Consider the following 57,671-nt stretch of genomic DNA (forward strand, 5'->3'; position numbering starts at 1 on the left):
ACGTTCCATGATAAGTTCCATAGTTATCTGTTTCAATTAATGATTTTATACATAAAGCTAAGTCTACTGTGCTTGTAGGACTTCCAAATTGATCATTTACAACATTTATACTAGATTTATTTTCACTCAATGATAACATCGTTCTTACAAAATTTGGTCCTTCTCCATAAAGCCATGCTGTTCTTACTATAAAATATTTAGTTGAAAAATTTCTTGTATAAAACTCTCCTAACGATTTTGTTATACCGTATATACTTTCAGGTCCTGTAGTATCACTTTCTATATATGGTTCTGTTTTTTCTCCATCAAAAACATAGTCAGTTGATATATAAACTACCTTAGCCCCAATTTCCTCGCATGCAATAGCAACATTCTTTGCACCTATGCTATTTACATTAAAAGCTAAGCTTGAATTAGTTTCACATAAATCCACTTTTGTGTATGCCGCACAGTTTATAACAACATCAAACTTATTTTCTCTTATATAATCTGATACTTCTACTCCATTACATATATCTAATGTATCCACATCAGTACCTACAATAGTATATTTACTTTCTAATGATAGTAAATCACTTAAAGCCTTTCCTAATTGTCCCTGACATCCTGTAATAAGTATTTTCATATTTTCACCTCTTAATTAAAATATCCCACTTATTTATATATTCTAGGACCTTACATTTTGATTCATTAATTTTAACGTATAAAAAAGATGAACCCTGCAAAATACAAGATTCACCTTTTTCTATATTATTTTTAGTTCACTTTTCTCCAAACATCAGATATATTAGGCTTATCACCTTTTGTCCACCATTTAGCTATATATCTATTGCCTTCAAATAGAACTTCATCACCTTGGTTATATGCTATGTTAAAATTCCACTCAGTTGTTACTGATTGTGATATTAACTGCCATACATCACTCTCTCCTGGAACATCACCTTTTGTCCACCACTTAGCTTTATACTCTAATCCATTGTATGTAACAATTTCTCCACCTAAGTATATTTGATCTGAATCCCAAGTAGTATTTTCTTCTACTTTTTCTTTTGTTTTTATAATTAATTCATTACTTCTTTGAGATACATTACCTGATTGATCTATTGCCTCAACAGTATATTTATACTCAGTGTTAGCATCTAAATTCGTATCTTTAAATCTATTACTCTCAGTTGTAATTATTAATGATCCATCTCGATATACATTGTATTCTTTTACACCTACATTATCAGTCGATTTTGCCCAGTGTAAATCTATACTAGACTCTGTTTCTCCCATTGAATGTAGGTTTTGTGGTGCTGTTGGTGCTTCTGTATCTATCTCTGGTACTTGATTTGTTTTTACTTTTATTGTATTGCTATTAGCTGACTCGTTTCCAGCATTATCTACTGCTTTTACTATATATTCATACTCTGTATCAGCTTTTAAATCTGTATCTATAAATTTAGTAGTTTTACTGCTTCCTACCTTAATATTATTTCTGTAGATATTATAGTAACTTACTCCTATATTGTCTGTAGATTTTTCCCAGTTTAACTCAATAGAATTAGATGTTTGATTATTAGATATTAAATTCGTTGGAGCTGTCGGTGCTTGTGTATCCTCTACTCCACTACTTAAATCTACATCTACAACTTGGTAAAATGCATTTCCTGTATCTTCTATTTCCCAAACCCCAAGTATAACATGATACCCTTCTCTATCACTAGGTATGTTTATAGTGTGGCTTACAGATTTTTCAGGTATTTTACCATATCCATCTATATTTGCAATTTCTTCTAAATCACTTCTTTTTATTGCTTCATTTGGATTCCAATCTTTTTTAGTTATATAATATTTAAATTCTTTTGTACTATGTGGTGCTGTTAATGTCCATTCAAAAGTATTTTTACCTGTTTTCATAGGTACTCTTGTCCATCTGCTTTCAGTTTGTTCATCAAGTTCTAAAAATATTCCTGCACTTGCAAGTTGCCCATCTTGTGGACCTGCCTGTGGAAAATTCCCTTTTCCTTCTACACTCTGTGGTTCATATTGTACATTTCCTGCGTTAGTATTGTGCCCATATTTCGCTAGAGCAGCTCTACTTGTTGTTATATATCCATGTGCAAACCCCTCTAAAGTATTAAGCCCCATTAGCACAGTACAAAAAGTAAAAGATAACACTCCTGTTTTTACTAACTTTCTAACTTTTTCATTTCTTAACATAATTCATTCTCCAGATATTATATATTTAACGCTTATAAAGGTTTAGCATATTTATATCTTATTAAGTATATATTTGCTTTGGTAGCTGGCTAGCATAGTTTTTAAACATTAGCTCCTATAGCTTTGCGTCATTAAATTTCTTTAATTTTGCCTTTATCAAATCGTTATAAAATTTGTATACCTGTATTGTATTTTTCTAAACATGATTGTAATTTTATCTATATTTTTTGTAATTTTTGTTACCATATTTTTAATATTTATAGAAAAAGTTAATTTTAATACATAGAGAATGCACTATAAAACTTCAAGTATTTAAAGTTCTATAGTGCATTTTTATTTTCTTATTCTATCTCTAAATTATTTAAAGATATGTCTAGTAATGTTTGCACAAATTCTGATTTTCCCATGCCTGTCATCTTTGAATATTTATCTATTTTTTTAATAGTTTCTTGATTTAAATAATAAGTTATTCTCTTTGGTGGCTGAACCTTTTGTGCTTTCTTTATTACAATTTTATTTGCTGAAATACCACTAGATACAACCTCTTCTTCTTCAATTTCAATTTCGTAATTGTTTACATTTTTGTTTTCATTTACATTTTCAAATTTGTATTCATCTACTTTATCTTCTTTTATTTCCTTTGCTACTTCTTTCTTTTTCATCATTTCTGCTTTTAAGTTCTCAAAGTTAGCATTTATACCGCTCTTAGCCAATTTTAGCCACCAACCTTTCTAATACTTTAAAAAATTGTTGTGATGATTCTTCATCATATTCAAATACAGTTTTACCCATTTTTCCGGCTTCTGTAATTTTTACTCTTCTACTTATTGGATCTGATATTAAATTATCTTCAGCAAAAAACTCTTTTAAGAACGATAAGTTTTCATTAGCATCTTTAGTTCTCTTATCATACATATTAGGAACTATTAAAGCTATTTTATCTGGAGATAACCTTAAATCTGAAAGATACTCATATATACTTCCACAAGCTCTAACCGATGCTGCTTCGACTTGTACTGGCATAATTATCTTGTCAATATAGCAAAGTACTGCATCATTTACTTTAGTTCTTTGAGGACCACAATCAACAATTACAAAATCATAGTCCATATTTTCTAAGTCTTTTAACTTCTCATCTAAAATTAAATCTATTCTAGGCTCTCTATAAAACTCTGCATTTATTTCTTCAATGTTTGAGTTTGGAAGCAAGTCTAAATTTTCTCTCACATTTAAAATACATTCGCCTATATCTATCTTATTCCTCTTATCAATTAAATCATAAAATGTTTTTTTATAATCAGTTGAGCTAACTCCTAAAAATAAACTACTGTCATTTTGTCCATCTAAATCTACTAAAATAACTCTAAATCCTAATTTAGCTAGTCCATGAGCTATTTGTACAGATACTGTACTTTTACCTACTCCGCCCTTATTATTTAATACTGCTATCTTTTTCATAGAAGTCACTCCTCTCTTTTAAAATTTTATTTACTACTTCTACTCTAGTTTTTCCTAAAATTTGCTTGGGTTTTTTTGCTATATCCATTTCTTTAAAAAATTTATCTTTATTTGAATCAATGATTCTAACTAGATTAGATTCAAAATCCTCTTGGTCAACTTCATTGTTAAAGTACTCATCTATATAATTTTTTATAGCCTGTCCTAATTCAAACTGATTTTTATAAAATAGTCTTATATTACTTTTAGACATCAATATTACTCCTTTCGACCAAATCTGACTTAATTTAATGCCAATTTTAAATCGTATTCATATTAATTTTATACTAAATTTACTCTAACTTCAATGATATCTATTTATAAAAAATACAAACAAAATTACCGCATTCTTCATATATTACTAGTAAGTGATATATATTTTTATATTTTTCACTAATAAAATTTTTTAAAGGGCGTGTTTTGACTTATGATGTATGATAATAATTATTGCGAGCCAATATTTGGTAATAGTCTAGATCTTGATGTAGATGACTGTAGCTGTGAAATTAGGGCTGACGTTGTTGTTGAAAAAACTTCTCCTTCTGTAAGACTTTGGGGACAAATAAAAGATTGTTCAGGATGTCCTGTTCCTAATGCTTTAATCAAACTTGTAAGAGTTTCTCATTGTAATGGAACTCATAAATATGAAGGTATAGCTCATACTATATCTGATTGCTATGGATTCTATCAATTTGACTTATGTGCTAATGATTGTAAAAGTAATTCTTATAGAGTTATAGTTGGTAAATCTGTTACTGGTGGCGAAAAAGTTATACATTCTACTGGTAATTGTGATGTTTGTCATGATGATAGCTATGACCCATGTGATGACCATTGTGGTTGCTCACACTCTGATTGTGGGTGTACTCCTTCACACCACTATCCTGTGCCTCCTCATAAGCCTAAGGCTTCTCATTCTTGCAACTATTGTGAACATGACAGCAGCAATAAGTCATTTACTACTTACTTTAGACATTCAGATGACATAGATGAAACTGAAGAGTGCTATACTATGGAAGATCTTAATTTGATAGATTTAACTGCTAAATCTAAAAAAGAATCTAGACTTAGTGGATATTTTAATAATTAATTTAAGTTTATTTTCTAAATAAAAAAATGGAGCTATCTACATATAGATTAGCTCCAATTTTTATTTTTCTAAGTCTCCCCACCAGTATAATTCCATTTCTTCTTTGTGTTTTTCATTTTTTTCTATCTCATTTTTATAATAATCAATTCTATTTATAAGTGCACCTTTAAAGTATTTATATGATTTAACTTCTATAATTTCAACATTATCTCTTTCCATAGTTATTGCTACAGCATCTTCAAATGCATTGTTATATACTTGATTTTTAAAATCATAATTTTTAAAATCATTTTTAAACAGTCTTATTGTTCCTTTAGAAAATACTGTTTCATCAGGTATATATGTGCTTATTTCCAATTTGACACTTTTCTCTTCTATTTCGCATTTTATTCCATTATCTTTTATAGGTTCTTCTAATACCTCATAATTATTCTCTTCTACATTTTCTACTATTGTTTTTTCAAAATATTTTCGTTTATCTAAGTCTTTAACTATAAAATCTAGAGAGTCTACTTTTCTCCCTACTTTATTTTCCTTAAATTCAACCTCAAAATACCCTGTTTCATTAAGCTCTTTTATGGCAGGAGTTATTACTCTTCTTTTAAAATTCCCATACTCTGGGTAACTATCTTCTAGTTGTAGATACATTTTCAAATCATTTATAGTATAGTTAATTACATTCTTTGTTCCGCTCCATAGCCTTAACAAGTCATATAACCTTTGAGCATAGTAGTTTTTCATACTAAATAATACTGCTAAATTTGCAGGTGTATATCCAGTTTGAAGATATGTATTTAAAAGATCATAAATTTTTTGAGATGCTTCTATTTTAAATACCTTTGTTTCTTCATCATATGTAAATCCGTTTAGAAATCCATACTCTCCCCATATTATACCTTTGCCATTTTCTTTTTCTTCCATAAAAAATATACTCTTTTTTCTTAAATTACTAAGCGAATTTGAAATACTTTTAATTGTTTTATCTTTTGCATGCTTTATAACTAGCTTAAACTCATCATGTGAAATCTGGCAACTAAGCACTCCTTCACTTTCTTTTTGTAATTTATACATCATAAGTAAAAATATTCTATTTTCAACTAATGTTAAACTATATTTAGCTTGTATCAATACATTATTTTTCATAAGTATTTTAGGATTTTCAACATTGGTTAATTCATTCATAATATTGCACCTACTTTTTATATTCTTATAATAAGATAATGATTTATATTTAAATTAATGTCAATATGTTTTAAAAGACATAATTAAAATTCCAATCTGACATAATTTAAATTTAATTAAAAATATAGTTGATTCTAGTTTGAAATAATTAAGATTCCAATCTGACATTTTTATATTTCCAAAGTGACATATTAAAATTCCAATTTGACATATTTAAGTTTCCAAAGTGACATATTAAAATTCCAATCTGACATGTTTACACTTCCAAAATGACATATTAAAATTCCAAAGTGACATATTAAAATTCCAATCTGACATGTTTAAGTCAAAAATCATTAGTAATTCCAAGGGGTGTGGCTATGTCTAAATACTATTAAATACTATAAATATATATAAATACTGTTTAAATACTAAAGTAAAGACTAGTAAAGATACTAATCTGACCTATTCTTTACAAATAAATATATCTATAAATTAAAATTATGAACTAATTATATTTTATTAACAGACAATATAGGTGTTTTTTATAAAACTAGAAGAAAAACTAAGTTTAGCTACAATAGGTCTAATTATAGTTTTTTTTAGAATAATAAAACATGTCTTATTGGAAGTCACAAAGCATATAATAATTGTGAAACACAATATCAATGTTGTAAAATATAAAAATGGATAAAATTAAGTATAAATGCACAAGGAAATTTAATATGGACATCAAACGCATGTTTAAAGCCTTTAAACGCTCCATAGAAAGCTTTTAAAGTCGTTTGACAGTATTTATATTAATGAATACATAAAAAAGCTTAGAATCCCTTTTTTATCGAAGACAACAAATAAATATATAAATTTAATCTAATTTATCGAAAATATAACTCAAATTATAGTTGACAACTTTACAGAATTATCATATTAATTCAAATAAATTAATGTAAATAAAAAGTAAACATTTACACATACATAAACTTAAACATATTTATATAAGTTTGTATATATACATAAATATAAACAAATAAATTTATAATATAGAAAGGTTTAAATATCAACAATACAAATAAAATTATAAATTATATCTAACTTGTATATTTCCAGTTTGACATAGTTAATTTATATTTATATATTTATAATTATTCTAATAATATAATTATTAAAGTTAAATAATTACATCAAATAATGAATAGTTAAAATATTGATATTTTAAGTATGATACAATAATAAAAATTTTATACATGCATAACAAAATTATTGTTATTTCCAAAATGACATGCTTGTACTTATAAATAAAAATAGACACTATTATAAGTGTCTATTTTTAGAATTTAAAAACATTAAATCAAATTGAATTATTAAATTGACTTATATTTGAACTTAATGAATTTATACTTACGCTTAAAGCCTCCAATTTACTTTCTATTCTAATTAATAAATACATAGTAACTATTGCAGGAAAACCAAGGTTAGCAACCATTTGAATAAAGTCCATAATATTTATATGTTTAAGCTATAACCAAATCATATTCTGTAGTGTCTGTAGTTACAACTTTAGCCTCAACTGCTGACACTATGTCTTCTCCAAGTTTTGGAGCAAATATATTTTTAGCTACTATAACTTCCATTGCAGATTTAATTTCTGATTCAGTTAAATCTTCTCTTGGATCACTAACGTAAAGACTAACCTTTCTTCCCATTGATGTTGAAAATATCATTAATAATTTAGTTTCTATTCCCATTTTTAATTACCCCCTTAATATAATTTTTAGTTTAATTCAGTATTATCCTGTTTAACTATGTTTAATGGATCATGCTGTTGAAGACTTATTAAAGCTTGTGCAACATTGAAAACATCTAGAGCTTTTGCATCTCCTTTTACATTTGAAAAACTTCTAGTTTTTATTATTGATTTTCCATTTTCACCAATTCCACAGTCTAATTTAATTTTTAATGTAGATGATAATACAGTTTCAGAAACTTCTGTAGCTAACTCTCTGTTATTTAATTCCATATTAATAATCCTCCTTAGTTTTTAGTTATTGTAATCTAGTTATTTGTCAATCAATTGATTTAATATAAGTATAAATTTATGTATGAACTAATTCTTTAAAAATATTTGATAATTTAATTTGCAGATTATTTTTGAAGAAAATAGATTATTTGCTTATTTTTTTTATTAATTTATAGGAATTTAATAGTTTATGTAGAATCATCTTTTAATAGAATACATATTAACATGGGGGGATTTTAACAGATTAGATAAAAATATTTAAAACTATTCAAATTTATATGAATTTAATCAACTTCTTTTGTAAATAATATATTTAGGAGGTGTTTAAATATGTTAACTATAAAAGAAGCAAGTGAATTCTTAGGGGTATCAGTACCTACTATGAGAAGATGGGAAAAAGAAGGAAAAATAACTTCATATAGAACTACTGGAAAGCATAGAAGATATGACAAAAATGATTTGATTAGATTTAAATGTAAGGAAGACGATAGTTTTAAAATGACTATAGCATATTGCAGAGTATCATCTTCAGATCAAAAGAGAGATTTAGAAAGACAAATAGAGAATGTGAGTAGCTATTGTACTGCTAAGGGATATCAATTTAAGGTTATATCAGATTTAGGAAGTGGATTAAATTACAATAAAAAAGGGTTAAAAGAGTTAATAGAACTAATATGTAGTGAAGAAATAGATAGAATTGTAGTTAATTATAAGGATAGATTGATAAGATTTGGATATGAAATTATAGAACAATTATGCTCTATATATAATGTGAAGATAGAAGTAATAAATCATACAGAGGATAAAAGTTATGAAGAGGAATTAGTAGAAGATGTACTATCTGTAATTACAGTGTTTTCATCAAAATTATATGGAAGTAGAAGTCATAAGTCCAAAAAAATAAAAGATGTAAATATATCGATGTTTAAAGATAAAGAAATTGAGTATATAGATGAGAAAGCTCAGGCTTAAGCTATGATATATGCTAAGAAAATTGAAATAATATTTGATGAAAAAGATGAACATATACTAGATGGTCAATCTAAAATATGCAACTGGTTGTATAATCAACTACTTCAAACTACTATAGAAGATTATAAAAATGGTAATGATAAAAAACTTTTAAGTGGAAGAAATTTAAGAAACTATGCTACTAAGATGAAAACTAATAATAAATTTTTATACTCAGTACACTCATCACCACTTAAAAACACTGCAATTAGAGTCAAAGAATCTTATGAAAAATTCTTCAAGAGAAATTGTTCATATCCTAATTTTAGGTCATTTAAGAGAAATTGGTTTTCATTATTTTATGATGAACCTAATAAAGGATTTAAATTACTCGATAGTAGAAATTTAAGAATATCCTTAGGGAAAAATGAATTTAATAAGCAAATTTATGTAAAAGGATACTTAAGAGAAAGATTTAACTTAAAAGAAACTGAAAAAGTAAAAAACTTTAGACTTTGTAAGCAACAAGGAGATAAATTCTATGCAGTTTTTACTATAGAAAGAGAAAATAATCTAAGAAATGAAATTAAATCTTGGATAGCTATAGACCAAAATCATAAAAATCTGTTTGTTGCAATTGATAATAAAGGCAATACTTTTGAGTTTGAAAAACTGTATCAAACTAAATATTTTGATAAGTTAATAGATGAAGTAAAGTCTAAAAGAGATTTATGTAATAGAAAAAATAAGCTCAAATATAGTGAACATGGTAGTAAATATTATTTGCCAAGTAAAAGGTATTTAAGATTAAATAAAACTTTAGATAAGTTATATCATAAAAAACGAGAACAAATAAAGTTAATTATGTATAGCATAGCAAATTATATAGCTAAGAATTATGATAAAGCAGTAATAGGTGATTATACACCCACAGTTGAAGTGGCAATTGATAAGAATATGCATAGGGGAATGCTAAATCAATCTTTAGTGGGTATGTTTAGAAAAATACTTAATTGGACTATGGAAAAATCAAATAAGACTTGTGTTGTTGTTAGTGAAAAAGATACTACAAAAACTTGTTGTGTATGTGGAAATATAGAAAAGAAAGACCCAAGCATAAGGAAGTTCACTTGTGTATCTTGCGAAGAAACAATATTAAGAGATGTAAATAGTGCAATAAATATAGCAAGAAAAGACAATTTGGAGCCAGTTAATAAAAACTTAAATAAAATATTAAAGAAAGGCTACTTTAGGTTTGATAGATATACTTTAGAGGGGATATAGTACAAAAAACAATCATTGCGTAGTTCACGCCATCTTTTAAACAAGATGAACTGATATGGACTAGTGAAATAAACTAGGTGCTAGCAGGCATGTATAATAGAAATACTATATATGGTGAATTAAATCTAAGAATATGGTGTTCTTAGGGCTAAATGTTATTGGTGAATATATTTATACACTCATGAGTATGTTTAGATAGCTTTAGTAGAACGGGATTTATATGGATTTTAAAATAAGTGATCTACCAGAACAGTTTGAAGATATAGCTAATAAGATAGGACTTGAAAATATGAGTATTTTGATAAAAGAGTTTGGGGGAAGTAGTGTCTATTTTCCAACTGAAAAAATGATATATAAAGATGCTAGAAATAGAAATATTATAAATGAATTTAATGGATTTAATTATAAGGAATTGGCAAGCAAATATAATATATCTGTAAGTTATACAAGAAGTATTATTAATAAGCTAAAAAACAAAGAGAGTTGCTATAAATAGCAGCTCTCTTGTTTTTTAGCTTATCTTTACAATACTTATCTGAACTTTGGAGAAATCAAGTGATTGACCAGATGTATTTACAATGCTTAGAACATTAGGTGCTGTGCCAGTACTTACTATAGCAGTTCCTACAAGTTGAGGTTCGATTTGACCCGTAGATACCCCAGATGATGCAGAGCCTATAACAGTTGACCCATTTAATCTTAGTTCTGAACTTATAGTAGCGCCACCACTTATATTAGGGCCATTAGCTTTATATACAACTAAATATTGACTATTTGGATCAAGTGAAATATTAGGACTACCAGCTATATGAGTAATCCCATTGATAGTAACATTTGTAGTTAGAGGAATCCCAGAATTATTAGAAACGCCAGTAGCACTTGTTGGAGTAGCTAAAAATGCATTCTCAAGAGGTGTAGATGAACCAGTAGCACCGGTAGAGCCGGTAAAACCAGTAGCACCGGTAGAACCAGTAGCGCCGGTAGAACCAGTAGCACCGGTAGAACCAGTAGCACCGGTAGAACCAGTAGCACCGGTAGAACCAGTAGCACCGGTAGAACCAGTAGCGCCAGTAGAACCGGTAAAACCAGTAGCACCGGTAGAACCAGTAGCACCGGTAGAACCAGTAGCACCGGTAGAACCAGTAGCGCCGGTAGAACCAGTAGCGCCAGTAGAACCGGTAAAACCAGTAGCACCGGTAGAACCAGTAGCACCGGTAGAACCAGTAGCACCGGTAGAACCAGTAGCGCCGGTAGAACCAGTAGAACCGGTAGAACCGGTAGAACCAGTAGAACCGGTAGAACCAGTAGAACCGGTAGAACCAGTAGAACCAGTAGAACCGGTAGAACCAGTAGAACCGGTAGAACCAGTAGCGCCGGTAGAACCAGTAGCGCCAGTAGAACCGGTAGGACATATAGGTGGAAATGTAAAACAATGAGAATTACAGCCATACTTACAGGAATTATTGCAATGATTATTACAACCACCACAATTACTATTGTTTTTATTTGGCGGACAACTATTTGTATAAATACAACCCTTAAAGAAGGTATTAGGTGACATTTAGTACACTCCTTAAATTTATATTTTTGAAAAACTTAATTTTATATTATGAAAATAATCAATATTATGTTAGCACAAACAACATATACAACCTTAAAGAATAAAATAGTTATAGAAAATATTTTGAGTATTAATAAATCTATTCAAAGGAGGATGTTTATGAAGAGTTTGAGTATCTGTATGATTGTTAAAAATGAAGAAAAAAATATACAAGGTTGTATAGATAGTATAAAAGAAATTGCAGATGAAATAGTTATTGTAGATACTGGGTCTACAGACAATACTGTTAATATTGCTAAAGAATCAGGGGCTAAGGTTATAATTCATAAATGGAATAATGACTTTAGTGAGGCTAGAAATACTTCATTAGATGCAGCAACTAAGGATTGGATACTTTTTTTAGATGCAGATGAAAGAATAGATAAAAGTGAGCATGATAAGCTTAAATATATAGTTAATAATTGCGATACATATGAAGGTTATTACTTAAGACTAGTAAATATAATTAAAAATATAGATGTAGGTGATTCGATAGTTTTAAGAATGTTTAAAAATAAGCCAGAATATAGATTTGAAGGTAAAATGCATGAACAGATAGTTCAATCAATACAACAAAAAGGTGGACTAAATTGTATAGGAAGCACAGATATTAGAATACTTCACTATGGATATGATCCAGAACTAGCTGATATGAAATCAAAGTATGAAAGAAATATTAATCTTTTAAAAAGCTATGATGAAAAAGATAAAGATGGATATTATTATTATGTTTTAGGAAATGAATATGCTAGAATGGATGACTTTGAAAATGCATATCAAACTTATCAACAGGCTCTTAAGCTTACAAATAGGAAATGCACTCATATATTCTATCCTTATCTACTTATAAATATAGCTAAGATACATTCAAACTCAAAAAAATTTGCTCAAAGTTTAAAGTTTATACAATCAGTAAAGTCTACATTACCTAATTTCAGAGATTTATACTTTATGGAGTGCATGGCTAACATAGAGTGTGGAAAAGTATCTGATGCAATAGAGTCTATAAATAATTATGAAAATTGTAAGGTAGGAGCTAATTATGAGTACCCTAATAATAATTTTGATAAAATTTATGATATAAAAGAAATGAAAAATAGATTAGAGCAATTAAAGGTGAATAATGAAGATAATTTACTTAGTGGTCTAATGTTTTTAGAAGAATATGATGATAAAGCGGCTGAAACTATAAAAACTTTCAATGAAATAGTTTCAAACTTTGTTGTAGTTGTAGATGGAAATAAGAATATAGATATAGAATATATAAAATCTGTAGGTGCTCAAGTTATACACCTAAAAAATATGAAGAAAAAGTTATATTATGGATTAAAAGAATGTAGAGGTAAATATGTGATTCTTGTAGAAAGTGGCGAAATATGTACCTATAATAGCCAAAAAGAAATAACAGAAATATTAGCTAAAAATAATTATGAAGCACTAAATCTCATAACTATGGATATGCTTAGTGGAGAATATAAAAATGATTTAAAAATAATAAGAAATAATAAAAAAGTAATGTCTTTAGATGAATATAAAAATAAATTAGCAAGTCAAAATAAAAAAATAGTTAATACTACAATATATTTGAAAACTGCAAATGATATAAAACAAGGTAACTAGGGGGTGGATAAATAATGAAAAAGGTTTTGATAGGAAGCCCAATACATCAAAAACAAGACGTTTTAAGGGAATTCCTAATATCATTAGAGGAACTAGTGAAACCTAATATTCAAGTTGATTATTGTTTTGTAGATGATAATTCAGATACCGGATCATCTAAGATGTTAGTAGATTTTAAGAAAAATCATGATAACGTTAAAATAATAGCGTATGATGATGATGAAAATGAAGGTTATATATGTGATGATTATACTCATAGATGGTGTGAGGATTTAGTGTTAAAAGTAACTAAGTTTAAAAATGATATTATAGAGTACGCAAAACAACATCAGTATGATTATTTATTTTTTATAGATTCAGATATCATACTACATCCAAAAACATTAATACAGTTAATTTCAGATAACAAAGAAATTATATCTAATATATTTTGGACTAAGTGGAGCCCAGATGGTCAGTCAGTACCACAAGTGTGGTTAAAAGATTCATATACGTTGTATGATGCAAAAGCTAATAAACCTCTTACGGAGGCTGAGATATCACAAAAAACATCAGAATTTTTAAATATGTTAAAAAAACCAGGAGTATATAAGGTTGGAGGGTTGGGTGCATGTACGTTAATATCTAAGGCTGCGTTAGATAAAGGTGTTAATTTTGATCCAATATATAATATTTCATTTTGGGGAGAGGATAGAGCATTTTGTATAAGAGCAGCTGTTTTAGGTATACAGCTACATGTAGATACACATTATCCAGCATATCATATATATAGAAATTCAGATTTAGAAGGTTTAAGCAAATATAAAGAAGAGTGTAGGAATAGAGATAGAGATATATTAGGAAATAATATATTAGATATGATTGTTAAAGGTATAGAAAGTGCAAATTCATATTCATATAAAGAAGATATTAAGAAAGATTTTGTTAAGTACTTTACAACCTATGAGGCATCAAAGTGTTTACAAAGATTAAAAAATGATAGATGTAGAGTTTTAGAAAATAAGATAATTAATAGATGTAGTGTTTCAGATTGTGAAATGGATTTAAATAATAATAACACAAAAGTTGAGGCTAAGGTTAATGTAGCCTTTGATGGATATCAAAATTATTATAGTTTTTATTATGAGTATACAATAGTATGTTCATTAGAAAAGCAAGGAAACGGAAACTATTTAATAAGTAAGATTATCATAGAAAAACAAAATAATATAGATAAGCCACAGGTAATTCGTAAAGTATCTGACAATCCTAAATTAACACTTTCTATGGTAATTAAAAATGAAGAAAAAAGGTATCTAAGACAAACGTTAGAAAGCTGTAGAGAGTTTATAGATAATGCAGTTATTATAGATGATGGAAGTACAGATAATAGTGTGAAAATATGTAAAGAGGTATTAAGTGGAATACCTATAAAGATAGTTGAAAATAAAAAATCTAAATTTGATAATGAAATTAATCTTAGAAAACAACAGTGGTATGAAACTATAGCAACAAATCCTCAGTGGATACTATTTTTAGATGCAGATGAAGTTTTTGAAGATAAGTTTAAATATGAAGTGAAAGATATGATGAAAGATTTTGATGTGGATGTTTATATTTTTAGGCTGTATGATTTCTGGAATGACACACACTATAGAGAAGATAAGCTATGGTATGCACATATGACATATAGGCCATTTATGATAAGATATCAAAAGTCTTTTCCATATTATTTCAAAGAAACACCTCAACACTGTGGAAGAATGCCACATAACTTAGAACACCTACCTAGCAAAAAATCAGACCTTAGAATAAAGCACTATGGATGGGCAAAAGAAGAAGATAGAGTAAATAAATATAAAAGATATATAGAATTAGACCCAGATGGTAAGTATGGATCCATACTTCAATATAAATCGATATTAGATAAAAAGCCTAAACTTGTTATGTGGAATGAAAAGGAGCGTGTGTAATACATGAAAACACTGAGTGTATGTATAATTGCAAAAAATGAACAAGACACACTTCCAAGATGTATTGCAAGTATAGAGCATATTGCAGATGAGATAATTGTTGTAGATACAGGAAGCAGTGATTATACAAAGGATATAGCAAAAGGATTTGGAGCAAGACTTATAGATTATAAGTTTAATAATGATTTTTCAAAAGCTAGAAATATATCTATAGAAAATGCAAGTTGCGATTGGATATTGTATATAGATTGCGATGAAGTATTAGATTTTTATCAAGGATATGAGCTAAAAAAGATTATTAATAATAATAAGTATGTAGGGATATGCTTAAAGCTATCTAATATAAATAATGGAAAAATGGGGTTAACTTTATCATCTTTAAGAGTTATAAAAAACAATGAAGGATTTAGATTTACAGGCAAAATACATGAGCAAATACTACCTTCAATTTTAGAAAAATATAAACAAGAGGATATATTAACTACAGAAGTACAGCTGTATCACTATGGATATGATAAATCATTAGTAGATTCAGAATATAAGCATAAAAGAAATTTAGATATATTTGAAGATTATGAAGAAAAAGATAAAGATGGATTTTATTACTATAACTTAGCTAGCCAATATATGAGCTCTGGTGATTTTGATAAAGCTATAGATTTATATGAAAAATCAATGGAATTTGATGATAATATAAATGGCTACAAGTTATATATACCTATTTATATATCTAAATCTTATTATGATATGAAGGAATATAAAAAAGCTAGTGAGTGCGCATTAAGGTTTATTAAACAATATCCAACTTTTAAAGATTTACATTTTTTAGCTGGAGCTAGTTTTTATGAACAAAATGATTATATAAGAGCAAAAGGATTCTTTTTAAATTATATAGATTTATTAAATAAGGATTATGGATATCCTGAGTATAACTTATCTTCATATGATGATATATCTAAAATACTTGTAGATATAAATGTAAAGATACTTGAACTGCTTTAAATGTATAAAGTTATGTAAACTTAAAATATAGAAATTCATATTATAAAATGTACCTTATTTTAATTAAGGTGATAATATGAAAAAATATACTTGGTATGAAGATTTTAAAGATTTTATAAATGGGCTAGGGCCAAGTTGCAAATTTCTAATGGTAATAGGAACTATAACACTAGGTGCAACGTGTTTATCTATATTTGATACAAATTTAGATGCAACTGGGAATTTAGTCACAATAAGAACAGTATTTTCATCTATAGTAGGATATATATTAGAAAAATCAACTAGAACATGTAAGGTAGATAAATTATTATTAAAAAATAAGGTACTGATTGTAGGAAGCATGAGTGTTATATTTACAATAGTTGTATTGTTTAGTTATTTGCTTGATATAAATGTAAATAATCCATCATTAATCCTTATAAAAAACTTGCTGTATTCTTCTGTTGGATTTCTAATAAGTAGCAGTAATGAAGGTTAATAAAATTATAGTTACAAGGAAGATGTATATAGTTTGAAACTATGTGCATCTTTTATTTTTAAATTTAAAGTCGAAAGTTTGCAAAAAATGTAACTAAATACATATAAACGTCATATTAATAAGTAAGTGATGAAACTTAAATCATCACAATAATTAATATATAAAAGGATGGTTTTTAATAATATGCGTAGATGTAATTGTAAAAAATCATGTAATTCAGGATGCAACTGTGGAAACAACAACTCTAATTCATGTGGCAATAATGGAAATGGAAATGGAAATGGAAATGGTAATGGAACAGTTAACTATTTTGAAAATCATGAGACAATAGAAGGAGCTAATAGTAATATAAAAAATCAAAACTATTATGATAATTTCTATACACAATACAACAATATACATGTAAAAGAATGTAATTATGTTACAGACCATGTAAAAGAATATAATGTATTCCATGTAACTACTGAAACAATATACAATGGAACTATAAACCAAGGAACAACAAATGTACTTGGAAATGGAAGCAATGGACCAATTGATCCATCTTGGATAATGGGTATAAATAATGGAAACAACGGAAGCAATGGAAGTTGTGGAAATAATAATTCAGGATGTTCTTGTGGAGGTAACAACTCAGGATGTTCTTGTGGAAACTCAGGAAACCATGGTTGTGGATGCAGTTGTAAACCTGTATGCGAGTGCAAGCAAGTTTGCGAATGTAAGCAAGTTTGTAAACCTGTATGTGAATGTAAACAAAACTGCAAACAAAAATGTGGATGCAAACAAAAACAAAAATGTTGTTGTTGGAACAGATAATAATATAAACAATATATTTAAATATTGTATGAAATAACCTAATTAGACCTAGAAATGTGTTATTAGAGGACACAATCTAGGTCCTTATTAAATTTATGATTAAAGATAAAATTTTTCTATTGTTTTATCTTTAATATCATCAGTTATACCTATATATTTTAAGGTTACGCTAGGTGAAGAATGATTAAATATATCTTGTAAAATAGCTATATCTTTGTAAATTTTATAGTGCCAATAACCAAAAGTTTTTCTCATAGTATGAGTACCTATTTCAACGATACCTAAATTAGTTGCAGCTGTATTTAAGATTCTATAGGCCTGAACTCTGCTTATCGGAGTATTATTACCTTTTTGGCTCTTAAATAGATATTCATTATCAGTCATAGTATATATGTAGTTATCAATATCTTCCTTAAGATTGCTATTTATAAGAATTCTCTTAGACTTACCTGTTTTTTGTTCTACTATAAGAATATGCGATTTAAATCTAACATCTTTTACTTTTAAGTTTAAGATGTCTGAAACTCTAAGTCCGGTATTTATACCTATATTAAAAAGCATATAGTTTCTCAGTCCCGTTTTTAAGAGCTCATTTTTCATTTTTAATATTATTTCTCTATCTCTAATGGGTTGAACATACTTCATATAACACTCCTAAGTTAAATTTATAATAAAAATATTATAATACATTAAATGTAACAATTAAATGTTTTAGTTACATTTATTTTTTATAATAAATATAAAAATATATAAAATACGTTGAAATTTCAATATATACAGAAATAATTAAAAAATGTAACAAAATATGTATTTTGTTACATTTTTATTTTGAATATAAAATAAGTTAGATAAATGTAATGTGATGTAACAAATAGCAATTTTGTGGAATATTTATAAAGAAAGGCTATAAAAAGAAAGGAAAATTGTATATGAATGAACATTACTATCATGGATATTGTAATAAGCCTTACAGTTATCAAATTAATGGAAATCAAACTATATCAAACCAAAGTAGTTGTTATGTAGAGCATAAAAGTATATATACAGACTGGGCTAAAGTACCATATCCAAGCGAATATGTTTTGCCAAAACCAGAAACTCCAAATGCTGTAAACTGGCCATTATGTTTCATTACTTCGAGTGCAGATGGACAGTTTAGAGATCCATGTGGAAATATAATAACATTAAATATAAAAAATCCTCATGAAAATATGAGTATTCAAAATGAATATAATAAATTAATAAAAGTAATGAAAAATTTGACTGAACATGAAATAAGTATAGCTAAATATTGGGGAGATGGACCTCCTACAAAGCAATTTATGCCTATAGCAGAGATATTAATAGATACGTATGGTGTTCCAGCTTGTTTAGCTAGTAGGATATTATATATATTAAATGGAGCCTTAAACGATACAATTATAGTAACTTGGAAATTAAAGTTTATGTGGAATATAATAAGGCCATGTCAATTTAATCCAAATATAAAAACCGTACTATGCACACCAAAACATCCAAGTTATCCAGCAGGACATTCATCTATGGCATCATGTATGTATAAAATATTATCTTACTTCTTTCCACAGGAAAAAGAAAAACTATATATGTTAGCAACTCAATGCTCTCAATCTAGAGTTTACGCAGGAGTACATTATCAAGCTGATTGTGATGAAGGTTTCAACTTAGGATTAAGTATAGGACAAAGTATAGTAGATTATATAAGTAGTCAAGTAAGTTCTAACTGTTTAGTTATAGATATGCCTGTAACTGAATACAGAAATGCAAATATAATACCATATAATCTAACTCAATATATTCCAGCTAGAAGACCACAAACTTGTGATAGTAGTGTACTTTTACAAGGAACAACTAGCTATACTACTTCTCAAAATACAAGTTGTAACTCTTATGTACCTACCTCTGTAAATAACTCATCATGTGCAATACCACCTAAAAACTGTTATGTAAATAAAGCAAATATAATTGATTATTGTGAATTTAACTAAGAACTTTAATCATGTTTGAATACAGTCAAATTGATAGAGTTGTCCCTGAGATAATCAGGGATAACTCTATCAATACGTTTAGAAAACAGCTTGGCTATACGACACCAAGAACGCTTGACTAGTACTAGTTATAATACTCACCTTTTGTATTTAAACAAATCACCAATACCTCAGACAATGATAGGTCTTGAGTACTCCACAAAGTATTGCCACCCTATCCTCTTGTTTATTGTGGTGCGATACTACCACTCTCACCCCTTTTATGTAGTACTAGATACATATATATGGTGTTTGGGAACCAAAAGTATTTAGTTGGCACTATATCGTATTCTCTATCGAGTTTCCATATGGCTCTAGGTCAAATACACTTCCTTATAAAACCTTAAATCTATTAAATTTTAAATGGAATATTAAAAATATATTTTCATAATAACATACTGTATTACTCAATTATAGATAAATAGTAATACAAAAAAAGACATTTAAAATTACTTATATAAAATTAATTACGATTATTATTTTAATTAAGTAAATGTAAACAAAAATGTAAATGTAAACATAAACTGATATTAATAGAAATATATAGTAAAAAACAATGAAATTATCTACATTATAAAATGTTTTAGAATATATATAAACTATTGTGTCAGATTTATGCCTAGATTAATAAAATATATAAGATACACTCAAATAATAATTGAGTTATCAGTCAACATTTTAGGAGGTTATATGTATGTATAGTAATTATAGTAAAGGTTACTCATACTATCCAAATAATCATGGATATAATACCAACTATACTAATACAAGCTACAGCTCTACTTGTCCAAGTAGTAGTTCTATAAGTGATTGTTGCTGCAAATCACAAATAAAGGCAGCTTTATGTGTAGTTATAAATTGTGTATCTAGTTATGCAAATGTACCAGGTTTTGGAATTAGTATGATAATTACTCTTACAAATGGATTAAGCTATACTGTGAGTGTAAATGTAGGTGTTTTAGATACATTATCATTAACTGACAGTACTTTAACTTATGGAAAAACAACTATTTCATTATGTGATATAGCTAAGATAGAACTAGAAACAGGGTCTGTAACAAATGTAGATTTTATAAATTGTTTAAAAACAAACTTATGTAATTTAACAGGAACAATTGGAAATAACTGTAGCTGTAATTGTAACTGCAATTGTAATTATAACAGTAGTAATAGTTGCAACACTAGTAGCAGTTCATGTGGGTATAACTACTATGCTATAACAGTAGACGATGAATTAGCTCTTACTAATGATAAGTGCTGTTGCGAAAAAGGAATGGAAAGTAAAATAGCATGCAATACAACAATAGTAGATACATTAGTATATAATGGATCAGAAAGTACTACAGCTCCTATACAAACTATAGGAACTATTACACCATCAACTGTTGTAAGTGATGTTACAATAACAGCAACAACAATTCCTGTAGTAACATCTGTATCTGTAGTATCATCAACAACAACAGTTGTAGCACCAACAACAGTTACAAGTACAACAGTTGTAAATGATGTTACATTTAGTAGTGTAACTATAGTAACTGATGTTACTCCAACAACAGCTACAGTTTTATCTGATTTAACACTAGCACCAGTAACTGTAGTATCAGATGTAGTGTTAGCTACACCAGTTACTCTTATAGACTCTATAACAACAGATACTATCTTAGTAAGTGCACCTATTGCAATAGTACCTCAAACTGTAGTTACAGATGTTGTATTTGCAAACACAGATGCTGTTACAAGTGTGACAACAACAACAGCTAACGTTTTAGGATTAGGAGATATAACATCTACATCTGTAATATCAGACCTAGGAACACCTAATACAGCTACAATAATAAGTGGAATGAGTTCAGTTAGCACGGTTACAACAACAACTATAAATGCAGCTAATTTTAATGCAGCACTAGCAGCTGGAGGAACTTTACAGGTAGTTATACCAGTAGATGCATTAGGAATAGGAACACCATCAGTTCCAGTAACATTACCAGTTCTTTTAGGTGGAGTAACTGTAGTTATAGATAGTTTCCTTGATGTATCAGTATTAACAAATCCTGCTACAGTATTGAGTGTAGATGGAACACCAGAGTTATTAAATGCAGTAACAGAATACAACCCTACTCTAGTAAATGTTCTTTCTTCAGTTCAAGGTCCAGTAGGTACAACGGTTGTAGACAGTGTAGTTCCTACTACTTTATCTGTATCTCAAATAACTTCAGTTCCAACTATGACAATAAATAATGTTCCAGCAACACCATCAGTTACAGTTGTAAATGGAGTAAACTCAACATCTGTACCAGTGACAGGAGTAGTATCTACTGCTACAGTAGCTATAAATAATGTAACTGCTACAATACCTCAATCAGTAGTTCAAAGTGTAGCTACAGTAAGTCAAAGTGTTAACTCTGTAAATCAAGTTACAACAACAACTATAGGAGCTGTTGGATCTGTAGTTACAATACCAGTAAGTGTAGTTACTATAGCAACAACAACAGTAAGTGCAATAAGTAATATAACAACAACTATAACAAACTCTACAGTTGTTGGAAGTATAGTTACTGAGAATATGAATGTACTTGTTCCAAATACTGAAACTATAACAGGTTCAGTAGCTTGTGCAGGCAAAGGATTAATGATAGTTAACGAAACTAATGGAAATATATCTATATACTCTCTTTGTGAAGTAAATTCATTTACTACAAAGTAATGTGTTTAAAAGAATAATCTAAAGTTAAAATATTTAAAAGGGCTATCTATTTAAGATAGCCCTACATTATTTTAAATATTTAATATATAGTCATAGATAGTTAAATTCTTTTGAATATTAGCTTTAATCATATATTCATAAGTTGTAAAGCTAAGTTTTTGATCTAAGCTAGATAAATTAGATAGCTTATCTACAAATAACTTTTCATCATCAGTTAAAGTAGTTGCTATAGCAAGCATGGATATAAGATTGTATCCACTTTCGACTAGAACTTTTTTTATCTCATGCATAGTAAAGAATCGAAGATTATAGTCATCTAAATGATCAACTCTAGATGAATTAAACTTACCATTAAGTATATCTTTTAATGCTCGAACATACATTATATTTGCAATAGTAGCTATTAGAAATCCATCTGGTTTTAGATATTTTTTTATAGTATTTAGAAAATCTAAAGGATTGACTACTTTTTCGATAACATCATTAAAAATAATATAGTCAAAGCTTTCAAGCGGAAATTCTAAATCTAAAAGAAAAGGGCTTTTAAGTTTGAAATTAGATAAACATATATTAGGATAATCTTCACTTATTGATACATTATTTTGGTCAAAAAATAAATTTAAAATATTTAGAGGTGTTGATTTATCAGGTGTATCCTCATTTAATAACTTTAATATAGTTACATTTCTATTGTTAATAATATTTGCATCCATAGATATGCTCCTTAATTATTTGTATATACTTATAAATACATTTGATATTTCATTAGAATAAATATAGTCTGCAAAGTCTTTGAAAGTATTGTATTGTTGGAGTTTTTCAATGTTTTTAAATAGTCTAAACTCGCTAGATTGCCTATTTAGTGAAGTATCTAATACCAATAGGTTAAAGAAATCTTCACTATCATTAGATAGTAAATGTATTATATCTTCTTGTGCCTCTAATGATATAAGTTCACCGGGTTTCATTAGAAGTACATACTCACCATCACAATTAGAAAGGCCGTTTAAGAAGTTTGCACCATTATCATCACTATCAGCCTCTATAATTTCAATTCCTAGGTTTAAGAAATCTTCTTTAGATATGTTTGAGTTAGACTTAGTAATAATAAATACTTTATCAGCTATTTCATGAACCCCTTTAGCTGTTTCTAATAACTTAGGATGAGATTCATAAGCCATTATAATAACATTTAAAATATTTTCTTTGTGACTAATACTAGAAGTATTTAAACTATCTAAAAGTTGAGTCATATTATAATAATTTTCAAATTTAGATGTAGGATACTCATAGTTACCCTTAGGGCAAGCTATATAACTTATTAGAGATTCTTTGGCTTTAGAAAAACGACCACATTCTACATATGCAAGGCACTCCATAAAATAAATATCTTTAAAATTTGAAAACTTATTTTTAAATTTATCAATCATAATAAGCTCTTCGGCATATCTCTTAGAAGCAGATAAAACTTTTAAGATATGAATAGCTAAATATGCTAGATATATAGGTGTAGAATCTAATTTTTCAGCCAATTCAAGACCCTTATAATAACATTCTAAGGCTTGATTAGTATTATTTATTCGGGCATACTCATTACCTAAAGAATAATAAAAATAACCATCTCTCATTTCTTTGGGATAACTATTCAAAAGATCCATATTTCTTTTTTGCTTAGAATCTATATCAGCATAATTAGGGTCATAACCATAGTGTTTAATTTTTATATCTGTAGAGCCTATAGGTATTCCTTTTGAATGTTTTTCTATTGAGTGAACTATTTGTTCATGCATTTTTCCTACAAATCTATATTGAGGATTGTTTTTAAACAATCTAAGAACGATTGCATCTCCGATATCTACATTTGAAACCATATTAACTAGCCTAAGATGAAATGCCTCTAAATGAGAATTGAGTTTTAATATATTTTTTAACTTAACACCTTCATCAAATGAAATTTCTTCATCTGCATCTAATACTAAAATCCAATTTTTAGTAGCATTTTGTAGTGAGATATTTCTAGCTTGGCTAAAATCATTTGTCCATTCAAAGTTAATAACTTTAGCTCCGAATTTTTTAGCGATAGATACTGTATTGTCAGTACTTCCTGTATCAACAATTATTATTTCTTGTGCAATATGTTTTATGCTTTTTAAACATCTAGATAGATTTTTTTCTTCATTTTTAACTATCATACATATGCTAAGAGAATTATCATACATATTAAATTCCTCCCGATGTTGAACGATATAAATAGTGTACATTTATAATTTATGAAGTAGAGTTAACATATGTGTATAATAAATTATGAGGGTATAAATACCCTCATAATTTGCTAAGCTTTTATATGTATATTAGTTAGAAGTAATGTTCTTATGTAAATACTATCAGGAGTTCTTATATCAGCATATAAGTCCTCTATGTATGGTTGTATAACAACTTTTTTTCTTCTAACAAAATCTTCTATAGGAATATCATCTATTTCAGATGGGACAACTATGTATACTATTTTAGTAGTATTGCTATTTAATATGTATAAGTATTTCTCAATAGAATTTGTAGTGTATTTTATACTATAAGAAAAATCTAATTCAACTAGTAACTTTTTACCTGAAAGTTTACTACCTTCATTAGAAGTTCTAATAGGAGTATTTAAAACCTTTATAGAATTTACATTACTATCAACCGAAACTGATACTATATCATAAATATCCTTTGCATTAGGTTTTTTAAAACACATTACATCAAATAAATCTTCTTTAAAATATTTTATATTTATAGGTAGATCATCACTAATACCTATATAATTTGTATAACTATTCATAATAAGCACCTCACTAATAACTCTCTGCTGTAAAGATAAAGCTTATATTTATCAAGACTTCTTTAGGACTAATTTTTTGAGCATATATATCTTCTACATAAATATTTTCTGAAAATCGGCTATTTAAATTTGTATCCTCATCTAAAGTTGTAGAATTATTGAAAAATAATTTAGACCTAAATGTATATATAGATGATGAAGCATCATCAGCACAAAAATCTATTCTTACAATAAACTCACCTTCAGTTAAAAGCTTATACCCAGTTAGTTTTTGTCCCTCTAAAGATGTACCTATAGCAGTTTTTATAATCTTTGTATCTTTAATATTAAAATCAACATTAACCTTTAATATCTCATCTATATCAGGTAAAGTAGTACCGATATCAATAACTCTATCTATATTCATTTGAGTAAAAGAATCAATATTATCAGGGATATAATCATCTATACCACTATATAATATTTTATTTCTAACTACATTTGCCATAAACTACACCTCCTTTAAATACTAAAAATTAGATTTATAGAGCTGTACTAATACAGCTCTATATGTTTTATAAACTTCCTTCTATAGATATTAGGCTAGATACAAAAATATCTCTATTACCTAATGTTTTGTAGAAAATATTATTACACTTTGCAGTAAAATGTATTTCTTCACAGTCATAATCATGAGGTAAATTTATAAATATACTAAAAGGTTGGTTTCTCTCTAACATGTATAAAGAAGAGTACTCACCTTCTGTTAAATATTCAATTCTATCAACTACAAAACCTTTTAGTATGACTTTTTTTCCGGTAGAAGAGATGTTATCTATAGCTGTATTTTTTATAGAACTTATCTCATAATACTCATCTATAGTAGCAGTGGTAAAAGTATTGATAACCTCACCTATACTAGGTTCAAAATCTTTCAAGTGATATTCATTTTCCATACTAAATTCTTTGAATGTCGATAAAGCACCTTCTAAATATAGAGTATCACTTTTAGTATTGACGATGTGTTCACTATTATCTTTTAGTACATATATATAGCTAAAATCACTAAAATGAGCTATTTTATTAGATGATATTGTTGGGGAATACTTATAGTCGTAAGTAAGCAATAAATTAGACCCAGCCTCTAAATAAGGAATACAAATGCCATTTAAAGGATTTATATCTTCAATATTTTCACCATCAATAAAAACAGAACCATCAATAAAACTTAAGCTTTTATTAAAATTATCTTGTAGATGTAAACTCTTAATATTAGTAGTACCTACATTATTTATTATGGTTTGAACTTGTAAAATATCATCAGCCTGTAAAGTATCAGTAGATGATATTTTAACAATATCAACAGAAACATTTTCTACTTCAAGTTCTAAGGAATCACTAGAAAACTCTTTTGTTGTAGATTCTTCATCAAAGTGATACTCACATACAGCAATAGCTTGAAGTTTTAGTTTGTTTTGATAAGGTAAATTAGAAATCATAAAATCGAGACTGATATTTTTACTTTCATTTATTTTTAGAGTTCCTATATCTAATTTAGGCACTAAATTTTTTATAAAAGCATTTCGATCATTAATACATAAAGAGTTTTCTACATAAGAAACATCTTCGGCTAAATCTATATTAAGCTTAATATTACTACAATCTACATTTCCTAAGTTGGTAATGTTTAACATGTATTTATTTATAGAGTTTAACATTACAGTTTCAGAACTACATTTATCATTAATAGATATATTAAAATTTCGTATATTAAGTTGTAATGAATTAGATTCTTCTTTTATAGATGTAAAGTTATTTTTATTATCTATAGTATACTTTGCAACAACAAGACTTTTAGGTATTATATTTTGATAATCTAAAAGACTATCTAAGGTATATCTAATAGCTAGATTAATAGTTTTACCTATAGCTAAGTTATCAATGGTTATACTGTCACTATTTTCTATATAAGAGCCATTCATAAATATAACTTTATTACATTTTTTTAAAAAATCATTTTCATTTAAATATAAATTAACATCAAATAGATTTATATTACCTGTATTTGTTATATTTATATTTTTAGTAAATTCTCTATTAGCATCAATAGACTTATCTATTATAAATTTATTAATTTCAATAGATGGGTTAAGTATAATTATATTTTCTTTAAAGCTTTGAGTTTTCTTAAAAGGCATCTTGCTCTTTAAATCTCTAAATGTATAATCTATATTAAAACAAGTTTCTAAATTATAATCTTTAATAAAGTTATGCTTTGCAAAAAATTCTATATGAATTCTTTGAGAAACATTTATATTTGGAAGAATAACATTATTGTCTATTAAATTCTTACAAGGTCCATTGTTTATTTTTATTGAATCTTTATCTAAAACTAAATCTTCAGGTAGATTAAGCTTTAAACATATATCCTCGAGGCCTACATTACCCTTATTTTGCATTTCTATATTAAAGAATATATAATCACCTTTATAACAAATTTTTTCTAAAATAGTAGAATCTTTAGATGAAGGATTTGAATTTATATCAATAATATTTAGTAGCGGATTATTTATATAAAGCTTATTTTTATTAGAATATACTGTTTCTGTATTAAAACCAGTATCTGATTTATAACTATATTCTAAAGATACTCTATCATTTAGAGGATTTGGTCTAGGAAAATCAATAACTTTAAATTTATAAGATATATTTAAAGATTCACCAGACAAAATTCTTTCTAAATTTAATGTGTTAAATATGTTTACATCATCGTAAACGTATCCATTTACAACAAGACTTTTGTGTACAAATTCAAGAGCATCATTTAAAGGATGATATATTTTTAAATTTTCACAATCGACACTACCTGTATTTTGTATAGATAACATACAAGATACTATATCTCCTATTTGGGCAGTATAGTTACTCATGCACATATCAAAATCATTATTTCCAATTCTAGCGCCTACAACTGTTGTACTAACTTCATTTGAAAAAGTTTTTAATGTAGGGCGTTCATTATAATTATAGGAAACTGTTGAATGAGAATTTTCCTTAGGTAAAATATCTATAGCTCTAGCTTTATAACTAAGAATAACTTTTTCTTGAGGGTCAACATCACCTATAAAAATACCATCTTCAATATTATTAAAATTTTCAGCAACATTATTAATATATAAGCTATAATTAACAAACTCTAAACCAGATGTTAGATTATCTTTGATAATTACATTAGTAGCAGTATAATTACCTGTATTTATAGCCTCTATAGTTATATCCAAAACATCACCAATATTACAACTATCTGCACTTTGAAACTTCTTAAAGTTAGTTGTATCAAATATAGGGCTAAGAACAGTAAAGTTTTGGTTGTTACTAGATTGAGATATATTTCTTGTTTTTGTTTCATAATCTAAATTAAAGAATATATTTTCTAAAACATCTAGTGAAATTACTTTAGTTTGGAAAGTTATAACTAAATCATCACCACTATCTAGGTCACCTAATTTTACAGGGTGATAAATTGTTTCACCTATCTGATAAATATCATTTATAACCAAAGAATTTTCTATAAACTCAAGACAACCAATATTATTACTTAGTAAAACTAAATCAAATAAATCTGTTTTAGATGGATTTGATATAGATATAGAGTGAGTTAATATATCATCTATAAATCCTTCGTTTTTATCAATTTTATAGACAAAGTTATCCTTATTAATAATATTATCACTATCAATTTCAATGTTAATTGAACTAGAAGTTATTATTATTTCTTTAGAATTTATATCCATATAACTTAAGCTAGGCTTTAAAGAAATAGATTTTATTGCAGTATCTCCTTTAACATTAACCTTAAAATTAATACAAATAGATTCTTTAGCACCTACTTTATCAATAGATATAACATCATTTGATACATGGATATTACAGTTTGGAGAAACAATACTATTTTTACACAAAATAGCATTAAGTGGTATATAGTCTGAAATCTGAATGTTTTTAATATCGTATATAGAGTTATTTTCTAATGAAATTGCAAAATCAATATCTTCATCTATAAAGTACTTATGTCTAGAGGTTGTAATTCTAAAGTCATCTTCACTTATTTTACTTAGAAAGTCTATATTGAAATCATCACTTTTATAAGTAAAATCTAGTAAATTAGAATTATCAATAACATTAAAGCTTAAATAGCAACATATTGATTCAAAAAGCTTATCAGGTACTTTAGTAACTATAATAGGTATATTTATACTTACTTCAAATCCAGGATCTATATCTCCTAAGTTTACAAAATTATTTACAAACGCATTGCAATTATTATCTAAAACGGTAAATACACTATCATTTAATATCAACTCAAATAAGCTATTCTCAATCGTATGTTCAGATATATTTTTTATATCTAGCTTAATATTTGTCTTTTGATTTACACATAAGTTATTATCATCAATACTTATGTCAATATTAATGTAATCTAATGCACTATTCATAAAATCACCTACTTAAAAATACTTTATCCTATTTTTATTATTATGATTAAACCAAAAGATTTATTAGTCTAATTACATTTATAGATGCACACATTTTCTAAAATTTAAATATTATAGTTAAGAAAGCAAATTAGTTTTTGTAAGGGGGTAGTCATTTTGTCAATGTTTGAAATGAATAATTGTAATTGTGGATGTGCAACAGAGTCTACAATAGTTACAGGTAACTCGCTAGATTTAGATGTTAATTATTGTGAAGCAGAAATAAGAGCAGATGTAGTTGTTTCTGAATATAATTCAGTTAGATTATGGGGTCAAATTATAAATTGTGAAGGAAAGCCTGTACCTAATGCATTAATAAAATTATTAAAAGTAGAGTGCAAAGGAAAGCAAGTTAGCTATAAGGGGATAGCTCATACTATAAGTGACTGTGAAGGATTCTATCAATTTGAACTATGTGGAAATCATGATAAGAGTGATTGCTATAAACTATTAGTTAGTAAAGCAGCATATGGACCAGAAAGAATAATAAATTCAGCGGATGGAAATTGTGATCCATGTAATCCTAATAACAATAGTTTTGACCCATGTAAGGAATATAGCCCAATAATAACACCTCCAGGAAGTTGTTGTGATAACAATACTGATTGTGGATGTACACCAACTTATTATTCAAAGAGAAAATATTAAATAATAAGTTTAAATAATGACATATATGACTAAGACATTGTAGTGAATTAAATCAAAAGAAGCCTATCGGATGATAGGCTTCTTTTATTTAATTGGATTTAAGTAAAACCTGATTAATCCAGTCTGTATTACTTAGATACCACTTTATAGTTTCTTTTATACCACTATCAAAATTATACTTAGGTTTCCAGTCAAATTCCTTCTCTATTTTAGAAGGATCAATAGCATATCTCAAATCATGACCAGGTCTATCTTTTACATAGGTTATTAGACTAAGATCTTTTCCTAAGGCATTTAAAATAGTCTTTACTACCTCTAAATTAGTTTTTTCATTATGACCGCCTATATTATAAACTTCACCACTTATACCTTTATGAATTATATGGTCTATAGCAACACAATGATCATATACATGAAGCCAATCACGAACGTTTTTGCCATCGCCATAAACAGGTAATGATTCATTATTTAAAGCTTTATAAATCATAAGAGGAATTAATTTTTCAGGAAATTGATAAGGTCCATAATTATTAGAACATCTAGATATAGTAGTGTTTAATCCATAAGTTCTATGATATGCATTTACTAATAAATCAGCACTTGCCTTTGAACTAGAATAAGGAGAACTTGGATTTAAAGGAGTGTTCTCTGTAAAAAATACATCAGGTTTATCTAAAGGTAAATCTCCATAAACTTCATCAGTAGAAACTTGATGATATCTAGATACATTATATTTTAAACTAGCATCTAGGAGTACTTGAGTTCCAACTACATTAGTTTCTATAAATATAGATGGATTTTCAACAGATCTATCAACATGTGATTCCGCAGCAAAATTTACAACTATATCAAATTGTTCTTTTTCAAATAACTCTAATATATACTCTCTATTTGCTATATCAGCTCTTATAAACTTATAGTTTTTATTTAAATAAGTATCTTTAAGATTTTCTAAATTACCTGCATAAGTAAGTAAATCTAAATTAATTATTTCATAATCTTTATACTTATCTAACATATAATGAATAAAATTTGAACCTATAAATCCACATCCACCAGTAACTAAAACTTTTGTCATAGGACTATAAACTCCCTTCTATTTCTTTAAATCTTTTCAAATTATTATCTTTTTCAGATAAAACAACACGGTTAACTTTACTTATTGGCCACTTTATATTTATATCGATATCATTCCATAAAAAGCCGCTGTCATATTCAGGCATATAGAAGTTAGTACATTTATAATTAAAAGTAGCTGTTTCGGATAAAACTAAAAATCCATGAGCAAAACCTTCAGGAATATAAAATTGACGTTTATTCTCAGCAGATAAAGTAACACCTTCCCATTTCATATACGTAGGAGAGTCTTTTCTAAGATCTACAGCTACGTCATAAACAGACCCTTCTGTTACCCTAACTAATTTACCTTGAGGATACTGTGTTTGAAAATGCATACCTCTTAAAACGCCTTTTTTAGATTTTGACTCATTATCTTGAACAAACTCCATAGTCAATCCAAAGTTATGAAAATCCTTTTTATTATAGCTTTCCATAAAATAGCCTCTATTGTCACCGAATATCTCAGGTTCTATTATATACAAATCTTTTATACTTGTTTTTACAAATTTAAAATTTCCCATAATTATTCTCCTTCAGCTATTTTCATTAAATACATTCCATATTCAGTTTTTAAAAGAGGTTTAGCTAACTCAATTAACTGTTCTTTAGAAATATATTTTTGTCTATACGCTATCTCCTCTAAACATGCTATATATAAACCTTGTCTAGTTTGAACTGCTTCTACAAAATTACAAGCATCTAATAACCCTCTATAAGTCCCTGTATCAAGCCAAGCCATACCTCTACCGAATAGTTCAACCTTTAATCTACCACGATTTAGATATTCATTGTTAACTGAGGTAATTTCTAGTTCACCTCTATCTGATGGAGTAACATTTTTAGCAATTTCAATTACATCATTATCATAAAAATAAAGTCCAGGAACTACATAATTAGATTTTGGTATTTTTGGTTTTTCTTCTATAGAAAGTACATTGAAATTTTCATCAAATTCAACAACACCAAAAGCAGATGGATTGTTTACATGATATCCAAAAATTGTTGCGCCATCACTATTTACTGCGTTTTTTAGCCTCTCAGTGAATCCATATCCATAGAAAATGTTATCGCCTAAAACAAGAGCAACCCTATCATTTTCTATAAACTCCTCACCTAAAATAAAGGCTTCTGCAAGTCCATTAGGGTGTTCTTGAACCTTATATTGTATATTTAATCCTAAATCACTACCGTCATTAAACATTTCTTGATAACAAACAATATCTCTAGGTGTAGATATAATTAAAATATCTTTTATACCAGCTAACATTAAAACAGACATAGGATAATAAATCATGGGCTTATCATATATAGGAAGTGCTTGTTTTGAAATTGCCTTTGTAATAGGATATAGTCGAGTTCCAGATCCTCCAGCTAGTATTATACCTTTCATAATAATCATTCCTTTGTAATTTAAATTTTGATTATACATCTACGTTAATACTAATTATATTCAAATGGTTCACTAAAGTTTAAATAATATAGAAATTATTATTGTATGAAATTTCAAATCAAAGGTTTCATTGTAAGATTTATTTGAATAGTATGATAATAGAGCAACTAAATCGATAGTAAAATTAGAAGAAAGTGGGTTTTGTATGGACGATAGAAAAATTTGCTTTATATCAGCTGTAAACAATGATTTTGAATATAATCAATGTTTAATACTCATAAATTCTTTAAAGGTACCAAAAGGATTTACTATTGAAACCATACCTATTAGAGGCGCTAAATCTATGTGTGAAGCCTATAATAAAGGCATTGAAATGACTGATGCTAAATATAAGGTATATTTGCATCAAGATGCTTATATATTGAATTTAGATTTCATACAAAATATATTAGATATATTTAACAGTAACAATGAAATAGGAGCTATAGGTATGTGTGGAGTTAAAAATCTACCAAATTCAGCTGTTTGGTGGGAAGGAAACGAACTTGTTGGAAAAATTTATGAGAAGAATGGTCCATTTTTCGGAGTTTTAGGATTTAAAGAGGTTGAAAATGAGTATGAGATTGTAGATGCTATTGACGGCCTAATCATTATAACTCAATACGACGTTAAATGGAGAGATGATGTTTTTGATGGTTGGCATTTCTATGATATATCACAGGGAATTGAGTTTAAGAAAAAGGGTTACAAAACAGTAGTTCCAAAACAAAGTACTCCATGGTGTATGCATACTAGAGGTGTAACAGATATGAATTTATATTATTCATATAGAGATAAATTTTTAAAAACTTATAGTTATTAAAATAGAGACATTATAAATTAACATAAATAAAAAATTATATTGCAAATATAAAAATTAATGAGGAGGATATACCATGAATAAGTTAGATGAAACTATACAATTTTCTGCAAATAGAGGGTTAATTTGGTTAGCGAAGAGTCAAAATCCAGATGGATCATTTGGAGAGCTTTACCCTATAACAACAACAGCTTTGGCTATTTTATCTTTTGAAAAACAAGCTCAAAAGCAGTGTACTTCAGTATTAGATCCTTTATATACGTATTTCTCTCATGTAGATAAAGCATTAAAATATATATTTTCTAATGCAAAAGTAAGTGATAATGGAATATACTTTGATGATTATGGTAGTATAAATATGCCAACAGGAGCAGTGTTAGCAGCTTTATCAGGATTGGGATGTGAAGAATATGTAATAGCATTTGACGAATACTTACCTATAAATGGATACACTATAAATCAATTAAAAGCCGAAATAACTCAATATTTAGCATGGAGCCAAAATCCTGATGGTGGATGGGGAGAGCATAGTTGTACTTATGATATATGCTCAAGCAATGTAGTGACAGGATATGTAGTTTTAGGATTACTGATGGAGTCTTGTTATGGATGTTGTATACCTAAATCTATATTAACAAAATTAAAGTCATGGGTGGAGTATATTCAGAATCCAGAAAATGGAGGAGCAGGAAATTACTCGCCTAATGAAGGTATAAATATACTAAATACAGGTAATTTAATCCAACAAATGTTTTTATTAAACTATCCATCTAATGATAATAGCTTAAAATGGGCAAAACAATATATAGCTAACAATTGGAGTAAACCAGCAGGATATTTAAGTCCTGGATGGAATAATTATCCTGTTGCTGATTATCAAGCTACAATGGCATTAACATTAGGATTGGGATTATATGATGTAGATTATATAAAAACTTCTAGTAATGTTTGTATTTATTGGCATAGAGATATAGTAAGAGTATTATTAAGTCAACAGCAACAAGATGGTTCATGGCCTGCAAGTAAAATCAAATTTGAGCAAAGTGATCAAGTTTTATCTACAATATGGGCTATTTTAACTTTAGAATATATAATAGCATGTACTTTATAATGTATAAGTAAATAAAAAGAAGAGTGGCTCAATTTTGAGGCACTCTTCTTGTATTTACTAAAATAAATTATCAACGAAAGGAATTTCTAAAAAAGAATTATATTTATTAATTTCTTCATCTATTTTATTTGTGATCAAATCATAATTATTAGATATATAATCAATTTTATCTTCTATACTAGATTTTAAATTTAAATCATCTGTAAATACAATTAAATCTTCACAGTTAATAGACTTAACAAAGTCCATAGACTTAAATCTATAACCTAAGCAAATAAAAGGAGTTCTAGCTACCGATGATATAATATTTGCATGAAGTTTTAGATTTATTGAAAATACACACTTTTCTAAAAGCGTCAAAATTTGACCTGCACAGTATAGATTTGTATCTAAAGTAACATTTCTAGGATCATTTATGGAATTATAAAGATTAGTACAAGGAGCAATATCTTCATTCCACATAACATAAATATATAGTCTATAACCTGATGCAATTAAAGATTTACAAACTTTTGTTAAAGTACTTTCTATTAAATGTTCATTATTTCCATATATTTTATTGAGACAAGTACCCCAGTTAATGGCAACAATTGGTTTGTCATCAGTTATTTTCAATATAGGAGTATACTCATACATAGGTTTAGGTTTTAACAAGAAACAAGGATCACCAGAAATATTTATATTAGACATATCTATAAAAGATTTCTCTAATAGTTTATATGTTAAGGGACCTCGAACACCAAAAAATTGACCATTAAGCGATATCTCGTTCAATTTAAACTCTGTTGAGTCTGAAAATAAATATGGAGGGGACTCAGATGATTCTAATAAATCGATAAAATCTTTTTCAGCCCAATCATATCCACTTCCCCATACCATAACTTTTTTACCAAGATTTATAGCATTATACAATATATTTATATATCCATCTAATAAAATTGAACCGCCTCCAAGGACTACAACATCAAATTCACTTAGATTATAAGAATCAACATAATTATAGGTTGGTATAAGTTCAAAATCAGAAGAAGGTAGGTATTTATTACATAAATCTCTGAATATTTCAAGCATAAGTTCATCACCAATATTATTGAACCCAACCCAACCTATATATAAAATTTTCTTCATAAAAACCTCCATACATTAAATTATTTTCTAAAAGTAGGATTGTAATTAGATAGTGAATTTCTATAAGCTTGCAATATATCCTCAATAATAATTTTTACATCAAACTTATTCTTACCCCAGGTAGTACAAGCTGTAGATAAGCTAGATAGACTTTCTTTATGGTTATATATATATTTTAAATCTTTATATAAGTAAGAAGCATTATTTATCTTACTAGACTCGTGATCACCGAAATAAACTCTCCAAGAGTTATCTAAATTATTTTCATTTAGTATACCAAAATAACCATGATTACCAGATGCTATTATTGGTTTTCCAAAAGACATAGCCTCTATAGCAACACGGCCAGTTCCTACAACACAATCACATGCCAAATAATAATCATTTAAATCGGTTTTAGGTCCTAATACATGTATATACTCTTTTCCTAATATAGTATTAGCTCTTTGAGCAGAAGCAGTTACTTTATCTAAATCAGGGCCATCACCAATGATTAGAACATGTATATTTAAGTTTTCTAGCCTTCTAAGATCTCTAGAAACACGTATTAGATTTTCTGCAACAGCAGTTTTTCCCCAGGCAATTCTACTACAATAAAGAACAATTAATGCATCTTCATCTATGTTTAAATCAGATCGTATAGATGAATTACAAGATAAACATAATGATTTATCAAAATCAACGGCATTAGGAATAACAGTAGATTGTATATTGTAGCCTAATAGCCAATCATAAACCGGTTGACTTACACTTATAACAGAATCTACTAATTGAAGTCTATCATAAGCTATATCTTGGTAATAAAGTCCATGAACAGTGAACACACATGGTATACCAAGATCTTTACATAAATCAATGCATATAGATCCTGAAGGAGACTGATGTGCATGAACAATAGTTATTTTTTCTTCCTTTATAATTTGAGTTATTCTATTCATATATCTACTTTTTTGATTTAAATCAGTAATAATATGAAGTGGAAAGTCAACATTATAAATTTTACAATCAAGCTTTTCAAACTCCACAGATAAAGGGCCATCATCAGCTATTAAAACAACTGATACACCTTGTGAAATAAGTTCTTTAGCTAATGATAATACATGTGTTTCAGTACCACCTATATTAAATCTATCAAGTACTAGTAATACATTTAAATTAGAATTATCTAATTCAATATTATTAGATTTATATAAACCTCTAGATCTTTGTTTTTGATGAACTCTATAGTTATAAAGTATATCAGTCAAGTTATTTACACCAAAAGGTAGTAATCGAGTTATAAATTCATAATCTTCAACTAAAGGTAGTTTTCTAGAGAGACCACCAATTTTATCAAATATATCTCCACGAATCATTAGAGTACCATAACAAACGCAGTTACCACCTTTAGAGTAAATATCTTTTATATGTTCAACGCTATACGCTAATCCATTAGGTAATATTTTAGGAGTAGGATCTTCATTTGAAAAAACAGAATAATTACTTCCTATAACACCTATATTAGGATTGTTCTTTAAGTACTCAACTTGCTTTTCTATTCTATTTTCAACAGATATATCATCACCATCATGGAATGCTATAAATTCTCCTTTACACATGAAAAGGCCCACACTTACAGCTCCAGAAAATCCAACATTTCTAGGTAAATTAATAACTGTTAAATAGTCTTTGTTATCAAACGAATGAAAGTTATAATCTATCCAATCATGTATAATATCTAGGCTATTATCTGTAGATGCGTCATTTACTAATATGACTTCAATATTTTTATATGTTTGGTTTAATATGCCATCTAGACAATCTTCTATATAATTTTCATTATTATAGTTAGTTACAATTATACTTACTAAATCTTCTTCTCTTTTATATAACATACAGCCACTCCTTCATATAAGATATGAAATAAATATTTCACTATAAAGTTAATATATGATTAAGGATGATAATATGATATTAATGAATAAAATTAAATTAGAGGGAAGTAAAATAATGAATATATTAATGATAGTGGATGACTTAAATATAGGTGGAACGGCTACACATATATTAAGCATATCTAAAGAATTAATGAAAAAAAATTTTAAAATAACTGTTATATCAGGAACTGATGAAATGAAGAGTGTATTCGAAGATATAGATATAAAAGTAATACACCTAGATTTTAATGATAAATTAAACTGTATTTGTGAAAAAGTAAAAGAATATATTCACTTAAATAGTATTGAAACTATACATGCACATTTATCAAAGAGTATAGAAATAGCTAATCAGATGAAAAGAAAATATGACATTAACTATATAGTAACTTTACATGGAATGTTTTATGATGAGAAAGTTATAAAGATGTGCAAAAATTCATTAGGAATAATTTGTGTAAGTTATCCTATAAAAAAAGAAGTAATTAAGATTTTAGGAATAGACACAGGTATAAGTATAGAGGTTATACCAAACTTTGTTACTGTAAATGAATATAAAACAGTAGATATAAGGAAAAAACTTAACATTAATAAAAATATTAAATTAATAACTTATTGTAGTAGATTAAGTAGTTCAAAAGGAATACTAGCAGAAAGATTTTTATTTGAATTTTATCAGGTAGCAAAAGAAAGAGAAGATGTGCATGCTATTTTAATAGGAGATGGGGTACGTAAAAGAAACATTGATTTTTATATACAAAGTATGAATGAATCATTAGGAAGAAACTGTATACACTCAACAGGAAGTGTATACTATCCTCAAGATTATTTTAAGGAAAGTTGTATAGTAGTGGGTACAGGTAGAGTAATATTAGAGGGATTAAGCTGTGGGGCTACATGTATAGCAATAGGAAGTATGGGATATGCAGGAATTATAGAACCTGATAACTATGAAATGATGTATAACACATATTTTGGAGAACATGAAATACCAAAGTATGTTAATCGTAGTTTCAAAGAAAGTTTATATATGGCTTTAGATTCAAAATATGATAATGATTTACTTATTAATAATGAGTCCTGGATAGATTTAAAGTTTAATAAAGAAAAATGCATGTTAGACTTAATTGATATGTATAAATTTGTAAAAAACATAACGAAAACATATAAGTAACCATAATATAAATTTGAAACAATTAAAACTATTCGAATGGAGGTAATTAATTGAAGAAAAAAATAATAGTAACATCTAAGTTTAATATAATGCAAGGTGAAAGAAACAGCGCGTATGCAAGTACACAAGAAATCAGAAAAAATATTGATTGGATAGAAGAAAGAATGGATATTTTTTATAAATATACATTAAAATGTTTAAAAAAACAAACAAATCAAGATTTTATAGCTGTATATGCTTATGATGATTCTACAGAAGTATATATACAAGATGCAATAAATAAAAGAGGAACATTGCCTGAGAACATTATGTTTGTTCCAAAAAGTAAGTATGAATATACTATAGATGATTTAAGTAAGGGATACGATAGATTATATTTGACTAGGTTAGATAGTGATGACTTGTATATAAACACATTTATAGAAACGCTACACAATATACAAATAAAGGATGATACAGAAGCCTTAACTTGTAACTATGGTTATATGTATGATAGTGTAAATAATCGAATTGCTAAAATATGGCATATGTCTTTTACATTCTATACTTTAATATATAAGTTAGATGAGGAAGCAGTAAAATATTATACACTACCTATGACCCCACTAGAATATCTTACAGATTTATCTCATTTTGATATTATGAAGTATAGATATGAATATATAGATGGATATAATTTTATATGGAATATACATGGGAAAAATGCATATAGTGTATTTGCTAAATATGATTATTATCATTTAAAAACAGAACAAATTATAAATAGTGATAATATAAAAAACGATATATTAAGTAAATTTATATAGTGAAAAAAGGGGCTAATTAAATTTAGCCCCTAAAAACTTATTTTAACCTATTTTTACTATCCTTACATTAAAATCTGTAATAGTTCCAGAAGTAGAAGAAACTAGGAAATTCAAAGTGTAAGGAACAACATTAGTTGTAACTATAGTACTTAAACTAACAGGCCCAGATAGGTTATTTAATAAACTGCTATTAGTAGATTTAGCAAGTGTATTTATACCATTTTTAATTATAAAAACTACAGGAGAAGAATTTATACCTGGAGTTATAGAGCTTGTGAAACTAGCATTGGCACTTACTAAATAAACACCAGAATTATTTAATATAACATCAGATCCAACAATAGTAAAATCAGTACCATTAGAAGTAGTTACAGTTGGAGTTATTGGTATACCTATTAAATAAGATGAAGAAGTTGTTGAAATATTAATAGAACCTAGAGGGAAGCCAACTCCAGTAACACCAGTGATTCCAATACTACCAATAGAACCAGTAGGTCCTGCAGGACAAATAAGTCCAGTACAAGCAGGGCCAGTAGGACCAGTAGGGCCAGTAACACCAGTGGGACCAGTAGCCCCTTTGTTACCAATAGCGCCAGTAGGGCCAGGTGGACAACTTACTCCACTACATGGAGCTCCAGTTGCTCCAATATGTCCTGTGGGACCAGTAGGACAATTAGATCCTACACAAGACGCACCAGTGATACCAGTAGGTCCGGTAGGACCGCTACAACAAGGCCCAGTCGCGCCAGTAGGGCCAGTATCTCCGATGATACCAATAGCACCAGTAATACCAGTCGCACCAGTTAAACCAGTAGGCCCAGTAGACCCAGTACAACAAGGCCCAGTAGGTCCGGTATAACCAGTAGATCCAATAATACCAGTCGCACCAGTATAACCAGTAGGTCCAGTACAGCAAGGCCCAGTCGCACCAGTGGGACCAGTAGAACCAGTAGGTCCACTAACACCAATAGAGCCAGTAGGACCAGTAGAACCAGTAGGTCCAGTAGGCCCCGTAGGACACTTAAAATTACATTTTAAATTGTCTGAACCAGCACAATTACTCATAATAAATAGACTCCTTTCAAATAGAATTTTTTAAGTTATCCAATTTTTATAACTTGAACTGAAAAATCAATAATATTTCCAGAAGTACTAGAAACTACAAAATTTAATATAACAGATCCACTAGAAACATCTATAACAGTTGAAGTTTCAACAGGTCCTGCTAGACCATTTAAAATACTACTGTTTATAGATTTAGCTAATGAAATAGCAGGTTGTTGTAAAATTTCATAAACAACAGCTTGTGAATTAATTGAAGTAGAACTTAAGCTAGTTAAAGAGGCATTTGTAGTTATAAAATACTTACCTGGAGATAGTAACGTTAAATTTGGACCAGATACACTAATATCTAGGGTTAAAGATGAATTAAAACTTACAAGATTTATAGGCGTATTTTGGGTATAAGTTGTATCTAGAGTTATTATATTACTATAGTTTAACGGAATACCTATACCTTGTGAACCAGCAACACCAGTAGGACCAGTAGGTCCAGTCGCTCCACTACAACAAGTTCCGGTAGGGCCAGTAGGGCCAGCTAAACCAATATCACCTTGAGGTCCAGTAGTACCTTGAGGACCAGTAGGTCCAGTAGGACCGCTACAACAAGTTCCAGTAGGGCCAGTAGGGCCAGTAGGACCAGTAACTCCACTACAACAAGTTCCAGTAGGGCCAGTAATACCAGTAGAACCAGTAGGTCCAGTACAGCAAGGACCAGTAGGTCCTGTATCTCCTATATCACCTTTAGTACCTGTAGCACCAGTATCACCGGTAATTCCTACAGAACCAGTAGGGCCAGTAGGGCCAGTACAACAAGTTCCAGTAGGGCCGGTAGGGCCAGTACTACCTATAGAACCAGTAGAGCCAGTAGGACCAGTAGGTCCAGCACAACAAGCTCCAGTAGGACCAGTAGGTCCAAGTACACCAGTGGTTCCAGTAGGGCCAGTAGGTCCGGTATCTCCTACTCTACCAGATTTACCGACTATACCAGGCTGACAAATCTTAAGGCAATTCAAAACATTTGAACTAGTACAATCCTTATTATTACAGCCACTCATAATTCTTTCTCCTTTCAATATAGAATTTAAAATTCTTTTCAATTAACCTATTTTTATAGCTTGAACATTAAAATCAACAATATTTCCAGAAGTACTAGATACAATAAAATTTAAAAATATTGGAGGATTAGAAACCATAACAATGGTACCAGTACTTACAGGTCCTGCTAAATTGTTTAGTATACTAGAATTTGTAGATTCAGCAAGAATAGTTCCTGGTAACTGAACTATTTGATAAGTTACAGGTTGAGAATTTAAAAGTACTGTCTGAGTACTTGTGAAACTTGCATTTGTTTTAACTAAATACTCACCTTTAGTTAATAGGATTAAGCTAGAGCCAAATACAGCTATATCAGAAGAACCATAAGAGTTTAGTGTAATAAGGCTAATAGGAACATTTCGAAGGTAAGCTAATGAGTTAGATGAAGCATTTATATAACTTAAAGGTAAACCTAATCCAGTAGGACCAGTAAGTCCGGTAGAGCCAGTAGGACCAGTAGGGCCACTACAGCAAGGACCAGTAGCACCTGTATTACCAATATTTCCAATTGGACCAGTATCTCCAATTAGACCTTGTAATCCAGTAGGTCCAGTAGGACCAATACAACAAGAGCCAGTAGGGCCAGTAGCACCTGTGACGCCAGTAGGGCCAGTGCAACAAGGGCCAGTAGCACCTGTGACACCAGTAGGCCCAGTACAACAAGGGCCAGTATCTCCAGTAGCACCTACAACACCTTTGATACCTTGAGGTCCTGTAATTCCAGTGTTTCCTTTCATCCCTATGCTACCAGTAGGTCCAGTAGGACCAATACAACAAGGTCCGGTTGAACCAGTAGGACCACTTAACCCAGTGGGACCTATATTGCCAGTAGGACCTGTAGGACCTGTACAACAAGGGCCGGTAGGACCAGTAGGACCGGTTATGCCAATACCAGTAGGACCAGTTACGCCAGTAGGGCCAATAGGACCAGTAGGACCTACTTTACTATAAGGGCATCTGACTACGCATCCTGTACATCCAGGAGAATTACAATTGCAACCACGCATAATCATAAAATTTACTCCTTTCAATATATTTTTAGCTTATAAAGCTTAAATAAGCTCTACTTTTAATGAGGTCGAAAAAAGTATAAAATTGTAAAAATAGAGCTATTTAAATATATGAATAGTAAAAATTTAATGTTACCATAAAGGATTTAGTATATTAATTTAGAAACTATGGTTGAATCAGGAATACTTACATTACTAAATGCAAATATATCAATAATAGAAATTCTATAAAATTTATTAGCTTTATATTAATCGCACTAAGATAAAATTAATCATACTATAAAGGGGGGAATTTAAATTATTATAGATTCGCCCTCTAATTATAATTTAATAAGTGGTATAAGGAAGGCTATGTAAAGATTTTAAATAAAATAAAATATCGTATATATAGATACTTTAGATATAACTTAACAAGATTATTATAAATATGATTGAGGAGTGAAAATATGACAGAACAATATTATAACGGTAATAATCAATATGTTATAAAGCCATCTAACTGTACTTATGATAAAAAAGTTGCAACAAATTCATCGACGTGTGGTTGTGATATTAACAAAAATAGTATATGCAATAGTATATGTAGTTGTGAGAGTGAGAGTGGATGTAGTCAGAAAATCTGTCCTCCGGGTCCATTAGGACCAACAGGACCAACGGGTGCTACAGGAGTAACAGGCGTTGGATTACAAGGAGCAACTACTTTTGATCCGAATAATTCACCTTGGTACTATCCAGGCCAAGTAATTCTATATAATGGATCTTCATATATAGTAAACACATATAATCCACAAGGAATACCAGGTAGCTCACCTGATTATAGCTTATTTATTTCTCAAGGAGTAACAGGACCAACAGGAGCTACAGGCGCAGGACTACAAGGAGCGACTGGATATAATCCAATAAATTCACCACAATACCTTCCAGGGCAAGTAGTTATATTTAATGGATCTTCATATGTAGTAAATACTGCAAATCCACAAGGAACACCGGGAAGTTCACCGGACTATACTCTATTAGCATCAAAAGGAGTAACAGGTGCAACTGGAGCTACAGGAATATCTGGAGCTACAGGAGCAGGATTACAAGGAGCAACTGGATATAATCCAGCGAATTCATCTGGATACATGGAAGGACAAGTAGTTATATATAATGGGTCTTCATATGTAGTAAATACATCCAATCCACAAGGAACGCCAGGAAGTTCACCTGATTATACACTATTAGCAGCAAAAGGTGCCACTGGAGCAACAGGAGCGACAGGAACAACAGGCGCTACAGGCGCTACAGGAGCCACAGGCGAAACAGGTGTCACTGGAGTAACAGGAGCAACAGGAGCCACTGGTGAAACAGGTGCTACAGGAGCTACAGGCGAAACAGGTGCTACTGGAGTAACAGGTTCAACAGGTGTAACAGGTTCTACTGGTGAAACAGGAGCTACAGGAGCCACAGGCGAAACAGGTGTCACTGGAGTAACAGGTGCTACAGGAGCAACAGGTGCAACAGGTGCTACAGGAGCTACAGGCGAAACAGGTGCTACTGGAGTAACAGGTTCAACAGGTGTAACAGGTGCTACTGGTGAAACAGGTGCCACTGGAGCCACTGGTGAAACAGGAGCTACAGGAGCTACAGGAGCCACAGGCGAAACAGGTGTCACTGGAGTAACAGGAGCTACAGGCGAAACAGGTGCCACAGGTGCAACTGGAGTAACAGGAGAAACAGGTGCAACAGGTTCAACTGGAGTAACAGGTGCAACAGGTTCTACTGGTGCCACAGGAGCAACAGGATCCACTGGAGTAACAGGAGCAACAGGCGAAACAGGTGCCACTGGAGCAACAGGCGAAACAGGTGCAACAGGATCCACTGGAGTAACAGGAGCAACAGGCGAAACAGGTGCCACTGGAGCAACAGGCGAAACAGGTGCAACAGGTGCAACAGGTGTCACTGGAGCAACAGGCGAAACAGGTGCCACTGGAGCAACAGGCGAAACAGGAGTAACAGGTGAAACAGGTGCCACTGGAGCAACAGGCGAAACAGGTGCAACAGGTGTCACTGGAGCAACAGGCGAAACAGGTGCCACTGGAGCAACAGGCGAAACAGGTGCCACTGGAGCAACAGGTGAAACAGGAGTAACAGGTGAAACAGGTGCAACAGGAGCAACTGGAGTAACAGGAGCAACTGGAGCAACAGGTGAAACAGGTGCCACTGGAGCAACAGGCGAAACAGGTTCTACTGGAAGTACTGGTGTATTTTCATATAACTATGCTTATATTACAAATAATGCAGCATTTACGTCAACATCAGCAAATCAACCAGTACCATTAGATACAAATGTAGTAATAATAGGTACTGACATTGCACATACAGCTGGATCTACAGATATTACACTAGCTGCAAATCATTGCTACCTTGTTTCATGGAGTGCAAATGAAAACCCTCCACTAGCAACATCTTATTATGTAACACTATTTTTAAATGGATCTGCAGTTGCAGGATCTGCGGTAAATGATTTTAGTGTATTAGGTTCAACAGAAAGACCAAACAGAAGTAGAAGTTCTATAATATGTACAGGAGGAAGTCAAGGAACTTTACAAATAGGAAGTATAAATACGGGGGCAGTATTTCCGGCTTCACAGCAAGGAAATAATGACTCTAATATAGCTATAACTATAGTAGAACTATCATAATTTTATTAACTAAACATAAATAAAAATTTCAACTTTAAGCTGTAGATATATACACATAAAAATAACTATATCTACAGCTTTTTATATAAATCAATGTATAATTTTATAAAATATAACAAATTACATTTAGTATATATATTTAAACCATATTAATAGCACTCAAAATGAATAAATCATATTATAGAATGTAGTCCTTAATTTATATTATTAAGTTGAACTACCAAGGAAGGAGGGAAATTATGATAGATATTAGAGTAAATGAAACATCAAACAAAAACTATTTAATGTCTTGTCTACCTGATACAGTGGAATACTCTCTAGCTATATCAAATATGGGAGATGAAGAAGCCCAAAATGTATGTATAAATATAGATATAGACAACTGTTTATCACTAATAATAGATGATAGTAATTCAATTATAGGAATCAAATGTACTCAAAATAATATATCACTTGTGATACCATCAATACTGCCTCAAAAAACTATATATATAAAATATAAAGCACAATTTAATCAATGTTGTAAAGATGACTATGTTCAAAATATTATTAACATAAAGTATAAAGATGATATGTGTTCAGGTTATAATTTCAATGTAGAAGGTGTAAATATACCTATTATAAAAATTGATGTATGTACTACAAAAAGTGCAGATAAAGTATGCGTAAGCAAAGGAGATACACTAAGATATTCTGTAAATATAAAAAATAACAGTAATGTAGATATAACAAATGTTATCTTTTATGACACACTACCGGCAATGCTAGCACTAAAAGACAATACAATATATATAAATGGAGTTCCAGCACAAGTTGAATCATTATCAAATGGAGTAAACTTAGGTACTATTCCTAAAAATACAATTCTAATTATAGAATTTGAAACTATAATTCCAAGCAATTCCTTAGCATGTATTGTTTGTAATAGAGCGTTAGTAGAATATGAATACTCAGTTCAGTACAATAGTACAATAATCAAATCTATAGGAGAATCAGAAAGTAATAATATATGCACTAAAATTATTAGCTATTGATATCATTATAAATATTATTAAGGAGTGAAAATATGTCAGGTCAAGACTACAATTTAAACAACAAGTATATTGTAAAGCCAACAAACTATACCTATGATAATAATCCTATAAATAACTCTAACCTATGGCAATCTGGAGCAAATCAAGAAAACTATACACTTCAAACTAACTCATCTAATTATGGAGCACATAATTATAACTCTTGTGGATGTAGCACTAATGTATGCAATGACACATGTAACTGTGACCAGCAATGTGGATGTAGTCAAAAAATATGTCCGCCAGGGCCAGTAGGAGCAACAGGAGCTACTGGTCCAACAGGAGCTACTGGTGTAGGATTACAAGGAGCAACTACTTTTGATCCAAATAATGCACCTTGGTATTATCCGGGTCAAGTTATTTTATATAATGGGTCTGCTTATATAGTAAATACGTATAATCCACAAGGAACACCAGGAAGTTCAGCTGATTATAGTTTATTTATAGCTGGAGGAGCAACAGGAGCGACGGGAGCAACAGGAGCAACGGGAGCAGGATTGCAAGGGGCAACAGGGTTTAATCCAGCTAATTCACCAGGATATCAACCAGGTCAAGTTATTTTATATAATGGGTCTGCATATGTAGTGAATACACCTAATCCACAAGGAACACCAGGAAGTTCACCTGATTATACATTATTAGCATCAAAAGGAGCAACAGGAGCAACTGGAAGCACTGGAGCAACTGGAGCAACAGGTGCTACTGGTATAAGAGGTTTATCTGCATATGAAATAGCTATAATAAATGGATACACAGGAACAGAACAAGAATGGTTAAGTTCATTACAAGGAGCAACAGGAAGCACTGGAGCAACAGGAAGCACTGGAGCAACAGGAAGTACTGGAGCAACAGGAAGTACTGGGGCAACTGGAAGTACTGGAGCAACAGGAAGTACAGGGGCAACAGGAAGTACTGGAGTAACAGGAAGCACTGGGGCAACAGGAGATACAGGGGCAACAGGAAGTACAGGAGCAACTGGAAGTACAGGAGCAACAGGAGATACAGGGGCAACAGGAAGTACTGGAGTAACTTCTACAAATCAATTTTTAGCAATAGGAGCCTCACAGGCAACAGCAATATTACCAAATGCTCAAACAAACATAACCTTTGATAAACCTATCGCATCAAATGGTGGAGACATAACAGGAAGTACACCTACAGATACAATAACTCTGGCACCTAACCATAGCTACTATGTATCATATGTTGTAAATGCAGGAACACAAGGTAGTACAGCAAATAGTTCTATTTCAGCTGGGCTAATTTTAGATGGAGCACCAATAACTGAAAGTATAGCTAGCAACTCAGGTGCACAACTTATAAGTTCAGCAGGAAGTACAATAATTACAGTAGGCGCATCATCTTCTACACTTAATTTAGCAACTACAGTTGCATCGGGAACACTTACATTATTAAATGCAAGTATTTCTATAGTTGAAATTTTATAAGTATAATTATAACTTAATAAATCAAGAGAAAATTAAATATAATAGCTTAAAAAGGGTATGTAAGAAATTACATACCCTTTACTATTAAATATTACCAAATTTTCCATTCAGCTTTATTACTATTCCATAAATCATTTAAATAATTTTTTTCTTTTAAAGTGTCCATAGGATGCCAAAAACCTGTATGTTTATAAGCATTTAACTGCCCATCAGTAGCTAAGTTTCTTAAAGGTTCTTGCTCTAAAATACAGCTATCACCATCTATATAATCAAATATCTTATAATTTGCAACAAAGAAACCACCATTTATCCACTCATGATCCCCTGTTATCTTTTCCTTAAACTCAGTAACACTACCATTTTCTAAAACCATAGAACCAAATCTAGCAACAGGCCTTACAGCAGTTACAGTAGCTAGCTGATTACTTTCTTTATGAGATTTAATAAGTTCATTAAGATTTATATTAGATAAACCATCACCATAAGTAAACATAAAATCATCTTCACCTATAAGATGAGCTATTCTCTTTAATCTTCCACCTGTCATACTATTTAAACCAGTATCCACTAAAGTAACCTTCCAAGGATTTTTAGGTTCATTATGAAAAGTCATATTAAATCCATTACTATAATCAAAGGTAACATCAGATTCAAACATTTTAAGTTTAGAGAAAAACTCCTTTATACAATTACCTTTATAACCTAAACAAATAATAAAGTCATTAAAACCATAAGTTGAATAAATCTTCATAATATGCCACAGTATAGGCATATCACCTATTGGAACTAAAGGTTTTGGAATAACTGCTGTCTCCTCGCCTATTCTAGTTCCAAAGCCTCCAGCCAAAATAACTACCTTCATACATATTCACTCCCGATGTATTATTTAAAATGGATTTTCAAAATCCTTAAGTAGTGGTAGTTCTAAATCTTTATCAGATATAATTAAATTTTCAAAATTAGGAAGATAATCTTTTATATATTCATAATTAACCCCACCATCATGCTCTTTTGAAAACACACTAGTAACTTTGTAAAGCATCAAAGCATCTTCTTTAGACGTAACTAAAAATCCATGAGCTATACCACTAGGTAGATATAGTAGATTTCTATTTTCACTACTAAGTTCAATACTATAAGTTTTTAAATAAGTTTTACTATCTTTTCTTAAATCAACTATTATATCTAAAACTTTCCCGCTTAAACAAGTTACCATCTTAGCATGGTCCATAGGTGGATATTGAAAATGCAAACCTCTAAATACATTATATTTTGATATAGAGTAGTACTCTTCTGTAAAATCAGTTCTTAGATTATTTTCTATAAAAAAATCATCATGAAAGATTTTAGTAAAACTACCTCTTAAATCTTCAAAGGTGTTTGGACTTATAAGATAACACCCCTCTATATCTATCATATTTAAATTAAACATTTTTAGCCTCTACTTTTTTAACAAAATCTTTAATTGTTTTTATCATATACTCAAGCATATCATCTGTTAGTTTTGGATAAACACCTACCCAGAATGAATTTTCAGCTATAATATCAGTATTTTCAAGGTTTCCAACGATTCTATAATTTCCACTTTCACGAACTTCTTTAAACAAAGGCTGTCTAGTGATATTACCTGCAAATAATAATCTTGTTTGAATATTATTATCTTCTAGATATTTTAATAGCTCTAATCTATCAATAGCATCATTTTTTATAGTTAACATAAAACCAAACCAGCTAGGTATAGCATTTTCACTAGCCTCTGGCAATATAAAGTAGTCTTGTAAATCTTTTAAGCCATCTCTTAATTTATTCCAGTTGGCAATTCTTTTAGCACTGAAATCATCTACTTTTTTTATTTGAGCGCAACCTATAGCACCTTGCATTTCAGTCATTTTTAAGTTGTATCCCCAATGAGAATATACATACTTATGGTCATATCCCATAGGTAAATCTCCAAACTTCATGCTAAATCTATGTTTACATGTATTATCATAACCAGATTTGCAGTAACAATCTCTTCCCCAGTCTCTAAAAGATTCGATTAATCTATTTAAAAGTTGAGAGTTTGTATAAATAGCACCACCCTCACCTGTAGTCATATGATGTGGAGGATAAAAACTAGAAGTACCTATATGACCAACAGTACCAGTATATTTTAACTCTCCATTGTATAAATACTTAGAACCTAAGGCATCACAGTTATCTTCTATAAGCCATAGATCATGGTTATCACAAAACTCTCTTACAGCTTGTAAATCAAATGGATTTCCTAGAGTATGAGCTATCATTACACATTTAGTTAAAGGTGATAATGCTTTTTCAAGTTCAGAAACTTTTATATTATATGATGGAATATCAACATCAACAAATACAGGAATAGCACCATATTGAACTATAGGAGCTATAGTAGTTGGGAAACCTGCGGCAACGGTAATAACTTCATCACCTTTTTTTATACGCTTATCACCTAATTTAGGCGAAGTTAGTGCCATAAAAGCAAGTAAGTTAGCAGAAGATCCAGAAGTTGTAGTAGAGCAATATTTAACGCCTATAAAGTTGGCGAAGTCTTTTTCAAATTTATCAACATATCTTCCAGCTGTAAGCCAAAAATCTAGTGATGAATCTACTAAGTTAACTAACTCTTCTTCATCAAAACATCTTCCTGAATAATTTATTTTTTTACCTTCACTCCAACCTTCTTCTTTAGCAAAAACCTCATCGTAATACTTTTTTACCAAATCTAAAATATCATTTCTAAGTGCTTTTTCCAATTCTAGCTACCCCCTCTTCTAATGAAATAGTACTTTTCCATTCTGGAAGCATAGTATAATTGTCCCAAGGTATTAAAACCTCTCTAAATCTGTAAGGTCGAGCTCCCCAATTTATATTTAATTTTAAATTATTTACTTCTTCAAAAACTTTAATTAGCTCTCTGAGTGTAGTTGTTCTACCTGTGCAAACTGCGTAACTTTTATTATTTTCAAAATTACCAGTACGAGTTAAATCAAAGGCATGTAAAAATCCAATGATAACATCTTCCACATGAGTTAAATCAATTTTTTGATAGCCATTAGACATGTTTAACTCGGTTTTATTAAGAGCTATATTTTTAAGATTGTTGATTAGCTTATTTCGCTTATCAGTTTCACCATAAGTATCAAATAATTTTAGTGTTATAGCTTTAAAATCATAAGCATTAACATAATAAGTTAGAATTGCTTCAAAAGCTTGCTTTGTAGCAGCATATAGACAAACTGGATTATAATCATCATTTTCAAAATGTTGCCAAGAAGTACCTGTATTTACTATTGTTTTAGTGTTTGATAAATACATAGCCTCTAAAATTTCTGTTGAAAACTTAATATTGCTATCTATTAAATTAGATACATCTTTGCTACTATGCTCAGCTATAAATAAAGATGCCAGATGAAATACACAGTCAGCTTTTATATTTTTAAAGTAATCTATTAAAGTATTTATATCATCACCATATCTAAAGATATTTACTTTATCTAGGATATCATCTAGACTACTTAAATTGCTGTTTTCTCTACAGATAACATGAACCTCATGATTATCATATATTAACCTTTTACATAGATTACTACCAACAAAACCAGTAGCTCCTGTAACAATAAATTTGCTCATAATAATACCTCTATTTGTTTAATAGCATATGATAAGATTGGATTTGTTTTTTACAAATATCATATGGATCTTGATTTGTGTAGTTTTTATACCAATCCATAGTAAAATCTATAGTTTGATCTATATCTAAAACTGGTTTCCAGCCAAGTTCAAACTTAGCCTTGGAAATATCTAAAAACAATAAATTTGCTTCATGAAAATCATTATTTTCTTCAATTACTAATAAATCTTCTTTATTAATAGCTTTAACAATCTTCTTAGCTAAATCTTCTACTGTAACAACTTCATTCATATTTGGACCAAAGTTATAAGCACCTGTATATTTTAATGGATTTGCATACATTTTTTCAGCAAGTAATATGTATCCACCAACAGGTTCTAGCACATGTTGCCAAGGTCGAACGCTATGAGGGCTTCTTATAGTAACCTTATCATTATTTTCTAGAGCTTTTACACAGTCTGGTATTAGTCTATATTCAGACCAATCACCACCACCAATAACATTTCCAGCTCTAACAGAGCTTATAGCTTTTTCATGTTTATCATAATCTTTTGTATTTAAAAATGAATTTCTAAAAGAACTTATTAAAATTTCACAACAAGCTTTAGAAGAACTGTACATGTCATAACCTCCTAGGGTATCATTTTCTCTATAACCCCATGGATGTTCTTTGTTTTCATAACATTTATCTGTAGTTATCATTACACCAATACTTTTTTTAGGTATACTTTTTATGCACTCAAGAACATTTAAAGTCCCAAGTACATTGATTTCATAGGTATCATAAGGTGCTTTATAAGAATCTATAACCAGTGGTTGTGCAGCAAGATGAAACACTATATCTGGAAGATGTTTATCAAAGACCTCTTTCATACTATCTAAATCTCTAATATCGCCTCTAACATCTACTATTTTATCTTTCAAGTTGCATAAATTATAATTATCTTTTTCATGTTTAGGGTCTAGTGAATATCCAATAACATGAGCGCCGAGTTCTAGTAAATAGGCACACATCCAAGAGCCTTTAAAGCCTGTGTGTCCTGTAACCAAAACAGTTTTGTCCTTCCAAAAGTCTTTTTGCATATAATCACCCAATATAAATAAGTATTTTTTATTACATTTTTAATATATGTGTAAAAAGAGTCAAAGTTACCTTAAATAAATATAGCTAAGTAATTAGAAATCTATTATAGAAAAAATACTCTTTAAAACATATATAAATATATCTGTGTTTTATAAATATATTTTGGAATTAGTTTAATAATGAGAAAGGATTGATTTATAAATGAATAATTTTAAAAGTGAAAATCCAATAAGTATATATGTACTTCATCATAAACCTTATGTTCAATTAATATCAGATGTGTTTACTCACATTTCTCCAAAAGACTATGGGCTAAACCTTTTAACAGCAGATACAGGAGATAACATGGCTAATGAAAATGACTTATATGCTGAATATACTACTTTTTACTGGGCTTTAAAAAATGATCTTAAAGCAAAGTATATAGGCTTTTTTCACTATAGAAGATACTTATGTTTCGAAAAAGATATAAATTTTTCAGAAAACCCTCTTGAAGATGTAAAGTGGGATTATGAAACTTTACAAAAATTATTAGATGAATATGACTTGGTATTACCTCCAAGAATGGATTTTGCGAATGTAAATCTAAATGTATATGGTCAGTTCACCGTTTGTCATGGAACATATCCTATAAATAAACTGATAGAAGTTATAAATACAAAATTCCCAGATTATTCAGAGTCATTGGCTACGGTTTGTAATAGAAGTTATGCATATTTTTGCAACTTGTTTATAACTAAGAGAGAAATATTTGAGGATTATATGAAGTTTGCTTTTTCGGTGTTTGAAGAGTTAAAGAAAGATGAGAATTTAGTAAGTCAATCTAGAATGTTTGCTTTTTTAGGAGAGAGGATATTTTCTGTTTATGTAGAGTACTTAAGAACTCACACAGATACTAGAATATGCGAAGTTCCATTAATATATATTGACAATAATGGACCTAATTATACAATAAAAGTAAATGAGTGGAAGTAGTAATATTAGCTGATAAATTACTTATTAAAAACACATACTAGATAAAAAGCTTATGGAGGTTTTGTACTTATGAATAATAAATTTTTAATAAGTAGTGATAATCAGGATATAGTAGAAGTAATAGAAAGTAATGGATGTGAGATTTCTTGTGATAACAAGCCTATGAAAGAGTTAATTGCTAACTCTACAAATGCAGCACAAGAAAAACATGTTCCTCAAGTTACAGTTAATGGAAATAGTGTAAAGGTAGATGTAGGTAGTATTAAACATCCTATGGAAGATGCTCATAGTATAGTTTGGGTTCATATTGTTACAACTCAAGGGACGCAACGTAAATATCTAAAAACTAATACAGATCCTATAGTAGATTTTGCTCTATGCCCAGATGAAAAACTACAAGAGGTTTATGCTTATTGTAATCTTCATGGATTGTGGATGACTAAAGCTTAATATTATTTAATATAAAAAAAACCGTATCATATAATTTATGATACGGTTTCTATTATTTATTATAAAGTACATATATATCTAATATTTAAAATCTAAAAGTTTATTTTTCAACTGATCTTCAATAACTCTTAATTCTGCTTCTGCTTCCCTACGCTTTTGACGTCCTTCTGTTTGTATATTAAGTATTTCATCAAGAGTTGAAATCAATGACTCATTAGTATATCTAAGTGTTTCAATATCAACAATTCCTCTTTCACACTCTTTTGCAGTTTCTATAGTTGAAGTTTTTAATATCTCTGCATTTTTACGTAAAAGCTCATTTGTCATATCAGTTACTTCTCTTTGAACTTTAGCAGCATCACTAGCATGAGCTACCCCTAGAGCTAAAACTATTTGACTTTTCCAAAGTGGAATAGTATTTATAATTGTAGATTGTATTTTTTCAGCCATCAATGAATCATTATTTTGAATTAAACGAATTTGAGGTGCCATTTGTAAAGAAACCATTTTAGTTAACTCTAAATCATGAATCTTCTTTTCAAATCTATTACAAAGAGCGATAAAGTCATTTAATTCTTGAGCATCCTGAGGGTTACCACTAACTCTTGCTTTTTCTTTAAGTTTAGGAAGTTCTTCTTTTTCAAGTTTTTGAAGTTTCTTTTTACCTGCTAATATATACATATACAGTTCTTTAAAGTACACTTTGTTTATCTCATACATTCTATCTAACATAGCGATATCTTTTAAAAGTTGTATTTGATGAGTTTCAAGGACTGTACACATTTTGCTAATATTATTTTCTACTTTCTCATAGTTTATTTTCATTTGAGTAATTTTATCTTTACCTTTTTTAAAGAATCCGAGAATTCCTTTTTTATCTTCTGATTCTTCAAAGTTCTTTAATTCATAAACCACACTAGATAAAATATCTCCTATTTCACCTAAATCTTTAGTTTTTACATCATCTAATGCTGATTGAGAAAAGTCAGAAATTTTCTTTTGAGCCCCTACACCATATTGAAGTATAGAATTTGAATCATTTATTTCTATCTTATCAACAAATTGGTCGACCATATTTTTCTCTTCATCTGTAAGCTGAATTTCATCAACTATTTTTTCTTCTAATTTTTCTTCTTGAACATTAACCTCTTTCACTTCATCTTGGAATGGCTGAAAAGTTAGTTCAGGTTTTATATTAATAGAATCTGATTTGAAATCATCACTCATTGTATTACCTCCCTTTTATTTGAAATTTACTTTTTAAAATCTTCTTCTGCTAGTCCTTCTTGTTTAAATAATGTTTTAAGAACAGAAATATCAGTAGATATATCTAGTGCAACATCTTCAAATAAATCATCTAATAAATTTTCAAAAGCATTATTAATAAGATATATACTCTTTTCAATTTCAATTTTAGCACTTTTTATATTATCACCTTGAACTAATTGGCTACTTAAATCTTTATATGAATCCACCAATTTTATAGTCACAGGAAGATAATGATTTATAAATTTATTAACCTCATTTATCTTTTTAGGATTTTTCTCAACTTGGCTAAGTATTTGACTTGAAACACTTATTAATTTATCTAACTTTATAGTTATTTCTCCTGAGGAGATATCATTTCTTATAGCTTTTATTTGTTCTATATAATCTCTACCTGCTTTAATAGTAGATAATACTCCGCTATTTTTTGAACTATTTATTTCATCATCTAACTTTTGCTTATTTAAAGCTTCTTCTTGTGCTTGTTTTTTAAAATTTAAATAATCACGGTATACTTCATCAGTTAGCATAAAATAAGTATTTTCATCATCTATATGACCTTCAAGAAACATACCTAGATCAATCATTTTATTTAAATCCTTTATTACAAAACTTTCTTTTTGCTTATAGAATTTTGCTAAATCTTTAATTAAAAAATAGTAATTATTATTAAGAAACTTTACATATTGCTTAAATCGACTTAATCTTTTTCTTAAAAATATACCCCTTGCTAATAACCCTATACTTATTATAAGGAAGGTTAATGAAACTCCAAAAACAACATTACTTCCTGGAATAACCGTACTGCTAAATAGGGCTTTGAACATGAAAAATGTAAATACTGAAGACGCATGAAGTAAAGTTCCACCTAAGCCAAAAACTATATATACTATACTAGAAGTACTTCCAGCTGGTTTTTTACAGAGATATGATGATATATCTCGTTTAGATTTTTTATTTAAGTTTTTATACTTTAAACTATATTCATTAAGCTTTGATTTAAATTGATTTAAAGCATCATCAGTTTTATTATTAATATCTTTTTTTAAATTAGCAAAATCTATTGCTTTAAGTGCATTATCAACGGTAAACATAATTCGATCTTCTAAATCAGAAAAATCCTTTTTATCCATTATCTTACCTCCCAAAGCATTCTATATTCTTCGCTAAAGTCTTCTAGACTTTCTAGATACTTGGCTAAAGGATCTTGGTTGTCAGGATCACATAGGTTTAGACTTTCTCTATATAGATCTTCACTATCCCAAGATACTATTTTTATAGGTAGGTTGTTTTCTAACATTTGTTTTAACATTATAAATCTTCCTATACGACCATTTCCATCTTGGAATGGATGTATTATTTCAAATTTATAGTGGAAACTTGCTATATCAGCTAAAGTTATATTTTCTAAGCTATAGTACCATTCAAGTAATTCATCAAGTTTAGGCTGTACTTCAAATGGTTGAGCTATTTTAGCTTTAGTTCCTATTATCATGTTAGGAATTGTTTTGTAGATACCAGCATAACCTCTTTGATGTAATGATGTATTAAACATAAGTCTTGCGTGTAGATCCTTTAGAAACTGGTCATCAATTTTGTTATTTAGAGTTTCAAATATTCTATCAAAAACGTAACTAGAGTTTACAGTTTCTTGAACATCATCTAAAGTATGTTTTCCAGTTACAACATTTTTATCTAGTAAAAGAGCTAGAGCTTCTGTTGTGAAAGTACTGCCCTCTATTTTATTTGAGTGATATAAAAAGCTATGTTTTAATATGCTGTATAGGGAATTTTTAAATTCCTTTGTTTCGATTAAAGCATCTATAAATTGTTTGCTCATTTATTATATACCTCCTTAGGTATTTTAAAAAATTTAATATTAGTATTATTCCCAAATAGTAAATCTAAATCAAAGCTATAATTATGATAACTTATAATATTTAATTCATTGTTATATTGTGCCATTTCCT

51 protein-coding genes, 3 pseudogenes and 1 riboswitch (1 of these 55 running past the window's edge) are annotated in these 57,671 nt (G+C 29.2%); of the genes and pseudogenes, 21 read left to right on the top strand and 33 right to left on the bottom strand.

Going from position 1 to position 57,671, the window contains the following annotated elements; genetic code table 11:
• The 5 genes from rfbD to ACRDBA_RS14775 form a co-directional block, all read right to left on the bottom strand.
• Positions 1–625: dTDP-4-dehydrorhamnose reductase (gene rfbD / locus ACRDBA_RS14755; protein WP_438573691.1), on the bottom strand; the 625-nt coding region annotated here is incomplete at its 3' end.
• 131 nt (positions 626–756) lie between these two features.
• Positions 757–2,205 (bottom strand): lytic polysaccharide monooxygenase, encoded by a 1,449-nt coding sequence (locus ACRDBA_RS14760; RefSeq protein WP_438573692.1) that lies wholly within the window; start codon positions 2,203–2,205, stop codon positions 757–759.
• Between the two features lie 77 nt (positions 2,206–2,282).
• A riboswitch (cyclic di-GMP riboswitch) is annotated at positions 2,283–2,367 on the bottom strand.
• A gap of 179 nt (positions 2,368–2,546) precedes the next feature.
• Positions 2,547–2,918, bottom strand: coding sequence for a hypothetical protein (locus tag ACRDBA_RS14765; protein ID WP_438573693.1), 372 nt, complete (start codon positions 2,916–2,918; stop codon positions 2,547–2,549).
• On the bottom strand, positions 2,911–3,663 hold the full coding sequence (locus ACRDBA_RS14770; RefSeq protein ID WP_438573694.1) for a ParA family protein: 753 nt from the start codon (positions 3,661–3,663) through the stop codon (positions 2,911–2,913). The genes ACRDBA_RS14765 and ACRDBA_RS14770 overlap by 8 nt, the downstream gene beginning before the upstream one ends.
• On the bottom strand, positions 3,638–3,916 hold the full coding sequence (locus tag ACRDBA_RS14775) for a TIGR04540 family protein (protein WP_438573695.1): 279 nt from the start codon (positions 3,914–3,916) through the stop codon (positions 3,638–3,640). The genes ACRDBA_RS14770 and ACRDBA_RS14775 overlap by 26 nt, the downstream gene beginning before the upstream one ends.
• A 213-nt stretch (positions 3,917–4,129) precedes the next feature.
• Here ACRDBA_RS14775 and ACRDBA_RS14780 point away from each other — a divergent pair, with 213 nt between their 5' ends.
• A complete protein-coding gene (locus ACRDBA_RS14780) occupies positions 4,130–4,792 on the top strand; it encodes a hypothetical protein (protein ID WP_438573696.1) in 663 nt (220 codons plus the stop codon).
• Positions 4,793–4,852: 60 nt separating this feature from the next.
• Here the strand turns inward: ACRDBA_RS14780 and ACRDBA_RS14785 are convergent, their stop codons facing one another.
• The 4 genes from ACRDBA_RS14785 to ACRDBA_RS14800 all read right to left on the bottom strand — a co-directional run bounded on the left by ACRDBA_RS14785 (position 4,853) and on the right by ACRDBA_RS14800 (position 7,970).
• Positions 4,853–5,974 (bottom strand): replication initiation protein, encoded by a 1,122-nt coding sequence (locus tag ACRDBA_RS14785; protein WP_438573697.1) that lies wholly within the window; start codon positions 5,972–5,974, stop codon positions 4,853–4,855.
• 1,327 nt (positions 5,975–7,301) lie between these two features.
• On the bottom strand, positions 7,302–7,451 hold the full coding sequence (locus tag ACRDBA_RS14790; RefSeq protein ID WP_438573698.1) for a YvrJ family protein: 150 nt from the start codon (positions 7,449–7,451) through the stop codon (positions 7,302–7,304).
• A 13-nt stretch (positions 7,452–7,464) separates the two neighbouring features.
• Positions 7,465–7,698, bottom strand: coding sequence for a DUF2922 domain-containing protein (locus ACRDBA_RS14795; RefSeq protein ID WP_438573699.1), 234 nt, complete (start codon positions 7,696–7,698; stop codon positions 7,465–7,467).
• A gap of 26 nt (positions 7,699–7,724) precedes the next feature.
• On the bottom strand, positions 7,725–7,970 hold the full coding sequence (locus ACRDBA_RS14800; RefSeq protein WP_438573700.1) for a DUF1659 domain-containing protein: 246 nt from the start codon (positions 7,968–7,970) through the stop codon (positions 7,725–7,727).
• Between the two features lie 330 nt (positions 7,971–8,300).
• Here ACRDBA_RS14800 and ACRDBA_RS14805 point away from each other — a divergent pair, with 330 nt between their 5' ends.
• The 3 genes from ACRDBA_RS14805 to ACRDBA_RS14815 all read left to right on the top strand — a co-directional run bounded on the left by ACRDBA_RS14805 (position 8,301) and on the right by ACRDBA_RS14815 (position 10,701).
• A complete protein-coding gene (locus tag ACRDBA_RS14805) occupies positions 8,301–8,942 on the top strand; it encodes an IS607 family transposase (RefSeq protein WP_438573701.1) in 642 nt (213 codons plus the stop codon).
• A gap of 3 nt (positions 8,943–8,945) precedes the next feature.
• On the top strand, positions 8,946–10,205 hold the full coding sequence (locus ACRDBA_RS14810; protein WP_438573702.1) for an RNA-guided endonuclease InsQ/TnpB family protein: 1,260 nt from the start codon (positions 8,946–8,948) through the stop codon (positions 10,203–10,205).
• Between the two features lie 220 nt (positions 10,206–10,425).
• Positions 10,426–10,701: a Mor transcription activator family protein gene (locus ACRDBA_RS14815; protein ID WP_438573703.1), complete on the top strand. Its 276-nt coding sequence runs from the start codon at positions 10,426–10,428 to the stop codon at positions 10,699–10,701.
• Between the two features lie 15 nt (positions 10,702–10,716).
• On the opposite strand, the gene ACRDBA_RS14820 is transcribed toward ACRDBA_RS14815, so the two are convergent.
• Positions 10,717–11,766: a hypothetical protein gene (locus tag ACRDBA_RS14820; RefSeq protein WP_438573704.1), complete on the bottom strand. Its 1,050-nt coding sequence runs from the start codon at positions 11,764–11,766 to the stop codon at positions 10,717–10,719.
• A gap of 159 nt (positions 11,767–11,925) precedes the next feature.
• Between ACRDBA_RS14820 and ACRDBA_RS14825 the strand changes: the two genes are divergently transcribed.
• The 5 genes from ACRDBA_RS14825 to ACRDBA_RS14845 all read left to right on the top strand — a co-directional run bounded on the left by ACRDBA_RS14825 (position 11,926) and on the right by ACRDBA_RS14845 (position 17,673).
• A complete protein-coding gene (locus ACRDBA_RS14825) occupies positions 11,926–13,425 on the top strand; it encodes a tetratricopeptide repeat-containing glycosyltransferase family 2 protein (RefSeq protein WP_438573705.1) in 1,500 nt (499 codons plus the stop codon).
• A gap of 14 nt (positions 13,426–13,439) precedes the next feature.
• Positions 13,440–15,377: a glycosyltransferase family 2 protein gene (locus ACRDBA_RS14830; protein ID WP_438573706.1), complete on the top strand. Its 1,938-nt coding sequence runs from the start codon at positions 13,440–13,442 to the stop codon at positions 15,375–15,377.
• A 3-nt stretch (positions 15,378–15,380) separates the two neighbouring features.
• On the top strand, positions 15,381–16,379 hold the full coding sequence (locus ACRDBA_RS14835) for a glycosyltransferase (protein ID WP_438573707.1): 999 nt from the start codon (positions 15,381–15,383) through the stop codon (positions 16,377–16,379).
• Between the two features lie 76 nt (positions 16,380–16,455).
• Entirely contained in the window at positions 16,456–16,857 is a 402-nt protein-coding gene (locus ACRDBA_RS14840; protein ID WP_438573708.1) for a hypothetical protein, read from the top strand.
• A 183-nt stretch (positions 16,858–17,040) separates the two neighbouring features.
• The gene (locus ACRDBA_RS14845; protein ID WP_438573709.1) at positions 17,041–17,673 is read left to right on the top strand and encodes a hypothetical protein; all 633 of its coding nucleotides are present in this window, start codon (positions 17,041–17,043) and stop codon (positions 17,671–17,673) included.
• 99 nt (positions 17,674–17,772) lie between these two features.
• Here ACRDBA_RS14845 and ACRDBA_RS14850 read toward each other — a convergent pair whose 3' ends face one another.
• Entirely contained in the window at positions 17,773–18,318 is a 546-nt protein-coding gene (locus tag ACRDBA_RS14850; RefSeq protein ID WP_438573710.1) for a site-specific integrase, read from the bottom strand.
• Positions 18,319–18,602: 284 nt separating this feature from the next.
• On the opposite strand from ACRDBA_RS14850, the gene ACRDBA_RS14855 reads away from it, so the two are divergent.
• Both ACRDBA_RS14855 and ACRDBA_RS14860 read left to right on the top strand, forming a co-directional pair.
• Positions 18,603–19,679: a phosphatase PAP2 family protein gene (locus tag ACRDBA_RS14855; protein ID WP_438573711.1), complete on the top strand. Its 1,077-nt coding sequence runs from the start codon at positions 18,603–18,605 to the stop codon at positions 19,677–19,679.
• 733 nt (positions 19,680–20,412) lie between these two features.
• Positions 20,413–22,422: a hypothetical protein gene (locus tag ACRDBA_RS14860; RefSeq protein ID WP_438573712.1), complete on the top strand. Its 2,010-nt coding sequence runs from the start codon at positions 20,413–20,415 to the stop codon at positions 22,420–22,422.
• A gap of 71 nt (positions 22,423–22,493) precedes the next feature.
• Here the strand turns inward: ACRDBA_RS14860 and ACRDBA_RS14865 are convergent, their stop codons facing one another.
• The 5 genes from ACRDBA_RS14865 to ACRDBA_RS14885 all read right to left on the bottom strand — a co-directional run bounded on the left by ACRDBA_RS14865 (position 22,494) and on the right by ACRDBA_RS14885 (position 29,718).
• A complete protein-coding gene (locus ACRDBA_RS14865; RefSeq protein ID WP_438573713.1) occupies positions 22,494–23,135 on the bottom strand; it encodes a class I SAM-dependent methyltransferase in 642 nt (213 codons plus the stop codon).
• Positions 23,136–23,150: 15 nt separating this feature from the next.
• Positions 23,151–24,641 (bottom strand): glycosyltransferase, encoded by a 1,491-nt coding sequence (locus ACRDBA_RS14870; RefSeq protein WP_438573714.1) that lies wholly within the window; start codon positions 24,639–24,641, stop codon positions 23,151–23,153.
• 113 nt (positions 24,642–24,754) lie between these two features.
• On the bottom strand, positions 24,755–25,243 hold the full coding sequence (locus ACRDBA_RS14875) for a hypothetical protein (RefSeq protein WP_438573715.1): 489 nt from the start codon (positions 25,241–25,243) through the stop codon (positions 24,755–24,757).
• 13 nt (positions 25,244–25,256) lie between these two features.
• On the bottom strand, positions 25,257–25,730 hold the full coding sequence (locus ACRDBA_RS14880) for a hypothetical protein (RefSeq protein WP_438573716.1): 474 nt from the start codon (positions 25,728–25,730) through the stop codon (positions 25,257–25,259).
• A 67-nt stretch (positions 25,731–25,797) separates the two neighbouring features.
• Positions 25,798–29,718: a hypothetical protein gene (locus tag ACRDBA_RS14885; protein ID WP_438573717.1), complete on the bottom strand. Its 3,921-nt coding sequence runs from the start codon at positions 29,716–29,718 to the stop codon at positions 25,798–25,800.
• 156 nt (positions 29,719–29,874) lie between these two features.
• Between ACRDBA_RS14885 and ACRDBA_RS14890 the strand changes: the two genes are divergently transcribed.
• The gene (locus ACRDBA_RS14890) at positions 29,875–30,405 is read left to right on the top strand and encodes a hypothetical protein (RefSeq protein WP_438573718.1); all 531 of its coding nucleotides are present in this window, start codon (positions 29,875–29,877) and stop codon (positions 30,403–30,405) included.
• A gap of 88 nt (positions 30,406–30,493) precedes the next feature.
• On the opposite strand, the gene rfbB is transcribed toward ACRDBA_RS14890, so the two are convergent.
• The 3 genes from rfbB to rfbA are packed head-to-tail and all read right to left on the bottom strand — an operon-like array spanning position 30,494 to position 32,914.
• Positions 30,494–31,483 carry a dTDP-glucose 4,6-dehydratase gene (gene rfbB, locus ACRDBA_RS14895; protein ID WP_438573719.1) on the bottom strand — a complete coding sequence of 330 codons (990 nt, stop codon included), beginning with the start codon at positions 31,481–31,483 and terminating at the stop codon, positions 30,494–30,496.
• A 4-nt stretch (positions 31,484–31,487) separates the two neighbouring features.
• Positions 31,488–32,045, bottom strand: a complete 558-nt coding sequence (rfbC, locus tag ACRDBA_RS14900; protein WP_438573720.1) for a dTDP-4-dehydrorhamnose 3,5-epimerase — start codon at positions 32,043–32,045, stop codon at positions 31,488–31,490.
• A 2-nt stretch (positions 32,046–32,047) separates the two neighbouring features.
• Positions 32,048–32,914 carry a glucose-1-phosphate thymidylyltransferase RfbA gene (gene rfbA, locus ACRDBA_RS14905; RefSeq protein WP_438573721.1) on the bottom strand — a complete coding sequence of 289 codons (867 nt, stop codon included), beginning with the start codon at positions 32,912–32,914 and terminating at the stop codon, positions 32,048–32,050.
• A gap of 205 nt (positions 32,915–33,119) precedes the next feature.
• On the opposite strand from rfbA, the gene ACRDBA_RS14910 reads away from it, so the two are divergent.
• A complete protein-coding gene (locus tag ACRDBA_RS14910) occupies positions 33,120–33,776 on the top strand; it encodes a glycosyltransferase family protein (RefSeq protein ID WP_438573722.1) in 657 nt (218 codons plus the stop codon).
• A 73-nt stretch (positions 33,777–33,849) separates the two neighbouring features.
• Positions 33,850–34,884 carry a hypothetical protein gene (locus ACRDBA_RS14915; protein WP_438573723.1) on the top strand — a complete coding sequence of 345 codons (1,035 nt, stop codon included), beginning with the start codon at positions 33,850–33,852 and terminating at the stop codon, positions 34,882–34,884.
• A gap of 57 nt (positions 34,885–34,941) precedes the next feature.
• On the opposite strand, the gene ACRDBA_RS14920 is transcribed toward ACRDBA_RS14915, so the two are convergent.
• A complete protein-coding gene (locus ACRDBA_RS14920) occupies positions 34,942–36,012 on the bottom strand; it encodes a polysaccharide pyruvyl transferase family protein (protein WP_438573724.1) in 1,071 nt (356 codons plus the stop codon).
• A gap of 20 nt (positions 36,013–36,032) precedes the next feature.
• Entirely contained in the window at positions 36,033–37,886 is a 1,854-nt protein-coding gene (locus ACRDBA_RS14925; protein ID WP_438573725.1) for a glycosyltransferase, read from the bottom strand.
• A gap of 73 nt (positions 37,887–37,959) precedes the next feature.
• On the opposite strand from ACRDBA_RS14925, the gene ACRDBA_RS14930 reads away from it, so the two are divergent.
• Positions 37,960–39,102 carry a glycosyltransferase gene (locus tag ACRDBA_RS14930; protein WP_438573726.1) on the top strand — a complete coding sequence of 381 codons (1,143 nt, stop codon included), beginning with the start codon at positions 37,960–37,962 and terminating at the stop codon, positions 39,100–39,102.
• 50 nt (positions 39,103–39,152) lie between these two features.
• A complete protein-coding gene (locus tag ACRDBA_RS14935) occupies positions 39,153–39,908 on the top strand; it encodes a glycosyltransferase (RefSeq protein ID WP_438573727.1) in 756 nt (251 codons plus the stop codon).
• A gap of 450 nt (positions 39,909–40,358) precedes the next feature.
• Here the strand turns inward: ACRDBA_RS14935 and ACRDBA_RS14940 are convergent.
• The 3 pseudogenes from ACRDBA_RS14940 to ACRDBA_RS14950 form a co-directional block, all read right to left on the bottom strand.
• Positions 40,359–40,922 (bottom strand): annotated as a pseudogene (locus ACRDBA_RS14940) (hypothetical protein); the annotation flags it as partial.
• 500 nt (positions 40,923–41,422) lie between these two features.
• Positions 41,423–41,956: pseudogene (locus ACRDBA_RS14945) on the bottom strand (hypothetical protein); the annotation flags it as partial.
• A 582-nt stretch (positions 41,957–42,538) separates the two neighbouring features.
• Positions 42,539–43,003: pseudogene (locus ACRDBA_RS14950) on the bottom strand (hypothetical protein); the annotation flags it as partial.
• 518 nt (positions 43,004–43,521) lie between these two features.
• Between ACRDBA_RS14950 and ACRDBA_RS14955 the strand changes: the two are divergent.
• The 3 genes from ACRDBA_RS14955 to ACRDBA_RS14965 all read left to right on the top strand — a co-directional run bounded on the left by ACRDBA_RS14955 (position 43,522) and on the right by ACRDBA_RS14965 (position 48,280).
• Complete coding sequence (locus tag ACRDBA_RS14955; RefSeq protein WP_438573728.1) at positions 43,522–45,759, top strand: beta strand repeat-containing protein; 2,238 nt, start codon at positions 43,522–43,524, stop codon at positions 45,757–45,759.
• Positions 45,760–45,998: 239 nt separating this feature from the next.
• Positions 45,999–46,793, top strand: a complete 795-nt coding sequence (locus ACRDBA_RS14960; protein WP_438573729.1) for a DUF11 domain-containing protein — start codon at positions 45,999–46,001, stop codon at positions 46,791–46,793.
• A gap of 32 nt (positions 46,794–46,825) precedes the next feature.
• Positions 46,826–48,280, top strand: a complete 1,455-nt coding sequence (locus ACRDBA_RS14965; protein ID WP_438573730.1) for a hypothetical protein — start codon at positions 46,826–46,828, stop codon at positions 48,278–48,280.
• 91 nt (positions 48,281–48,371) lie between these two features.
• Here ACRDBA_RS14965 and rfbF read toward each other — a convergent pair whose 3' ends face one another.
• From rfbF to rfbG, 5 genes are read right to left on the bottom strand one after another with little or no spacing between them, the layout of a single operon-like run.
• Entirely contained in the window at positions 48,372–49,142 is a 771-nt protein-coding gene (gene rfbF, locus ACRDBA_RS14970) for a glucose-1-phosphate cytidylyltransferase (RefSeq protein ID WP_438573731.1), read from the bottom strand.
• A 24-nt stretch (positions 49,143–49,166) separates the two neighbouring features.
• Complete coding sequence (locus tag ACRDBA_RS14975) at positions 49,167–49,712, bottom strand: dTDP-4-dehydrorhamnose 3,5-epimerase family protein (RefSeq protein ID WP_438573732.1); 546 nt, start codon at positions 49,710–49,712, stop codon at positions 49,167–49,169.
• Complete coding sequence (rfbH, locus tag ACRDBA_RS14980) at positions 49,705–51,048, bottom strand: lipopolysaccharide biosynthesis protein RfbH (protein ID WP_438573733.1); 1,344 nt, start codon at positions 51,046–51,048, stop codon at positions 49,705–49,707. Before rfbH ends, ACRDBA_RS14975 begins: the two co-directional genes overlap by 8 nt.
• Positions 51,032–51,925 carry an NAD-dependent epimerase/dehydratase family protein gene (locus ACRDBA_RS14985; protein ID WP_438573734.1) on the bottom strand — a complete coding sequence of 298 codons (894 nt, stop codon included), beginning with the start codon at positions 51,923–51,925 and terminating at the stop codon, positions 51,032–51,034. The genes rfbH and ACRDBA_RS14985 overlap by 17 nt, the downstream gene beginning before the upstream one ends.
• Positions 51,926–51,935: 10 nt before the next feature.
• Entirely contained in the window at positions 51,936–53,009 is a 1,074-nt protein-coding gene (rfbG, locus tag ACRDBA_RS14990) for a CDP-glucose 4,6-dehydratase (protein ID WP_438573735.1), read from the bottom strand.
• A 202-nt stretch (positions 53,010–53,211) separates the two neighbouring features.
• Between rfbG and ACRDBA_RS14995 the strand changes: the two genes are divergently transcribed.
• Positions 53,212–53,985 (top strand): DUF4422 domain-containing protein, encoded by a 774-nt coding sequence (locus tag ACRDBA_RS14995; protein ID WP_438573736.1) that lies wholly within the window; start codon positions 53,212–53,214, stop codon positions 53,983–53,985.
• Between the two features lie 69 nt (positions 53,986–54,054).
• Positions 54,055–54,435: a desulfoferrodoxin family protein gene (locus ACRDBA_RS15000; protein WP_438573737.1), complete on the top strand. Its 381-nt coding sequence runs from the start codon at positions 54,055–54,057 to the stop codon at positions 54,433–54,435.
• 78 nt (positions 54,436–54,513) lie between these two features.
• Here the strand turns inward: ACRDBA_RS15000 and ACRDBA_RS15005 are convergent, their stop codons facing one another.
• The 4 genes in view from ACRDBA_RS15005 to ACRDBA_RS15020 are tightly spaced (at most 26 nt apart) and all read right to left on the bottom strand, a layout consistent with a single transcriptional unit that may run on beyond the window.
• Positions 54,514–55,662, bottom strand: coding sequence for a toxic anion resistance protein (locus ACRDBA_RS15005; protein ID WP_438573738.1), 1,149 nt, complete (start codon positions 55,660–55,662; stop codon positions 54,514–54,516).
• Positions 55,663–55,688: 26 nt separating this feature from the next.
• Complete coding sequence (locus ACRDBA_RS15010; RefSeq protein ID WP_438573739.1) at positions 55,689–56,834, bottom strand: 5-bromo-4-chloroindolyl phosphate hydrolysis family protein; 1,146 nt, start codon at positions 56,832–56,834, stop codon at positions 55,689–55,691.
• Positions 56,834–57,541 carry a Fic family protein gene (locus ACRDBA_RS15015; RefSeq protein WP_438573740.1) on the bottom strand — a complete coding sequence of 236 codons (708 nt, stop codon included), beginning with the start codon at positions 57,539–57,541 and terminating at the stop codon, positions 56,834–56,836. The genes ACRDBA_RS15010 and ACRDBA_RS15015 overlap by 1 nt, the downstream gene beginning before the upstream one ends.
• Positions 57,538–57,671, bottom strand: the 3' portion of a protein-coding gene (locus tag ACRDBA_RS15020; protein WP_438573741.1) for a hypothetical protein. 49 nt of this gene lie beyond the right edge of the window; only the last 134 of its 183 coding nucleotides appear in the window; the start codon falls outside the window, past its right edge; its stop codon occupies positions 57,538–57,540. The genes ACRDBA_RS15015 and ACRDBA_RS15020 overlap by 4 nt, the downstream gene beginning before the upstream one ends.

Source organism: Clostridium sp., assembly GCF_051654825.1.
Lineage (GTDB): Bacteria > Bacillota > Clostridia > Clostridiales > Clostridiaceae > Clostridium.

What these genes read in the sequence shown, in the direction of transcription:
- ACRDBA_RS14800 (WP_438573700.1), bottom strand. Translation starts at nt 7,970, where the DNA reads ATGGAATTAAATAACAGAGAGTTAGCTACAGAAGTTTCTGAAACTGTA.
- ACRDBA_RS14790 (WP_438573698.1), bottom strand. Translation starts at nt 7,451, where the DNA reads ATGGACTTTATTCAAATGGTTGCTAACCTTGGTTTTCCTGCAATAGTT.
- ACRDBA_RS14960 (WP_438573729.1), top strand. Translation starts at nt 45,999, where the DNA reads ATGATAGATATTAGAGTAAATGAAACATCAAACAAAAACTATTTAATG.
- ACRDBA_RS15015 (WP_438573740.1), bottom strand. Translation starts at nt 57,541, where the DNA reads ATGAGCAAACAATTTATAGATGCTTTAATCGAAACAAAGGAATTTAAA.
- ACRDBA_RS14985 (WP_438573734.1), bottom strand. Translation starts at nt 51,925, where the DNA reads ATGAGCAAATTTATTGTTACAGGAGCTACTGGTTTTGTTGGTAGTAAT.
- rfbB (WP_438573719.1), bottom strand. Translation starts at nt 31,483, where the DNA reads ATGACAAAAGTTTTAGTTACTGGTGGATGTGGATTTATAGGTTCAAAT.
- ACRDBA_RS14835 (WP_438573707.1), top strand. Translation starts at nt 15,381, where the DNA reads ATGAAAACACTGAGTGTATGTATAATTGCAAAAAATGAACAAGACACA.
- ACRDBA_RS14930 (WP_438573726.1), top strand. Translation starts at nt 37,960, where the DNA reads ATGATATTAATGAATAAAATTAAATTAGAGGGAAGTAAAATAATGAAT.
- ACRDBA_RS14875 (WP_438573715.1), bottom strand. Translation starts at nt 25,243, where the DNA reads ATGAATAGTTATACAAATTATATAGGTATTAGTGATGATCTACCTATA.
- ACRDBA_RS14785 (WP_438573697.1), bottom strand. Translation starts at nt 5,974, where the DNA reads ATGAATGAATTAACCAATGTTGAAAATCCTAAAATACTTATGAAAAAT.
- ACRDBA_RS14850 (WP_438573710.1), bottom strand. Translation starts at nt 18,318, where the DNA reads ATGAAGTATGTTCAACCCATTAGAGATAGAGAAATAATATTAAAAATG.
- ACRDBA_RS14820 (WP_438573704.1), bottom strand. Translation starts at nt 11,766, where the DNA reads ATGTCACCTAATACCTTCTTTAAGGGTTGTATTTATACAAATAGTTGT.
- ACRDBA_RS14775 (WP_438573695.1), bottom strand. Translation starts at nt 3,916, where the DNA reads ATGTCTAAAAGTAATATAAGACTATTTTATAAAAATCAGTTTGAATTA.
- ACRDBA_RS14810 (WP_438573702.1), top strand. Translation starts at nt 8,946, where the DNA reads ATGATATATGCTAAGAAAATTGAAATAATATTTGATGAAAAAGATGAA.
- ACRDBA_RS15000 (WP_438573737.1), top strand. Translation starts at nt 54,055, where the DNA reads ATGAATAATAAATTTTTAATAAGTAGTGATAATCAGGATATAGTAGAA.
- ACRDBA_RS14780 (WP_438573696.1), top strand. Translation starts at nt 4,130, where the DNA reads ATGATGTATGATAATAATTATTGCGAGCCAATATTTGGTAATAGTCTA.
- ACRDBA_RS14910 (WP_438573722.1), top strand. Translation starts at nt 33,120, where the DNA reads ATGGACGATAGAAAAATTTGCTTTATATCAGCTGTAAACAATGATTTT.
- ACRDBA_RS14955 (WP_438573728.1), top strand. Translation starts at nt 43,522, where the DNA reads ATGACAGAACAATATTATAACGGTAATAATCAATATGTTATAAAGCCA.
- ACRDBA_RS14760 (WP_438573692.1), bottom strand. Translation starts at nt 2,205, where the DNA reads ATGTTAAGAAATGAAAAAGTTAGAAAGTTAGTAAAAACAGGAGTGTTA.
- ACRDBA_RS14965 (WP_438573730.1), top strand. Translation starts at nt 46,826, where the DNA reads ATGTCAGGTCAAGACTACAATTTAAACAACAAGTATATTGTAAAGCCA.
- ACRDBA_RS14845 (WP_438573709.1), top strand. Translation starts at nt 17,041, where the DNA reads ATGCGTAGATGTAATTGTAAAAAATCATGTAATTCAGGATGCAACTGT.
- rfbG (WP_438573735.1), bottom strand. Translation starts at nt 53,009, where the DNA reads ATGCAAAAAGACTTTTGGAAGGACAAAACTGTTTTGGTTACAGGACAC.
- ACRDBA_RS14885 (WP_438573717.1), bottom strand. Translation starts at nt 29,718, where the DNA reads ATGAATAGTGCATTAGATTACATTAATATTGACATAAGTATTGATGAT.
- ACRDBA_RS14995 (WP_438573736.1), top strand. Translation starts at nt 53,212, where the DNA reads ATGAATAATTTTAAAAGTGAAAATCCAATAAGTATATATGTACTTCAT.
- ACRDBA_RS14840 (WP_438573708.1), top strand. Translation starts at nt 16,456, where the DNA reads ATGAAAAAATATACTTGGTATGAAGATTTTAAAGATTTTATAAATGGG.
- ACRDBA_RS14915 (WP_438573723.1), top strand. Translation starts at nt 33,850, where the DNA reads ATGAATAAGTTAGATGAAACTATACAATTTTCTGCAAATAGAGGGTTA.
- ACRDBA_RS14770 (WP_438573694.1), bottom strand. Translation starts at nt 3,663, where the DNA reads ATGAAAAAGATAGCAGTATTAAATAATAAGGGCGGAGTAGGTAAAAGT.
- ACRDBA_RS14975 (WP_438573732.1), bottom strand. Translation starts at nt 49,712, where the DNA reads ATGTTTAATTTAAATATGATAGATATAGAGGGGTGTTATCTTATAAGT.
- ACRDBA_RS14830 (WP_438573706.1), top strand. Translation starts at nt 13,440, where the DNA reads ATGAAAAAGGTTTTGATAGGAAGCCCAATACATCAAAAACAAGACGTT.
- ACRDBA_RS14925 (WP_438573725.1), bottom strand. Translation starts at nt 37,886, where the DNA reads ATGTTATATAAAAGAGAAGAAGATTTAGTAAGTATAATTGTAACTAAC.
- ACRDBA_RS14805 (WP_438573701.1), top strand. Translation starts at nt 8,301, where the DNA reads ATGTTAACTATAAAAGAAGCAAGTGAATTCTTAGGGGTATCAGTACCT.
- ACRDBA_RS14855 (WP_438573711.1), top strand. Translation starts at nt 18,603, where the DNA reads ATGAATGAACATTACTATCATGGATATTGTAATAAGCCTTACAGTTAT.
- ACRDBA_RS14860 (WP_438573712.1), top strand. Translation starts at nt 20,413, where the DNA reads ATGTATAGTAATTATAGTAAAGGTTACTCATACTATCCAAATAATCAT.
- ACRDBA_RS14815 (WP_438573703.1), top strand. Translation starts at nt 10,426, where the DNA reads ATGGATTTTAAAATAAGTGATCTACCAGAACAGTTTGAAGATATAGCT.
- ACRDBA_RS14825 (WP_438573705.1), top strand. Translation starts at nt 11,926, where the DNA reads ATGAAGAGTTTGAGTATCTGTATGATTGTTAAAAATGAAGAAAAAAAT.
- rfbA (WP_438573721.1), bottom strand. Translation starts at nt 32,914, where the DNA reads ATGAAAGGTATAATACTAGCTGGAGGATCTGGAACTCGACTATATCCT.
- ACRDBA_RS14920 (WP_438573724.1), bottom strand. Translation starts at nt 36,012, where the DNA reads ATGAAGAAAATTTTATATATAGGTTGGGTTGGGTTCAATAATATTGGT.
- ACRDBA_RS15005 (WP_438573738.1), bottom strand. Translation starts at nt 55,662, where the DNA reads ATGAGTGATGATTTCAAATCAGATTCTATTAATATAAAACCTGAACTA.
- ACRDBA_RS14865 (WP_438573713.1), bottom strand. Translation starts at nt 23,135, where the DNA reads ATGGATGCAAATATTATTAACAATAGAAATGTAACTATATTAAAGTTA.
- rfbF (WP_438573731.1), bottom strand. Translation starts at nt 49,142, where the DNA reads ATGAAGGTAGTTATTTTGGCTGGAGGCTTTGGAACTAGAATAGGCGAG.
- rfbC (WP_438573720.1), bottom strand. Translation starts at nt 32,045, where the DNA reads ATGGGAAATTTTAAATTTGTAAAAACAAGTATAAAAGATTTGTATATA.
- ACRDBA_RS14880 (WP_438573716.1), bottom strand. Translation starts at nt 25,730, where the DNA reads ATGGCAAATGTAGTTAGAAATAAAATATTATATAGTGGTATAGATGAT.
- ACRDBA_RS14795 (WP_438573699.1), bottom strand. Translation starts at nt 7,698, where the DNA reads ATGGGAATAGAAACTAAATTATTAATGATATTTTCAACATCAATGGGA.
- ACRDBA_RS15010 (WP_438573739.1), bottom strand. Translation starts at nt 56,834, where the DNA reads ATGGATAAAAAGGATTTTTCTGATTTAGAAGATCGAATTATGTTTACC.
- ACRDBA_RS14870 (WP_438573714.1), bottom strand. Translation starts at nt 24,641, where the DNA reads ATGTATGATAATTCTCTTAGCATATGTATGATAGTTAAAAATGAAGAA.